The sequence below is a fragment of the Microbispora sp. CSR-4 genome, from assembly GCF_008033685.1.
Classification (GTDB): Bacteria; Actinomycetota; Actinomycetes; order Streptosporangiales; family Streptosporangiaceae; genus Microbispora.
In genome coordinates this window covers 1-55916 of record NZ_VJVX01000028.1, presented here as the reverse complement: position 1 = coordinate 55916, position 55916 = coordinate 1, and the positions used below count along the sequence as shown (strand labels likewise).

General features: G+C 71.3%; 56 protein-coding genes (1 of these 56 running past the window's edge). 30 read left to right on the top strand and 26 right to left on the bottom strand.

Annotated features, from left to right (window positions below; genetic code table 11):
• Positions 1-745 carry the 3' portion of a serine/threonine-protein kinase gene (locus FLV34_RS21180; protein WP_261985855.1) on the top strand. It extends 743 nt beyond the left edge of the window, so only the last 745 of its 1488 coding nucleotides appear in the window; the start codon falls outside the window, past its left edge; its stop codon occupies positions 743-745.
• 98 nt (positions 746-843) lie between these two features.
• Here the strand turns inward: FLV34_RS21180 and FLV34_RS21175 are convergent, their stop codons facing one another.
• The gene (locus FLV34_RS21175; protein WP_222709573.1) at positions 844-1479 is read right to left on the bottom strand and encodes a class I SAM-dependent methyltransferase; all 636 of its coding nucleotides are present in this window, start codon (positions 1477-1479) and stop codon (positions 844-846) included.
• Between the two features lie 158 nt (positions 1480-1637).
• On the opposite strand from FLV34_RS21175, the gene mscL reads away from it, so the two are divergent.
• A complete protein-coding gene (gene mscL / locus FLV34_RS21170) occupies positions 1638-2066 on the top strand; it encodes a large conductance mechanosensitive channel protein MscL (protein ID WP_142647211.1) in 429 nt (142 codons plus the stop codon).
• A gap of 25 nt (positions 2067-2091) precedes the next feature.
• Here mscL and FLV34_RS21165 read toward each other — a convergent pair whose 3' ends face one another.
• Both FLV34_RS21165 and FLV34_RS21160 read right to left on the bottom strand, forming a co-directional pair.
• Complete coding sequence (locus tag FLV34_RS21165; RefSeq protein ID WP_147943858.1) at positions 2092-2685, bottom strand: hypothetical protein; 594 nt, start codon at positions 2683-2685, stop codon at positions 2092-2094.
• A complete protein-coding gene (locus FLV34_RS21160) occupies positions 2682-2960 on the bottom strand; it encodes a hypothetical protein (RefSeq protein ID WP_142647213.1) in 279 nt (92 codons plus the stop codon). The genes FLV34_RS21165 and FLV34_RS21160 overlap by 4 nt, the downstream gene beginning before the upstream one ends.
• Positions 2961-3318: 358 nt before the next feature.
• Between FLV34_RS21160 and FLV34_RS21155 the strand changes: the two genes are divergently transcribed.
• The 3 genes from FLV34_RS21155 to FLV34_RS21145 all read left to right on the top strand — a co-directional run bounded on the left by FLV34_RS21155 (position 3319) and on the right by FLV34_RS21145 (position 4750).
• Complete coding sequence (locus tag FLV34_RS21155; RefSeq protein ID WP_142647214.1) at positions 3319-4182, top strand: helix-turn-helix transcriptional regulator; 864 nt, start codon at positions 3319-3321, stop codon at positions 4180-4182.
• A 61-nt stretch (positions 4183-4243) separates the two neighbouring features.
• A complete protein-coding gene (locus FLV34_RS21150) occupies positions 4244-4447 on the top strand; it encodes a DUF397 domain-containing protein (protein ID WP_142647215.1) in 204 nt (67 codons plus the stop codon).
• Positions 4448-4501: 54 nt separating this feature from the next.
• A complete protein-coding gene (locus FLV34_RS21145) occupies positions 4502-4750 on the top strand; it encodes a DUF397 domain-containing protein (RefSeq protein WP_312845732.1) in 249 nt (82 codons plus the stop codon).
• Positions 4751-4820: 70 nt separating this feature from the next.
• Here FLV34_RS21145 and FLV34_RS21140 read toward each other — a convergent pair whose 3' ends face one another.
• The 6 genes from FLV34_RS21140 to FLV34_RS21115 all read right to left on the bottom strand — a co-directional run bounded on the left by FLV34_RS21140 (position 4821) and on the right by FLV34_RS21115 (position 13879).
• The gene (locus FLV34_RS21140; protein ID WP_147943857.1) at positions 4821-6797 is read right to left on the bottom strand and encodes a glycosyl hydrolase family 28-related protein; all 1977 of its coding nucleotides are present in this window, start codon (positions 6795-6797) and stop codon (positions 4821-4823) included.
• Positions 6797-8362, bottom strand: a complete 1566-nt coding sequence (locus FLV34_RS21135; protein ID WP_147943856.1) for a glycoside hydrolase family 13 protein — start codon at positions 8360-8362, stop codon at positions 6797-6799. Before FLV34_RS21135 ends, FLV34_RS21140 begins: the two co-directional genes overlap by 1 nt.
• A gap of 42 nt (positions 8363-8404) precedes the next feature.
• Positions 8405-9382 (bottom strand): carbohydrate ABC transporter permease, encoded by a 978-nt coding sequence (locus FLV34_RS21130; protein ID WP_142647218.1) that lies wholly within the window; start codon positions 9380-9382, stop codon positions 8405-8407.
• A gap of 11 nt (positions 9383-9393) precedes the next feature.
• Positions 9394-10320 (bottom strand): carbohydrate ABC transporter permease, encoded by a 927-nt coding sequence (locus FLV34_RS21125; RefSeq protein ID WP_142647219.1) that lies wholly within the window; start codon positions 10318-10320, stop codon positions 9394-9396.
• A gap of 174 nt (positions 10321-10494) precedes the next feature.
• Complete coding sequence (locus FLV34_RS21120; RefSeq protein ID WP_147943855.1) at positions 10495-11874, bottom strand: extracellular solute-binding protein; 1380 nt, start codon at positions 11872-11874, stop codon at positions 10495-10497.
• Positions 11875-12868: 994 nt separating this feature from the next.
• Positions 12869-13879, bottom strand: coding sequence for a LacI family DNA-binding transcriptional regulator (locus FLV34_RS21115; RefSeq protein WP_142647221.1), 1011 nt, complete (start codon positions 13877-13879; stop codon positions 12869-12871).
• Positions 13880-14224: 345 nt separating this feature from the next.
• Here FLV34_RS21115 and FLV34_RS21110 point away from each other — a divergent pair, with 345 nt between their 5' ends.
• Positions 14225-17089, top strand: a complete 2865-nt coding sequence (locus FLV34_RS21110; RefSeq protein ID WP_147943854.1) for a discoidin domain-containing protein — start codon at positions 14225-14227, stop codon at positions 17087-17089.
• 81 nt (positions 17090-17170) lie between these two features.
• On the opposite strand, the gene FLV34_RS21105 is transcribed toward FLV34_RS21110, so the two are convergent.
• Complete coding sequence (locus tag FLV34_RS21105) at positions 17171-18163, bottom strand: LacI family DNA-binding transcriptional regulator (RefSeq protein WP_142647223.1); 993 nt, start codon at positions 18161-18163, stop codon at positions 17171-17173.
• Positions 18164-18293: 130 nt separating this feature from the next.
• Between FLV34_RS21105 and FLV34_RS21100 the strand changes: the two genes are divergently transcribed.
• Positions 18294-18665, top strand: coding sequence for a hypothetical protein (locus FLV34_RS21100; protein WP_142647224.1), 372 nt, complete (start codon positions 18294-18296; stop codon positions 18663-18665).
• Positions 18666-19073: 408 nt separating this feature from the next.
• Here FLV34_RS21100 and FLV34_RS21095 read toward each other — a convergent pair whose 3' ends face one another.
• The 5 genes from FLV34_RS21095 to FLV34_RS21080 form a co-directional block, all read right to left on the bottom strand.
• Positions 19074-19394, bottom strand: a complete 321-nt coding sequence (locus tag FLV34_RS21095; RefSeq protein ID WP_147943853.1) for a hypothetical protein — start codon at positions 19392-19394, stop codon at positions 19074-19076.
• Positions 19387-19614 carry a DUF6158 family protein gene (locus FLV34_RS21090; protein ID WP_142647226.1) on the bottom strand — a complete coding sequence of 76 codons (228 nt, stop codon included), beginning with the start codon at positions 19612-19614 and terminating at the stop codon, positions 19387-19389. Before FLV34_RS21090 ends, FLV34_RS21095 begins: the two co-directional genes overlap by 8 nt.
• Positions 19615-19626: 12 nt before the next feature.
• Positions 19627-19773, bottom strand: a complete 147-nt coding sequence (locus FLV34_RS40605) for a hypothetical protein (protein WP_168065849.1) — start codon at positions 19771-19773, stop codon at positions 19627-19629.
• A 122-nt stretch (positions 19774-19895) separates the two neighbouring features.
• The gene (locus FLV34_RS21085; RefSeq protein ID WP_030510575.1) at positions 19896-20117 is read right to left on the bottom strand and encodes a DUF397 domain-containing protein; all 222 of its coding nucleotides are present in this window, start codon (positions 20115-20117) and stop codon (positions 19896-19898) included.
• Entirely contained in the window at positions 20114-20965 is an 852-nt protein-coding gene (locus tag FLV34_RS21080) for a helix-turn-helix transcriptional regulator (protein WP_142647227.1), read from the bottom strand. Before FLV34_RS21080 ends, FLV34_RS21085 begins: the two co-directional genes overlap by 4 nt.
• A 151-nt stretch (positions 20966-21116) precedes the next feature.
• Here FLV34_RS21080 and FLV34_RS21075 point away from each other — a divergent pair, with 151 nt between their 5' ends.
• The 14 genes from FLV34_RS21075 (at position 21117) to FLV34_RS21015 (ending at position 35445) form a co-directional block, all read left to right on the top strand.
• Positions 21117-21560 (top strand): ATP-binding protein, encoded by a 444-nt coding sequence (locus FLV34_RS21075; RefSeq protein WP_142624765.1) that lies wholly within the window; start codon positions 21117-21119, stop codon positions 21558-21560.
• 61 nt (positions 21561-21621) lie between these two features.
• Complete coding sequence (locus FLV34_RS21070) at positions 21622-23061, top strand: MFS transporter (RefSeq protein ID WP_185948958.1); 1440 nt, start codon at positions 21622-21624, stop codon at positions 23059-23061.
• A 121-nt stretch (positions 23062-23182) separates the two neighbouring features.
• On the top strand, positions 23183-23314 hold the full coding sequence (locus tag FLV34_RS42575; RefSeq protein ID WP_261985854.1) for a hypothetical protein: 132 nt from the start codon (positions 23183-23185) through the stop codon (positions 23312-23314).
• A 216-nt stretch (positions 23315-23530) separates the two neighbouring features.
• Positions 23531-24370, top strand: a complete 840-nt coding sequence (locus tag FLV34_RS21065; RefSeq protein ID WP_260617212.1) for an LLM class flavin-dependent oxidoreductase — start codon at positions 23531-23533, stop codon at positions 24368-24370.
• A 125-nt stretch (positions 24371-24495) separates the two neighbouring features.
• Positions 24496-24963, top strand: a complete 468-nt coding sequence (locus FLV34_RS21060) for a PH domain-containing protein (RefSeq protein WP_260617213.1) — start codon at positions 24496-24498, stop codon at positions 24961-24963.
• Positions 24960-26537, top strand: coding sequence for a PH domain-containing protein (locus FLV34_RS21055; RefSeq protein WP_222709572.1), 1578 nt, complete (start codon positions 24960-24962; stop codon positions 26535-26537). The genes FLV34_RS21060 and FLV34_RS21055 overlap by 4 nt, the downstream gene beginning before the upstream one ends.
• 42 nt (positions 26538-26579) lie before the next feature.
• Positions 26580-27593 carry an agmatinase gene (gene speB / locus FLV34_RS21050; RefSeq protein ID WP_142647231.1) on the top strand — a complete coding sequence of 338 codons (1014 nt, stop codon included), beginning with the start codon at positions 26580-26582 and terminating at the stop codon, positions 27591-27593.
• A gap of 74 nt (positions 27594-27667) precedes the next feature.
• The gene (locus FLV34_RS21045; protein ID WP_205830116.1) at positions 27668-28711 is read left to right on the top strand and encodes a hypothetical protein; all 1044 of its coding nucleotides are present in this window, start codon (positions 27668-27670) and stop codon (positions 28709-28711) included.
• 97 nt (positions 28712-28808) lie between these two features.
• On the top strand, positions 28809-29843 hold the full coding sequence (locus tag FLV34_RS21040; protein WP_168065851.1) for a rod shape-determining protein: 1035 nt from the start codon (positions 28809-28811) through the stop codon (positions 29841-29843).
• A 35-nt stretch (positions 29844-29878) separates the two neighbouring features.
• Positions 29879-30652, top strand: a complete 774-nt coding sequence (mreC, locus tag FLV34_RS21035; RefSeq protein ID WP_142647232.1) for a rod shape-determining protein MreC — start codon at positions 29879-29881, stop codon at positions 30650-30652.
• The gene (mreD, locus tag FLV34_RS21030) at positions 30652-31182 is read left to right on the top strand and encodes a rod shape-determining protein MreD (protein WP_142647233.1); all 531 of its coding nucleotides are present in this window, start codon (positions 30652-30654) and stop codon (positions 31180-31182) included. The genes mreC and mreD overlap by 1 nt, the downstream gene beginning before the upstream one ends.
• Positions 31175-33223, top strand: coding sequence for a penicillin-binding protein 2 (gene mrdA / locus FLV34_RS21025; RefSeq protein ID WP_261985853.1), 2049 nt, complete (start codon positions 31175-31177; stop codon positions 33221-33223). Before mreD ends, mrdA begins: the two co-directional genes overlap by 8 nt.
• Positions 33220-34386 carry a rod shape-determining protein RodA gene (gene rodA / locus FLV34_RS21020; protein WP_147943852.1) on the top strand — a complete coding sequence of 389 codons (1167 nt, stop codon included), beginning with the start codon at positions 33220-33222 and terminating at the stop codon, positions 34384-34386. The genes mrdA and rodA overlap by 4 nt, the downstream gene beginning before the upstream one ends.
• A gap of 15 nt (positions 34387-34401) precedes the next feature.
• A complete protein-coding gene (locus tag FLV34_RS21015; protein WP_142647235.1) occupies positions 34402-35445 on the top strand; it encodes a DUF2293 domain-containing protein in 1044 nt (347 codons plus the stop codon).
• A 27-nt stretch (positions 35446-35472) separates the two neighbouring features.
• Here FLV34_RS21015 and FLV34_RS21010 read toward each other — a convergent pair whose 3' ends face one another.
• Positions 35473-36375 carry a serine/threonine-protein kinase gene (locus FLV34_RS21010; protein ID WP_147943851.1) on the bottom strand — a complete coding sequence of 301 codons (903 nt, stop codon included), beginning with the start codon at positions 36373-36375 and terminating at the stop codon, positions 35473-35475.
• Positions 36376-36485: 110 nt separating this feature from the next.
• Positions 36486-38612: an N-6 DNA methylase gene (locus FLV34_RS21005; RefSeq protein ID WP_142647237.1), complete on the bottom strand. Its 2127-nt coding sequence runs from the start codon at positions 38610-38612 to the stop codon at positions 36486-36488.
• A gap of 60 nt (positions 38613-38672) precedes the next feature.
• On the opposite strand from FLV34_RS21005, the gene FLV34_RS21000 reads away from it, so the two are divergent.
• Positions 38673-39407 (top strand): PP2C family serine/threonine-protein phosphatase, encoded by a 735-nt coding sequence (locus FLV34_RS21000; RefSeq protein ID WP_142647238.1) that lies wholly within the window; start codon positions 38673-38675, stop codon positions 39405-39407.
• A 150-nt stretch (positions 39408-39557) separates the two neighbouring features.
• Here FLV34_RS21000 and FLV34_RS41695 read toward each other — a convergent pair whose 3' ends face one another.
• From FLV34_RS41695 to FLV34_RS20985, 3 genes are all read right to left on the bottom strand, one after another.
• Positions 39558-40055, bottom strand: a complete 498-nt coding sequence (locus FLV34_RS41695; RefSeq protein WP_222709571.1) for an RloB family protein — start codon at positions 40053-40055, stop codon at positions 39558-39560.
• Between the two features lie 73 nt (positions 40056-40128).
• Positions 40129-40878 (bottom strand): SDR family NAD(P)-dependent oxidoreductase, encoded by a 750-nt coding sequence (locus FLV34_RS20990; protein ID WP_147943850.1) that lies wholly within the window; start codon positions 40876-40878, stop codon positions 40129-40131.
• 132 nt (positions 40879-41010) lie between these two features.
• Positions 41011-41553: a CGNR zinc finger domain-containing protein gene (locus FLV34_RS20985; protein ID WP_312845733.1), complete on the bottom strand. Its 543-nt coding sequence runs from the start codon at positions 41551-41553 to the stop codon at positions 41011-41013.
• A gap of 98 nt (positions 41554-41651) precedes the next feature.
• On the opposite strand from FLV34_RS20985, the gene FLV34_RS20980 reads away from it, so the two are divergent.
• The 3 genes from FLV34_RS20980 (at position 41652) to FLV34_RS20970 (ending at position 44405) form a co-directional block, all read left to right on the top strand.
• Positions 41652-42416 carry a trans-aconitate 2-methyltransferase gene (locus FLV34_RS20980; RefSeq protein WP_142647241.1) on the top strand — a complete coding sequence of 255 codons (765 nt, stop codon included), beginning with the start codon at positions 41652-41654 and terminating at the stop codon, positions 42414-42416.
• A 76-nt stretch (positions 42417-42492) separates the two neighbouring features.
• Positions 42493-43611 carry an acetate/propionate family kinase gene (locus FLV34_RS20975; RefSeq protein ID WP_142647242.1) on the top strand — a complete coding sequence of 373 codons (1119 nt, stop codon included), beginning with the start codon at positions 42493-42495 and terminating at the stop codon, positions 43609-43611.
• A gap of 11 nt (positions 43612-43622) precedes the next feature.
• Positions 43623-44405, top strand: a complete 783-nt coding sequence (locus FLV34_RS20970; protein ID WP_147943849.1) for a PhzF family phenazine biosynthesis protein — start codon at positions 43623-43625, stop codon at positions 44403-44405.
• Between the two features lie 158 nt (positions 44406-44563).
• Here the strand turns inward: FLV34_RS20970 and FLV34_RS20965 are convergent, their stop codons facing one another.
• Positions 44564-45571, bottom strand: coding sequence for a carboxymuconolactone decarboxylase family protein (locus FLV34_RS20965; protein ID WP_142647244.1), 1008 nt, complete (start codon positions 45569-45571; stop codon positions 44564-44566).
• Positions 45572-45768: 197 nt separating this feature from the next.
• On the opposite strand from FLV34_RS20965, the gene FLV34_RS20960 reads away from it, so the two are divergent.
• On the top strand, positions 45769-47205 hold the full coding sequence (locus FLV34_RS20960) for a sensor histidine kinase (RefSeq protein WP_261985852.1): 1437 nt from the start codon (positions 45769-45771) through the stop codon (positions 47203-47205).
• Entirely contained in the window at positions 47202-47876 is a 675-nt protein-coding gene (locus tag FLV34_RS20955; RefSeq protein WP_142647245.1) for a response regulator transcription factor, read from the top strand. The genes FLV34_RS20960 and FLV34_RS20955 overlap by 4 nt, the downstream gene beginning before the upstream one ends.
• A gap of 20 nt (positions 47877-47896) precedes the next feature.
• Here the strand turns inward: FLV34_RS20955 and metE are convergent, their stop codons facing one another.
• Positions 47897-50125, bottom strand: coding sequence for a 5-methyltetrahydropteroyltriglutamate--homocysteine S-methyltransferase (gene metE / locus FLV34_RS20950; protein WP_147943848.1), 2229 nt, complete (start codon positions 50123-50125; stop codon positions 47897-47899).
• 112 nt (positions 50126-50237) lie between these two features.
• Positions 50238-51095, bottom strand: a complete 858-nt coding sequence (locus FLV34_RS20945; RefSeq protein WP_142647247.1) for a helix-turn-helix transcriptional regulator — start codon at positions 51093-51095, stop codon at positions 50238-50240.
• 88 nt (positions 51096-51183) lie between these two features.
• Between FLV34_RS20945 and FLV34_RS20940 the strand changes: the two genes are divergently transcribed.
• Complete coding sequence (locus tag FLV34_RS20940; RefSeq protein WP_147943847.1) at positions 51184-51993, top strand: SDR family NAD(P)-dependent oxidoreductase; 810 nt, start codon at positions 51184-51186, stop codon at positions 51991-51993.
• 155 nt (positions 51994-52148) lie between these two features.
• Here the strand turns inward: FLV34_RS20940 and FLV34_RS20935 are convergent, their stop codons facing one another.
• The 3 genes from FLV34_RS20935 to FLV34_RS20930 form a co-directional block, all read right to left on the bottom strand.
• Entirely contained in the window at positions 52149-52502 is a 354-nt protein-coding gene (locus tag FLV34_RS20935; RefSeq protein ID WP_187280682.1) for an MmcQ/YjbR family DNA-binding protein, read from the bottom strand.
• Between the two features lie 171 nt (positions 52503-52673).
• Positions 52674-52826 carry a hypothetical protein gene (locus FLV34_RS40600; RefSeq protein WP_187280681.1) on the bottom strand — a complete coding sequence of 51 codons (153 nt, stop codon included), beginning with the start codon at positions 52824-52826 and terminating at the stop codon, positions 52674-52676.
• A 258-nt stretch (positions 52827-53084) separates the two neighbouring features.
• Positions 53085-53990: a MerR family transcriptional regulator gene (locus FLV34_RS20930; RefSeq protein WP_142647249.1), complete on the bottom strand. Its 906-nt coding sequence runs from the start codon at positions 53988-53990 to the stop codon at positions 53085-53087.
• A 115-nt stretch (positions 53991-54105) separates the two neighbouring features.
• On the opposite strand from FLV34_RS20930, the gene FLV34_RS20925 reads away from it, so the two are divergent.
• Positions 54106-54927, top strand: coding sequence for an SAM-dependent methyltransferase (locus FLV34_RS20925; protein WP_147943846.1), 822 nt, complete (start codon positions 54106-54108; stop codon positions 54925-54927).
• Positions 54928-55573: 646 nt separating this feature from the next.
• The coding region (locus FLV34_RS20920) for a hypothetical protein (RefSeq protein ID WP_222709570.1) at positions 55574-55916 on the top strand (343 nt) is incomplete at its 3' end.

Below are 55916 nucleotides of genomic sequence, written 5' to 3'. Positions count from 1 at the left end.
CGACCTGTGTCGGCGCTGCCTGTGCCCCGACCCGGTCGACCGGCCGACCGCGCGGGCCGTCGCCGCCGCGCTGACCTCGATGAAGAAGCCGCCCGGCCCACGCGGGGCCGGCTGGGGAGCCACCGCCGTCGGGGCAGCCGCCCTCGGCGGCATTCTGTGGTTCACCCAGGTGCAGGGCCCCGAGGTCGGAGCCGTCGCCGTCCCGCCCACCCCCTCGCCCGCGCAGTCGCAGGTCACCGCCTCGCAGGTCACCGCCTCGCCGGCGCCGCAGGCCGGAGCCGTCGCCGAACTCCGGCACACCGTCGCCCCCGTCGCCGCCCCCCTGCAGGAGGCCGGGCCGGGCAGGCACCGCCCCTCCCCCTCGGTCAAGGTGAGGGTCGTCAAGAAGGACCGCCACGCCGGCGACACGGTGCGGCAGCCGGAGACCTCGGCCACCCGCAAGGCCGACGTGGCGCCGCTGCCGCTGGCCACCACGGCCGCGCCGATGCGGGTCGACACCGCGGTCCGGCAGTTCAACCTGCTCGTGGACGGCGCGGAGGCCACCCACGACATCGACGACGACGTCGCGCTCGACCTCAAGCAGGTGCTGCGCAACGCCGTCGGCAACGGCGAGGGACTGGCCGTCATGCGCACCAAGGTCGAGGTCCGCTATCAGGAGGGACGCCTGCCGCTCACGCTGAAGGGGGAACTGCTGGCCGCGCTCGACCGGGTTGAAGCCGCTCTCAGCGAGGCCAGCGATACCTAAAGTGGGAGCGCTCCCAGAACAACCCTCTGTTGAGTTCCGTCAGGACCGAAAGTCCAGCCGTGTCCGTTAATCGGTCAAGCTGGGACCGAAATCATCTTCTACCGCCGTAGGGCCGGCCAACGAAGCCCAGCCCCCGGACGGTGTTCAGATCCGTTTGATCGTCGCGAGCCACGCCGGTGCGCCGTTGTCGTGACATCGCGTGTGAACCCGATCCGGTTCGACGGCCACGACATCCCATCCGCCGACCGCGGCGAACGCCCCCTCAGCTCTTCCTCACCGACCGGATGCGGGCCGGTGTCAGGACCCCTGTCGCTGAAGCACAGCACGAACACGATGCCGTCGCGCTCGGTCACCGCCGCCAGGCTCGCCACGTATCCGAGGCGCTCGTCGCCGTCGAAAGTATGGAACAGCCCGCAGTCGAGCACCGTCTCGAACCTGCGCCCCAGGCGTTCCAGGTGGAGGGCGTCGGCCACGGCGAACTCGGCCTCGATCCCCCGCTCGCCGGCCTTCGCCCGCGCTCTCGCCAGTGCCGTCTCGGCCACGTCGACGCCCAGAACCGGCAAGCCCAGCGCGGCGACGTGCAGGGCGTTCTCTCCGCTCCCGCAGCCCGCGTCGAGAACCGTTCCGGCGAACCGGCCCTCGGCCGCCAGACGTACGATCGCCGGCTGCGGACCCCCGATGTCCCATGGCGCGGGGCCGTCGTGATACGACGCGTCCCACGGCAGCCCCGTCATACGTTCATGACTGGTCGGAGGCCGTCCGCCGAACGAATCACCGGCGGGGTTTTCCGGTCGCTCGGACATCGTCGTCCCCTTCCCCGCATGGGTCTATTTCAGATCCCTACGGGCCACACCCTTGCATAGGGGAGGTAAAACAGATAGGCCGTTGCCTCATGAGCGGATTCAAGAAGTTCCTCATGCGGGGCAATCTGGTGGAGCTCGCCGTCGCCGTGGTCGTGGGCGCGACGTTCAGTGGACTCATTCAGGCCCTGGTAGAGGACCTGATCACCCCCCTGATCGCGGCCGTCACCGGCGGGAGGCAACCCGACTTCTCCGGCTTCACGTTCACCGTCAACGGCGCGGTGTTCAAGTATGGCGACTTCGTCAACCACCTGTTGACATTCCTGATCATCGCCGCCGTCATCTACTGGCTGGTCGTCCTGCCGATGACCCGTTTCCTGAGCCTTTTCGACACCAAGAAGGAGGCCACCGAGAAGAAGTGCCCCGAGTGCCTGTCCGACATCCCCGTCGGCGCCAGGCGCTGCGCCTTCTGCACAGCCGAACTGTCCATCGTCCCCGCCGCCGAGAAGCCCCCTGCCTGACCTCTCCGCGGGCCCGTCCTCGTCGTCAGGGGCGGAACCGGCTCAACGTCCGCTCTCCGGTTTCCGGCAGTTCCCCGGGAACGGGGCGGCCGGCGCGCCGCAGCACGTCCACGATGACGAGCGACGTCCGGTGCGGGTCCCTGGTGATCCGCACCCCGTGGGCCAGCCAGCACGCGGCGGCGATCATGTCCCGGGCCCGTTCGAGGTCGCCCGGGCTGGTCCCCGCCCTGCACCACACCCACAGGCGCTCGCCGAACGGCTCCGGCCTCGTACGGAGGATCATGGGCAGCTTGCCCCGCCGGTTGACGATCAACGCCTCGGCGCAGGCCTTCCGTACGCGGTGGGGGGTCACCACGCACCAGAAGCGGCCCGCCATCTCCCGGCGTGCCTGCGGCCACACCAGGATGAGCAGGCAGACCAGGGATCCGGCGACGATCGTCACGGCCGGGCCCGCCGCCCGGACGGCGACGGCCACGACCGCCGGTCCACCCGCCAGCAGCATCGCCTCGTAACGCCACCTCCACAGCACCAGCAGCGGTCCCGGCCGCGCGACGGGAGAGGTCTCCCGCTCGATGAACCGCAGGACCAGGTGCGGATTCCGCCTGACGAGGTGCCTCATGCCCGGCCGCCCGAGGGGCGCTCCGGCCTGCGGGAGGCCGGCGGTTCGAGCAGGTTGACCCGCCCGGTGCCCCGGCATCGGCGGCACGGCAGCCCCGTCGGGCATTGCCCTTGCGCCGAGCAGACCGTACAGGCGACCAGCGCGTCGAACCGGGTGTCGCGGTAGGTGTGCGTGTGCCAGGTGCGCCGGATCTCCCAGCGCTGCACCCAAGCGAACGCGTCGATCTCGGCGAACGCCTCCTCACCGACCCTCCACAGGAGGGCGATGATGCGCATCCGTAATCCAGTGGGGGAAGGAGCACGCATGTTCTTGCTGTTAAAGTGCACGGGATCATCCCTTTGCTGATCAGGCAGGTCGGATGGTCGTCTGCGCTGGGTCGATGTGCCACCATCGGCCCAGCAGCGCGTTTCCGGGGAAAAGAGGGCCAGAAGATGGGCCCCCGCCTCGCATCGCCTCCTTCCGGGAACCGGCTGGTCCAGCCGCCACGTTGAGGCTTATGTCTGGCTCATACCCGTCCTTTGCCTGCGGCAATCAGCTGTTGGCAATTGACAAACGACATTTTCCTGCGGCACCTGCCATCCGCGTGTTAACCTGCGACTCTTAGCGCTTCATGGGCTCAGAAGGTGACCGCTCATGGCCGGGACGAACGTGACCATCCGCCGGCGCCAGTTGGCGAACCGGCTCAGAGAGATGCGGACTTCCGCAGGGATGACGGCCGAGCAGGTCGCGGAGCAGCTGCTCTGCAGCGCAGCCAAGATAACGCGCATGGAAAAGGCGCAGCGTGGCATCAGCCAGCGCGACGTACGAGATCTGTGCCGCATCTACGGCGTGACGGACGAGGACCAGGTTCGCCAGCTAATGAACTGGGCCAGAGAGTCGCGCCTGCCGGGGCTCCGCCAAGAGTACGGCGACCTAGGCTACGACGCGATCTACACGTACATGGACCTCGAGGCGGCGGCGTCTTCGATCATCGAACTGCAGATCAGCTACCTTCCCGCACTGTTCCAGACAGAGGAGTACGCCCGGGCGCTGATCCGAGGGCTACTTCCGGGCATCAGGCAGGAGGTGCTGGACAGGCGCGTCGAGGCTCGCATAAAGCGCCAAGAGCTCCTGGCGAAGCACGAACCCCCTCGCTACTGGACCTTTGTCGACGAGGCGGCACTGCACCGAGTGACCGGCGACGCGGCGGTCATGGCCGCCCAGCTGGAGCATCTGCTCGCCGTGGGACAGGCTCCGCATGTGACGGTGCAGGTAATCCCCTTCACCGCGGGACCCTACATGTGTGCGGACGACCCCTTCGTGATGTTCCGCTTCCGCGACTCACATCTGTCGGATGTCGTCTATCACGAATCACTGGACCGAGTGGAGTATCTGGAGAAGCCCAACGAGTTAGAAGTTTACCGTGAGGCGGTCGACCGCCTACGCGCTATCGCGCTCTCTCCCAACGAGTCCCTCAAACGCATTGCCCGTGCTAAATCGGACTTCAGCCCCAGCTGACCACCCAGATCACAGAGGGAGCGACCGTCTCTCGGGACACTCTACTGAGGGACAGGAGCATATGAAACCGATTGAGAGAAACGTGGAATGGCGTGTCTCCTCGCGCTGCAGCGGTGGGAACTGCGTGCAGTTCGCGCAGGTGACGGAGGGAGTCGCCCTTCGGGACTCGAAAAATCCGGACGCCGGAGCGCTCTATTACTCACTCCAGGAATGGCACGCCTTCGTGGCGGCTGCGAAAGCGGGCGCCTACGACCTCACGAAGTGATCTGCCGCGCTCGCCACTATCCCGAAGAGGGCCTGCAAAGGTAAATTTATGGGAGTGGCGCTTTCGCCGTTGCTGCGCAACTCACGTTCGGGAGGGTGGATGGCAGGCCGACCTACGTTCAGCGATGCGACATGGCGGCGGGCCTGCGGCGGCGGTAACTGCGTCGAAGTGGCTTTTCAGGATGGGCGAGTCGGCGTTCGCGACGGGAAGCAGGGCGACGACAGTCCTGTGCTGGCCTTCACTGCCGAGGAATGGCGGGCATTCCTGCAGGAGGCCAAGACCGGGGCGTTCGACCCGTCCTGACATCGACGGGCACGCGTGAGGGCTTCCCCGGGCTGATGGCCGGGGAAGCCCTTTCAGTGGGTGAAGAGGTTCACCAGGGGGACGGGGCGGGTGGGGGGACGACCGGAGGGCGGTCGTCGCAGGTGATGGTGTTGGGCAGCATCCAGGGAGCGAGCCAGCCGCCGTCGTTGCCGCCGAGGTCGGTCAGGGAAAACTCCGACCCGGTGGGCGGGAAGTTGAACGACCCGCAGTTGTTGACACCCACCGCGCCGACGTTGCGGGCGTCCACGTTCTCGAAGGACGCCGAGCCCTTCACGCGGGCACTGAGCACGGAGGTGCCCGTGCCGTCGACCCGGATGTCCTTGAAGCGGACCTTGGGGATCGCGTACTGGTCCTTCACCGACCACTCGCTGACCAGCATGATCGCGTTGTACGTGCTGTCCAGGTAGTGGTCGCCGCTGACCTCGATGTCGGCGTCGATGTCCTTCTCCAGGGCGTAGAACCAGATGGCCCCCAGGCCGATGTTCCAGTTCAGCTCGTACGTGCCGGCTCGCACGGTCGTGTTGCCGTTGATGCGGAGCCTGCCGGTGAACGGCTCGGCGCCGAACCGGGAGCCGACCTGGATGGCGCTGCCCTCCCTGATCGGGTCGGCGATCAGGTTGTCGGAGACCGTGTTGTCTCTGCCGCCGTAGATCGCGATGCCGTTGGCCAGCACGGGCGTCTGGATCGTGTTGTGGTCGAACGTGTTGCCCGCGTCGGCGGTCTTCTCCGACCACATGGCGAGGGCGTCGTCACCGGTGTTGCGGAAGAAGTTGTTCGACACGACGGAGCCCGTCACGCCGGTGTGAAAGTTCAGCCCGTCCGCGATCTGGTCGACGATCACGTTGTTGGTGATCTTGATGTTGCGCATCGGGCCGTCGAACCACATGCCGACCTTGGTGTGGCGGATGTAGAGCCCGTCGATGGTCGAGTCGCTCATCGCGCCGCCGACGCCGTTGACCTGGTCGGTGTCGATGCGCTCCCGTACGTCGCCCTCGATGGCGAAGCCGGACAGGTGCACGTTGCGGCTGCCGCCGGCCGCGGCGTCCTTGCCATAGAAGCCGACACCGGTGTGCACCGAACCGTCCGGGGCCGGGGTGGCCAGGTCGACCTGACGTCCCTTGATGATCGTGTACCAGCTTCCGGCACCGGTGATCGTCACGTCGTCCACGACGATGTGACGGTTCACCTGGTAGGTGCCCGGCGGGATGTAGACCTTCAGGTGCGTACGCTTCGCGAACGCGATCGCCTTGTCGATCGCCCCGGCGGAGTCGCGCCTACCTGTGGGGTCGGCGCCGAAGAGCAGCACGTTCGCCGCGAGGACCTCGACGCGCGGCGGCCCGACGAGGTGCGAGTCGAGCAGGTCGACGACCGTCCAGGCCGCCTTGCTCCCGGCAGGCACCGTCAGCCGCACCGTGTCGCCCGCCCGGTACGTACGGTCGAGCAGGAGGCGCTGCTCGTCATAGAAGTGGTTCGGGCGGAACGGCTTGGTGATCTCCGGCGTCGGGGTGGTGGCATCCGGCACGCAGGAGCACTCGGTGATCCACCAGTCGGAGTGCAGCAGCCCGGCGTTCGGATCGTTGGAGAACGGATATTGGTTGTAGAGCCAGGCGTACTGCGACGTGAGGGTCATCGTGGCGCGCTTGTGGCCGTTCACCGCGACGTCGAGCGGCGCGGTGATGCCGCCGCCACCGGGCGCGTCCGGGATGCTGTAGCGCACGGTGATCGCGTTGGCCGCCTTGGGCAGCCGGAACTCGACGTACTGCCCGGGGGTCAGCTTGACGGCCTTGCGGCCGGACGCCTCCGCGGGCAGCGTGTAGGCGTCGCGGCCGGGGCCGATGACCGTGCCGTTCGTCGCCGCGTTCTCCGCCTCCTGTTCGGCGAAGTCGACGTCGGCTCCACGTCCGGCGACGAGCGCCGGGTCGAGAGCGGCCCGCGTCACGACCGTGGGCTTCACCGTGGCGGACGCGGGCGTGGATAAGACCACGAGCCCGGTGGCGGCCAGGGCCGCCGCCAGCAGGATTCTCATCAGGCCTCCATGATCCAGATGGCGGTGTCGGACGGCAGCAGGCCGCCGTCGAGGGGGCCACTGGCCAGCAGCACCGAGCCCGTCTCCGGGAGCGCGACCGGCTCGGCGCCGAGGTTGACCACGCACACCAGGCCGGAGTCGCGGCGGAACGCGATCACCTCGTCCCCGTACGGCAGCCAGGTCAGCGTGCCGTCGCCGAGCAGCTCGCGGCGCAGCCGCAGGGCCGAGCGATAAAGGGAGAGCATCGAGTCGGCGTCGGCCTCCTGGGCCTCCACGGTGAGGTCGCGCCACCCGGCCGGCTGAGGCAGCCAGGGCTCGCCGGTGCTGTAGCCGAAGGGCGGCTCGCTGCCCGACCACGGCAGCGGCACCCGGCAGCCGTCGCGGCCGCGGACCTTGCCGCCGGAACGCTCCCACATCGGGTCGTCGATGAGCTCCTCGGGGATGTCCTCGACCTCGTTGAGGCCGAGCTCCTCCCCCTGGTAGACGTAGACGCTCCCGGGCAGCGCCATCGCGAGCAGCGCCGCCGCCCGCGCCCGGCGGCGGCCGAGCTCAAGGTCGGACGGCATGCCGTCGCGGCGCTCCGCGTTGTCCCAGGACGTGACGGCCCGGCCATAGCGGGTGACCGGACGGGCGACGTCGTGGTTCGACAGCACCCACGTCGCCGGCGCGCCGATCGGCACGTGGGTGGCGAGGGTCAGGTCGATGCTGTCGCGCAGCGCGGCCGGCTCCCACGCGCTCGACAGGAAGTCGAAGTTGAACGCGGTGTGGAGCTCGTCGGGGCGCAGATACTTGGCGAACCGCTCCTGGTCGGGCAGCCACACCTCACCGATGAGGATCCGCGCGTCGTAGGAGTCGGCCACCCGCCGCCACTCGCGGTAGATCTCGTGGACCCCGTCGTGGTCGGTGTACGACTCCTCGACGCTGTCGAGGTCCTTGACGATGACGGCGGCCGAGTCGATGCGTACGCCGTCCACGCCCCGGTCGAACCAGAACCGCAGCACGTCGAGGAACTCCTCGCGTACCTCGGGGTTGTTCCAGTTGAAGTCGGGCTGCTCGGGGGCGAACAGGTGGAGGTACCACTCGCCGTCGGGCACCTGCGTCCACGCCGGGCCGCCGAAGATCGACTTCCAGCCGTTGGGCGGGCCGTCGCCGACGCCGGGGCGGAACCAGAACCGCTCCCGGGCCTCCGAACCGGGACCGGCCGCCAGCGCCTCCTGGAACCAGGCGTGCTGATCGGACGCGTGGTTGGGCACGACGTCGATGATCGTACGGATGCCCAGGCCATGGGCCTCCTCGATCAGCTTCTCCGCCTCCGCCAGGGTGCCGAAGACCGGCTCGATGCTGCGGTAGTCGGCGACGTCGTAGCCGCCGTCGGCCATCGGCGAGGGATACCACGGGTTGAGCCAGATGGCGTCGACGCCGAGACCCGCCAGGTAGGGCAGGCGTGACCGCAGCCCCGCCAGGTCACCCGTCCCGTCGCCGTTCCCGTCGGCGAAGCTGCGCAGGTAGACCTGGTAGATAGCGGCCCCGCGCCACCATTCGGGGGCCGAGGTGTTGCCGGGCATGCTGAATACAACTCCTTACGGGTGTTAGCGGCGGGGGGACGTTCAGCCCTTGAGGCTGCCGGCGGTGAGACCGGCCATGATGTGCCGCTGGAACAGGAAGAACACGACGATGGTCGGGATGCTCGCGATCACCAGGGAGGCGACCAGCACGTTCTGCGGCATCTGCGAGGAGAGCGAGGCGATGCCGATGCTCACCGACATCTTGTCGCTGTCCGGCAGGACCAGCAGGGGCCAGACGAAGTCACGCCAGACGTTGACGACGGTCAGGATCGAGACCACGCCGAGGATGGGCCGGGAGATCGGGATCACGATCGACCACAGGATGCGGCCAGGCGACGCGCCGTCGATCTCGGCGGCTTCGAGCAACTCCCTCGGGATCGAGTCGAAGAACCGTTTGAGCAGGAAGACGTTGAAGCCGTTGGCCGCCGCCGGCAGCCAGATCGCCCACGGCGTGTTGAGCAGGTTCCAGTGGAGGAACGGCACGTCCTTCACCGTCAGGTACGCCGGGAGCATGATGACCATGGGCGGGATCATCAGCGTCGACAGCATCAGAGCCAGCACGACCTTGCCGAGCGCCGGGCGGAGCTTCGACAGCGCGTAGGCCGCCGAGACGTCCACCGCGAGGGTCAGCAGCCAGGCACCGCCGGCGTACAGGGCGGTGTTGCCGAGCAGCCTGCCCAGGTCCAGCAGGTCCCACGCCTCCAGGTAGCCGTCCAGGGAGAAGTGCGACGGCAGGAACGTCGGCGGGATCGAGTTGAGTTCCTCGGTCGACTTCATCGCACCGGTGATCATCCAGTAGAGCGGGAAGACGAACGCGGCGGTGAAGCTCACCACCACGACCACCAGCACGATCCAGTAGATGATCCGGCCCCGCGTCGTGTTGAGCTGATGCGGCGACACGGCAGTGCGGAACTGCGTGTTCATCGGCTTGCGCGGCCGCCGCGGCCCGCGGCGCTCCTGCCGGGAGGAGATGGCCGGCGCCCCGGCCGAACGGTCGGGCATGACGGTGGTGTTCGACATGGTCGCTCCCCTCACACCGTGTTGTCGCGCGAGACGCGCAGGTAGATAGCGGAGAACACCATGAGCACGATCATGAGCATCAGGCCGAGCGCGTTGCCCGCGTTGAGATTGCCGAAGTTGAAGGCGTACTGGTACATGAGGTAGACGACGCTGACCGTGGCGTTCTCCGGGCCGCCGCCGGTGAGCAGGTAGGGCTCGATGAACACCTGCATGGTCGCCACGATCTGGAGCAGCAGCATCACTAACAAGATGAGCTTGGTCTGCGGGATCGTGACGTGCCAGATCCGCTTGAACAGGCCGGCGCCGTCGAGCTCGGCGGCCTCGTACAGCTCGCTCGGGATCGTCTGCAGGGCGGCGAGATAGATGAGCGTGCCGCTGCCCATGTTCATCCAGGTGGAGACGATGACCAGCGAGATCAGCGCGGTGCTGGTCGAGTTGAGCCACTGCAGGCCGGGCAGGTGCACCAGGCCCAGGACCTGGTTGAACAGCCCGTAGTCGGGGTTGTAGAACCACTGGAACAGCAGCACGCTCACCGCGGGCGGCAGCATGACCGGCAGGTAGACCACGAAGCGCAGGTAGGCGCGTGCGTGCCGCAGCTCGTTGAGGACGATCGCCGTGACGAAGGGGATCCCGTAGCCGCACAGCAGGGCGAGCACCGTGAACAGCGCGGTGTTGAGCCAGGCCGGCCCGAAGGCCGGGTCGCTGACGACGGTGCGGAAGTTCTCCAGCCCCACCCACTTGGGCGGGTCCACAAAGTTGGTCTTCTGGAAGCTGAGGATGACCTCCCGGATCATCGGATACCAGGAGAAGAACGCGAAACAGATCAGAGCGCCGCACAGGAAGCCGTAGGCGGTCACGTTGCGCCGCACGGCGCGCCGTAGTTTCGTCGGCTGCCGCTGCCGCCTGCCGCCCGCTGCCGGAATGCTCGCTGTGGTCATCGTTGTGAATCCGATCTCGACGTGATTGCCGGGGCGCCGGCCGCACACGTACGGCGGCGGGCGGCGCCCCGGGGTTTAGGTCGTGGCTGACAAATCATGGCCCTGCTGCGCGTGGCCCAGGCTCGCGACGGGCGGCATTTGTCAGCCACTCCCTAGGCCCGGATCATCAGGGCGTCAGCTCTTCGAGGCCAGCAGGGAGTTGACCTTCGACTCGGCATCGGACAGAAGCTGGTCGATGTTCGCGTCCTTGCGGGTCAGCACGGCCGACATCGGGGTGTCGAGGATCTTGTAGATCTCCTGCGCGTACGGCCCGGGCTCGGCCTTGGGCGGGATGCCCTTGGAGCCCTCAACCCAGCCGGCGAACTGGGAAGCGTCGATGTTCGCGTTCTGCTGGCGCAGGTCGTTCACGGCCTTGCCGGACTCGGTGTCCGGGCGGTACAGGTCCGGGTACGGCTGGCCGACGGTCAGGTTCGCGCCCTTGGCCCGCACGTAGTCGAACTGGCCCTTACCGGGGGTGAGGAACTTGTACTCGATCCACTTGAGGCCGGCCTTGATCTGCTCAGGGGTGGCCTTCGGGTTGATCATGTAGCCGGCGCCGCCGTTGAACAGCGCCTTCGCCTCCGGCTGCGCGGTGATGGCGTAGTTCTCGAACTTGCCGCCGAAGTCGTTGCGCAGCGAGATGAGCACGTCGGGCGCGCCCAGCATCATGCCCATCTTGCCGCCGGCCATGGCCTTCATCAGGGCCGGCCAGTCGATGTAGAGCTGGGAGCCCATGCTGTTGTCGACCCACCGCATCTGGTGGAGGTTCTCCAGCACGGCCTTGCCCTCGGGGGTGTTGAAGGCGGCCTTCTTGCCGTCGTCGGTGAGGACCGACCCGCCCCGGCCGTAGAGGGAGGCGGTGAAGTGCCAGCCGCCGACGTTGTTGCCGCTGTACTCGCCGTACCCGACGTAACCGGGACCGAGCCCGGCGATCTTCTTCGCGGCGGCCTGCACCTCGGCCCAGGTCTTGGGCGGGTTGTTCGGGTCGAGCCCGGCCTTGGTGAAGACCTCCTTGTTGTAGACGAGGCCCATGCCATAGCCGTCGGTCGGCAGGCCGTAGATCTTGCCGTCCTTCTTGAACAGGTCGATCGAGTTGTTGTAGTCCTGGAACGTCCTGATCTCGTTGACGTACGGCGTGATGTCGGCGGCCTGGCCGCTTTCGATCAGACGGGCCACGTTGGGGAAGTTGACGTAGAAGACCGTCTCCAGGTCACCGCTGGCCAGCTTGGGCTCGAACGTGCGCGGGTCGTAGCAGGGGAAGGCGTCGGTGACCTTCGAGATCTTGATGTTGGGGTTCTGCTGCTGGAAGGCCGCAAGGTCCTCCTCGAAGGTCGCCCGCTCCGCCTTGTTCGTCTTCGGCGGCTCGCAGTTGACGCTGATCGACACCGGCCCGGCGTTGCCCGGCGCCGCACTCGCCTTGTCGCCACCGCTACCGCTGTCGTCGGTGCCGCACGCCGCGGCCGCTGCAATGGCAAGTCCCGAGACCAGCAGTATCGAGAGCTTGTGGGATTTCATCCTCGTTCCCTTCTGGAACCGCGCACCACGACCCGTCGAAGCACACGGCTCGGGGCCGACTGGAGCGCCCCGATCCGCTCGGTTGCGAGAAACATACAGAGGCATGCAGGAGTGAGCAATAGTTCGTCATTAACTGTGCAAAAAAGTGACAGTGATCGCTCTGCAACCGGCAGGCCATGATCGGCAAGCCGGCACGACGGCCGCAAGCGCGTTCACGAGCATGCTCGTGAGGCTAGACCTGGCTTGTGCGGCTGGTCGTGCTCACGGCTTGTACGGCTGGTTGTGCTCGCGAGCCTGGTTGGTTCCTTGAGGCTCGTGGGCAGGCTTTGCTCTACCCGTCGCTCCACCACTCACGGGCGCACTCACGGGCGGGCTTCGCCCCACCCGTTGCTCCACCCATCCTTTGCCCAACCACATCGCTCCCACCGCTCATGGCCAGGCTTTGCTCTACCCGTTGCTCCACCCACCCTGTGCTCGACCACATCGCTCCACCGCCGCTCACGGGCGGGCGGGTGCTCCGGCCGGCCGTGATAGTTGCGGTCTGGTGAGCCTCGGGAGCGGCCATCGCGGGCGCGGTGGTACAGGGCACGGTCTTACGCCGGCCTCCGCACCCGCCCGCCCCCGCGCTCCGCGTCATCATCGATGTGCCGGGGAACCCCACCACGCTGCCAGAGCACCGGGGTGGAGGGAGCGGAGCGGAAGGGAGCGAGGACCGCAGCGAAGGCCCAGCGGAGCGGGTTTCGCGAGGACCGGAGGTTCCTTCCGGCGCAGTGACCGACTTGCCCAAGGTCCATGCGCTGGCCGGCACCGCCAACATCCAGCACGCTGAACAGCACCGCCAAGGTCCCCCATGCTGACCAGCACGCCCAGGCTCCATGCGATATCCGACCCCACCAAGGTTCATCGCCCTGACCAGCACGCCCAAGGTCCATGCGCTGAACGGCATGGCCAAGGTTCCCCACGCTGACCTGTGGCCAAGCCTGTGCGGCCGGGCTCAGGGGCGGGGGGCGGGGGCGGTGGAGGCGCGGACGACGAGTTCGGGCTCGAAGAGCAGCTCGTCGCCGGGCACCACGGCCGCGTCGATCTGGGCGACGAGCAGCTCGACGGCGGCCCGGCCCATGGCGTCGATGGGCTGGCGGACGGTGGTCAGGGGCGGGTCCACGCAGTTCATCAGCGCGGAGTCGTCGTAGCCGATGACGGAGACGTCTTCGGGCACCGACAGTCCCGCCCGGCGGGCCGCCCTGATGGCGCCGAGGGCGAGCACGTCGCTGGCGCAGATGATGCCGGTCACGCCCGCGGCGACCATGCGCGCGGCGGCGGCGTGGCCGCCTTCCAGCGAGAACATCGTGTGCTCGACGTGGTCGGGGCCGAGTTCCAGGCCGTTGGCGGAGGCGTACGCGCGGAACGCGGCGAGCTTGCGCTGGGACGGCACGTGGTCGGGCGGGCCGAGCAGCATCGCGACCTGGCGGTGCCCGAGCGCCATGAGGTGGGCGAGCGCGATCTCGGCGGCGGCGACGTCGTCGCACGAGACCTGCGGAAACCCGAGATGCTCGACCGCCGCGTTGACCAGCACGGTCGGCAGCTTGCGGTCGAGGACCCTGCGGTAGTGGCTGTGGGAGGCGTCCCCCTGGGCGTACAGGCCGCCGGCGAAGACCATGCCCGAGACGTGCTGCTGGAGGAGCAGGTCGACGTAGTCGGACTCGGAGACGCCGCCCACGGTCCGGGTGCACAGGACGGACGTGAACCCCTGCTGGGCCAGCGCGCCTCCGACGACCTCGGCGAACGCCGGGAAGATCGGGTTCTGCAGTTCCGGGAGGACCAGGCCGACGAGCCGGCCTCGGTCGCCGCGCAGCTGGGTGGGGCGTTCGTATCCCAGCACGTCGAGCGCGGTGAGCACGGCCTCTCTGGTGGCGTCGGAGACTCCCGGCTTGCCGTTGAGGACGCGACTCACCGTCGCCTCGCTCACGCCCACCTTCTTGGCCACTTCCGCAAGCCGTCGTGTCATGGACGCAACTATACGACAGCGCGCGCAAACATTTTCATCCACTTGCGCATGCGCGGAGGATCAGCAGGTCAGGCCACCGTCTTGCGACCGCGGGGCTCCCGCCGCTGACGTGATCGGCACGGGACGAGTCCGGCGATCCTCGGGGTGATATGGGGAGCGTTCCAGGGGCCCGAGTGCTGGGGAGATGTGATGACGTAACGCGCATGTCATCTTGCGAATTCTCGTCGCAATATTGCAGTTGGATGTTCGTCAACTTATCGTGTGGGCCACTCACCTTCTTCGGAGGTGTGGCGGTCCAGCGTCCACGCCGCATCTCCCGGGTCTCGCATGCGGGAAAGGAAGCTCATGAGAAGATCCGGAGCCGCCGTCGCGGTGGCGGGGGCGCTGATCGCCGTGGGGACCGTGGTGGCGTTCCCCGGCACCTCGTCGGCCGCGACCTCGCCGTCGCCCTTCTCCATCCCGGGAAGAGGCGCGACCGTGCCGTTCACGGAGATCGAGGCCGAGGCCGCCGCGACCAACGGCGAGCAGATCGGCCCGGACCGCGTCTACACCCACCTGCCGTCCGAGGCGTCGGGCCGCCGGGCCGTACGGCTCGACGCGCCGGGAGAGTACGTCGAGTTCACCCTGCCCAAGCCCGCCAACGCGATGACGGTGCGCTACAGCGTGCCGGACAACGCGGCCGGAACGGGCATCACGGCGCCGGTCGATCTGCGGATCAACGGGACGAAGCTCAAGGACCTGCAGTTCACCTCCCGGTATGGCTGGTTCTACGGCGGCTATCCGTTCGGCAACTCGCCCGGCGACAAGCCGCACCACTTCTACGACGAGACGCGGACGATGTTCGGGTCCACCTTGGCGGCGGGGACCAAGGTCAGGATTCAGGTGGCCTCCACCTCGACAGCGCCGTGGTTCGTCGTGGACGTCGCCGACTTCGAGCTCGTGCCGGACGCGATCCCCCGGCCCGCCGGGTCGCTGTCGGTCGACGACTTCGGCGCCGATCGCAACGGCACGAGCGACTCGACCGCCGCCTTCCAGGCCGCCGTCGACGCCGGGAAGGCCCAGGGCAAGGAGGTCTACATCCCGGAGGGGACGTACACCCTGTGGGATCACGTGGTCGTGGACGGGGTCACGCTGCGCGGCGCCGGGCCCTGGTACAGCGTGCTCACCGGCCGCCACCCCACCCAGCGCAACCGCGCCGTCGGCATCTACGGCAAGTACGTGAGCGGCGGCGGCTACACCGGCCCGATCCGGCCGCACGAGGCGGGCGGGCCGAGCCGCAACGTCACCCTGCGGGACTTCGCGATCATCGGTGACATCACCGAGCGGGTGGACGATGACCAGGTCAACGCCCTCGGGGGCGCGATGACCGACTCGGTCGTCGACAACCTGTGGATCCAGCACACCAAGGTCGGGGCCTGGATGGACGGCCCGATGGACAACTTCACGCTGAAGAACAGCCGCATCCTCGACCAGACGGCCGACGGCGTGAACTTCCACACGGGAGTCACCAACTCGACGGTGACCAACACCTTCGTGCGCAACAGCGGCGACGACGGCCTGGCGATGTGGCCCGACCGGATCGCCAACGTGAACAACGCGTTCACCCACAACACCGTGGTCGCGCCGGTGCTGGCCAACAACATCGTCACGTACGGCGGCCGGGACATAAAGATCACCGACAACGTGGTGAGCGACACCGTCACCAACGGCGGCGGCATCCACGTCGCCAACCGCTATCCCGGGGTGAACTCCGGTCAGGGCACGGCCGTCGCCGGCACGATCAGCGTCGCCCGCAACACCCTGATCCGGGCCGGCAACAGCGACTACAACTGGAACTTCGGCGTCGGCGCGATCTGGTTCGACGCGCTCAACGAGCCGGTCAACGCCACGATCAACGTGACCGACACCGACGTCATCTACAGCTCCTACGAGGCCATCCAGTTCATCGAGGGCAGCACCCAGACCGTCAACTTCTCGAACGTGAACGTGGACGGCACCGGGACGTACCTGATCCAGGCGCAGGCGGCGGCGAAGGCGACCTTCACCAACGTGAGCGCGGCCCACATCGGCGCGGGCGTGGCCATCCACAACTGCGTCGGCACCGGGTTCGCCCCCACGTACGGCACGGGCAACTCCGGCTGGAGCCTGAGCTCCACCGTCTGCACCGGCCAGTGGCCCGCGCCCAACTACATCTACGACGGCAGCGGCCCCGGCCCGAGCCCCTCGCCGTCCGCCTCTCCCACCCCCAGTCCCTCTCCCTCGCCCACCCCGACGACGTGCGCTCCCGGCAGCGGCGACCTCGCCCGGGGCAAAGCGGTCACGGCGACCAGCAGCACCCAGACGTACGCCCCGGCCAACGCCACCGACGGAGACACCTCGACCTACTGGGAGTCGGCCAACAACGCCTTCCCCCAGTCGATCACCGTCGATCTGTGCGCGGTGACCCCGATCCAGCGGGTAGTGCTCAAACTGCCGCCGAGCTCCGCCTGGGCCACCCGCACCCAAACCCTGTCCATCCTCGGCAGCACCGACGGCTCCAACTACACCACCTTGTCCCCCTCGGCAGGCCGCACGTTCGACCCCGCCTCGGGCAACACAGTGAGCATCCCGTTCTCCACCGCCAACGTCCGGTATGTCCGGGTGACGGTCACCGGGAACACCGGCTGGCCGGCCGGGCAGCTGTCGGCCTTCGAGGTGTACGGCACCGGCGCCACCCCCAGCCCGAGCCCCTCGCCGTCCGCCTCCCCCAGTCCTTCTCCCTCGCCCACCCCGACGACGTGCGCTCCCGGCAGCGGCGACCTCGCCCGGGGCAAGGCGGTCACGGCGACCAGCAGCACCCAGACGTACGCCCCGGCCAACGCCACCGACGGAGACACCTCGACCTACTGGGAGTCGGCCAACAACGCCTTCCCCCAGTCGATCACCGTCGATCTGTGCGCGGTGACCCCGATCCAGCGGGTAGTGCTCAAACTGCCGCCGAGCTCCGCCTGGGCCACCCGCACCCAAACCCTGTCCATCCTCGGCAGCACCGACGGCACGACCTACACGACGATCGCAGGACCGGCGGGCTACACCTTCAACCCGGCGACCGGCAACACGGTGACCATCCCGTTGTCCACCGCCGCCCAGCGTTACCTGCGGCTGAACGTCACCGGCAACACCGGCTGGCCGGCCGCCCAGATCTCCGAGTTCGAGGCGTACGCCTCGTAACCCGGAACGGGACGCCCGGAGGAGGAGTGGACGCCTCCTCCTCCGGGCTCCCCCACACAGCATGACCCCCTCGGTGGGCCGTCAGGAGACGGGGACGCCGACGCGGCCGGTGGAGGAGCGGACGACAAGCTCCGGCTCGAACAACAGCTCGCCGGTGGCGACGGCGGCGCCCTCGATCTGGCTGACCAGCAGCTCCACCGCGGCCCGGCCCATCGCCTCGATCGGCTGACGTACGGTAGTCAGCGGCGGGTCCACGCACGTCATGAGCGCGGAGTCGTCATATCCCACGACAGAGATGTCCTGGGGCACGCGCCGGCCGGCCCGCCGCGCCGCGCGGATCGCCCCGAGGGCCAGCGGGTCGCTGCCGCAGATGATCCCGGTGACGTCCTGCCGCACGAGCTTCAGCGCCGCCGCGTGGCCGCCCTCCAGCGAGTGCATCGTGTGCTCGACCAGCTCGCCGCCCGCGGCCCGGAACGCCTCCAGCTTGCGGATGGACGGCATGTGGTCGGCGGGGCCGACGACGAGGCCGATCCGCTGGTGGCCGAGCGCGCGCAGATGACCGAGCGCCTGCTCCACCGCGATCGTGTCGTCGCAGGAGACCCGGGGGAAGTCCCAGTGATCGGCGGCCGCGTTGACCAGCACGGTGGGCAGCCGCCGTTCGACCAGCCGCAGGTAGTGCTCGTGGACGACGCCGGTCTGGGTGTAGAGCCCCCCGGCGAAGACCACGCCGGACACCTGCTGCTGCAGCAGAAGATCGACGTAGTCGGCCTCGGAGATCCCACCGACCGTACGGGTGCACAGCACGGGGGTGAACCCCTGCTGGGCCAGCGCCCCGCCGACGACCTCGGCGAACGCCGGGAAGATGGGGTTCTGCAGCTCGGGCAGGACGAGCCCGACAAGGCGGGCACGCTCGCCGCGCAACTGCGTGGGCCGCTCATACCCGAGCACGTCGAGGGCCGTCAGCACGGCCTCTCGGGTGGCCTCGGATACCCCGGCCTTGCCGTTGAGGACGCGACTCACCGTGGCCTCGCTGACCCCGACCTTCTTCGCAACCTCCGCAAGCCGTCGCGTCATGGCGGCAAGCATACGACGCGGAACGGCCGTGCCAAGGATCTTCGATGACACGGTTGCAAGCGGGCTGAAAGCACTGTGAAAGAGGTGATTCCTAGCGTCTGCCGTGTTGCAGATCTCCCAGGAAGGCACCATGAACATCCTCAGGAACAGCCTCGCCGTCGTCGCGGCGTCCGCCCTTCTCGGTCTGACCGCCGCCTGCAGCGGGGGCCAGACGGCCGTCTGCGAGGAGGCGACCAAGGCGTTCACCGACTACAGCTCCAAGGCGGCCGGCGCGGCCGGCGACATCAAGGGCCTCAACGCCGCGACCAGTGATCTGGCCGCGCAGCTCAAGGAGCTGTCGGGCAAGGCCGACGGCGACCTGAAGGTGACGCTCACCGGTCTGGCCGACTCGTGGGGGTCCTTCAAGATCGACCTTTCGGACCCGGCCGCCGCGACCAAGCTCGCGGAGTCGGGCCAGAAGGCCATCCAGGCGACCCAGCAGCTCGCCTCCGCCTGCTCATGATCTTTACGGCCCCGCCCCGCCACGCCGCCGGCGCCTGCGCCGGGGGCGGGCGGGTGCGGAGGCCGGCGTAAGACCGTGCCCTGTACCACCGCGCCCGCGATGGCCGCTCCCGAGGCTCACCAGACCGCAACTATCACGGCCGGCCGGAGCACCCGCCCGCCCGTGAGCGGCGCGGTCGGGCAATGTGGTCGGGCAAAGGATGGGTGGAGCAACGGGTAGAGCAAAGCCCGCCTGTGAACACGAAGCGGAGTGCGGCTACGAATCAAAAGGGCTCTTGAGCACACCCACCTTTGCCGGCCGCGAGCACAACCAGCCTCGGTGTAGCCCTCCGCTTCACGACAGCCTCACGAAGCCCAGCACGCGGCACCCGCCCCGTCCCGCAGCACCACTTCGACGCCGTCCCTGCGCTCAGTATTCGAGCCCCCAGTCGTGGGTGCCGAGGGTGTAGGCGTCCCCTTCGGGCACCAGCCTGCCGCCGTCGGTCAGCGTGCCGAGGCATCGCCGTACGGAGTCTTCGGGAAACCCGGTCATCGCGGCGACGGCGGCGACGGTCGCGGGCCGGTTTTCCATGTTCAGAGCGGCGACGGCCTCGTAGACCGTCATGTCCGCCGTCGTCATCTCCTGGACGTCCTCCAGGCTGTCCTCATCAGGCGTCCCGCTCTCCCCGCCAGGCGCCCCGCTCTCCCCACCAGGCACCGCGTCAGGCGCCGCGCTCTCCTTGTCAGGCACTGCGCTGCCTCGCCCCCTCGCGGAGTCGCTCCGGATCGACCTGCCGGTCCGGGTAGCGTTCGAGGTATTCGCGTTCCAGCTCCTGCATACGCGAGGTGTGGTGCTCCAGCGCGTCGTCCGATCCGTGGAAGAGCGTGTCAGACCGGGTCTCGTGCAGGTGGCGCAGCTCGCGGATCAGGTCCTCGTCGCTCAGGTCCCGCGGGTCGACTCCCATGGTCATGGCGGTCCTCCTTCACACCTCTGTCGGCTTGTCCCAGCGCTCGTCGGGGTTCTTGTCGTCCGGCTCAGCGTTCGGCGGGTCGGTGGCGGACGGAGTCCACTCCTCGGCGAAGTCCGGCTCGCCCTCGGTATCGATGTATCGGTCGTCTTCTCGTCGCATGCCAGGTCTCCTGCCCGGCGAAGCGCCACCCATTCCCACCCGAGCCCCACCGCATCCCCCCAGCAAGCCGTACGGCCCGCTCCATCGAGCGACGGAGACGGGCCCTACGGGGACGGGAGTGCTCAGGACAGGTCGAACTCCCCGCCCTTCACCCCTTCGATGAACGCCTCCCACTCCCCGGGGGTGAACATCAGCCGGGGTCCCTGGGGATCCTTCGAGTCGCGCACGGCGACGCCGTCGCGCAGGCGCGCGACCTCCACGCACTGGTTGCCGACGGTGTTCGAGCGCGCCGCCTTGCGCCAGACCGCGCAGGCCAGGTCGTCCGCCGGTACGAGTCCCCTCATCGTCCTGCCATCTCCTTCTCGACCGAGTTGATCATTTCCATGGACTTCTCCGGGCCGAGCGCGGCGGCACGAAGATGATCGAAGACCTGGACGTATCCGCGGATCTCGGCGGGGTCCTCCAGGTAGAGCTCGCCGCTCATGTTCTCCAGGAGCACGACGGCGGCGTCGCCGGGATCGGGGAAGGCCAGGATCGCCGTGGGGTTGCCCATGCCGAGGTAGGCGCCCGCGTCGAACGGCAGCACCTGCACGGTGACGTTCGGCTGGACGGCCATCTCCTGCAGCCTGCGCAGCTGCTCGGCCATCACCGCCGGCCCGCCGACGGGGCGGCGCAGCGCGGCCTCGTCGATGACGGCCCACAGCTCCAGCGGGGTCGGCCCGGTCAGGCGGCGCTGGCGCTCCATCCGGGCCGCCGCCCGGCGCTCGATCTCCGCCGGGTCCTTGACGAGGGCTGCGCCGATGACCGCGCGGGCGTAGTCCTCCGTCTGGAGCAGCCCGGGAACCAGCAGCGGCTCGTAGTTGCGCACCGACGACGCCTCGGACTCCAGCCCGACGTACGGCCCGGGCAGGACGTCGTCGTAGGCGCGCCACCATCCCCGCCGGGCGGCGTCCCTGGCCAGCGCGATCAGCGCGTCGCGTTCGGAGCCTTCGACGGCGTAGAGGTCGAGCAGGTCGCGGATGGTCCGGGCATGCGGGCGGGTGTGGCCGGTCTCGATCCGATAGACGGTGGAGGCCGCCATGCCGAGCCGTCGCGCGACCTCCTCGCGGGCGAACCCCGCTTCGCGCCGCAGCCGCGTCAGCTCGCCGGAAAGCCGACGGAGCCGGACAGTAGGGCCGCCAACTCCCCTCATGGACCGAACTCTCCCTTTCGCCGCAAAAGGAAACTATGCAATCGTGCATTCGCCATATTGCGTAGCCGTTTTGCAAAGTGCAGGATGAACGAAGTCTTGCACGGACCTCGAATCGCCATCCGCAGGCGGGGGCACAGGGAGTTATCACGGGATGACAATTCTCAACCTCACGGGGAGAATCGCGATCTCACACCCCTTCTCGGGAGACCCCTCCCGGGTGCGGGCCGCCCGGCGGTTCGTGGCGAACCGTCTCGGTGACGGCCACCCCTGCCGCGACGACGCCGTGCAACTGATCGGCGAGCTGGTCGCCGAGTCGCTGCGGCACGCCGCCTCGTGCGGGCGCCCGCCGGGGTACGGCGTGTCGGTCCTGGCCACGCCCGCCGCGGCCCGCGTCACGTTGTCGACCCAGGGCTGCGGGTGCTGGACGTCTCCCGAACTCACGCCGGGCCGCGGCGTCCACCTCGTGGACCTGTTCACCCGCCGGTGGGGCGTGTCGGCCAGCCGCACCGGGGTCTCCGTGTGGTTCGAGGTCGGGCACGACGCCGCCGTACCGCCGCCCAGAGGCGTGGAGAGCGAGAGCACGACGACGGCCTGACACGAATTTCTGGCCGGATCCGGGGTAGACGGGCGCCATATCTTCCGGAGAAGGGGACGATATGGCGCAAATAAGCACCGACATTCCCGCGCGGCTGGATCGGCTCCCCTGGGCCCGCTGGCACTGGCTCGTGCTCATCGGACTCGGCACCGTCTGGATCCTCGACGGGCTCGAAGTGACCATCGTCGGGGTCATCGGCCCCCGGATCACGAACCCGGACAGCGGGCTGGGGCTCACCGAGAGCGAGGTCGGGATCGCCGCCGGCGTGTACGTCGCGGGAGCGTGTCTCGGCGCTCTCTTCTTCGGTCACCTGACGGACCGGTTCGGGCGCAAGAAGCTCTTCCTGGTGACGCTCGCCGTCTATCTCGCCGCCACCGTGGCCACGGCGTTCTCGCACGACGCCTGGTACTTCTACCTGTGCCGGTTCTTCACCGGCGCCGGCATCGGGGGCGAGTACGCCGCGATCAACTCGGCGATCGACGAGCTCATCCCGGCCCGCGTGCGCGGCACGGTCGACCTGGTGGTGAACGGCTCCTTCTGGCTCGGCACCGCGCTCGGCGCGCTCATCGCGATCCCGGCGCTCGACACGAGCCTGCTGCCGGCCGGTCTCGGCTGGCGCCTGCTGTTCGGCCTGGGCGCCGTGCTCGGCGTGGCGATCCTGCTGGTACGCAGAACCGTGCCGGAGAGCCCGCGCTGGCTGTTCATCCACGGCCGCGGCGAAGAGGCCGAACAGATCGTGGGGGGCATCGAGAGGAAGGTCCGCGAGGAGAGCGGCAGGGCGCTCGAAGCGGCGCACGGGGAGATCAGGATCAACCAGCGGACCCACACCCCGCTGGCGGAGGTGGCGGCCACGCTGCTGCGCCGCTATCCCAAGCGCACGACCGTCGGTCTGTCGTTGTTCGTCGGCCAGGCGTTCCTCTACAACTCGATCTTCTTCACGTACGCGCTGGTGCTGTCGACGTTCTTCAAGGTGCCGGACGGCAGCACGCCCTGGTATCTCGTCCCGATCGCGATCGGGAACTTCCTCGGCCCGGTCCTGCTCGGCCGGTTCTTCGACACGGTCGGCCGCCGCACGATGATCTCGGGCACCTACGTGCTGTCGGGCCTGCTCCTGCTGGGCACCGCCGCGCTGTTCGACGCGCGCGTGCTGACCCCGATGACCCTCACGGCCTGCTGGATGGTGGTGTTCTTCTTCGCCTCTGCCGGGGCGAGCAGCGCCTACCTGACGGTCTCGGAGATCTTCCCGATGGAGACCAGGGCACTGGCGATCGCGCTGTTCTACGCCGTGGGCACCGGGCTCGGCGGCATCATCGGGCCCGTGCTGTTCGGCCGCCTGGTGGAGAGCGGGGTCGTCGGCAACGTCGTGGTCGGTTATGTCATCGGCGCCGGCCTGATGATGGCGGCCGGGCTGGTGCAGTGGTTCATGGGTGTGGAGGCCGCCCGGCGCTCGCTGGAGGACATCGCCGCGCCGCTCAGCGCCGAGCAGCGCCAGATGGTCTGACCTGGCCCATCGGTACGGCTCGCGTCTTCGAGGCGCGAGCCGCCGGGTGTCTTACTGCCCACTTGGGTATCAACCCCCTCAGATGCGCACATAAGGCGCATCATCGACATTCGGGGGAATCATGGCTGACGACGCTCAGAAGAAGAAGCCCGCGAAGTCCACCGGCAAGGCGAAGAGGATGGCCATCAAGGAAGCCCGCTCGGCGAAGCAGGCGAAGAAGGCCACCCGCCCCGCCGAGGGCGCGGGCGAGTGACGGCCGTACGGCCGGTGCCACCATGACCCGGGCCGGGCCCACCGCGGCCCGGCCCTCCTCTGTTCCCCCTGTGGGACGGGCGAACCACCCGCTCCAGGGCGCTGCCCAGCCGCTCGGCAGCCCGGCCGATTTATGCGGAGCATCCTGGTATGCACTGGTTCCCTCCGTCCTGGATACTCGAAGCCCCTAGAGTCGATCTCTCCTGGAGGGCCGCCCGTGAGGCTTGGAGTCGTCTTCGACCGCGATCTCCCGCCGGAGTCGCTCCCGTCGTTCGCCGCGGAGCTGGACGGCACGACGGTCTCCGACCTGTGGGTGGTGGAGGACCTCGGCTGGACGGGCGCGATCTCCTCGGCCGCCACGGCGCTGGCCGCGACCTCGCGGCTGCGCGTGGGCATCGGCATCACCCCGGCGCCCCTGCGCAATCCGATGCTGCTGGCGATGGAGCTGGCCAACCTGGCCCGCCTCCACCCCGGGCGGCTGGCCGCCGGGATCGGGCACGGCGTGCAGGCGTGGATGCGCCAGGTGGGCGCCGCAGCCGCGTCGCCGCTGTCGCTGCTGGAGGAGACGATCACGTCCGTACGAGCGCTGCTGCGCGGTGAGACCGTCACCCTGCACGGACGCGAGGTCGGCCTGGACGGCGTCCGCCTCGTCCATCCGCCGGCCGAGCCGCCGCCCGTGCTCGCCGGAGTGGTGAACCCGCGCTCGCTGGCCCTGTCGGGACGGGTCGCCCAGGGCACCATCCTCCCCGAGGGTTTCACCCCGGAACGGCTGCGGTCGATGATCGAGGGGATCGGCGCGACCGGAGATCATGAAGTGGTGGCGTTCGTCCATCTCTACGTCGGCGACGACGCACGCGCGGCCCTGCGGAAGGCGGCCGAGGAGCAGGCCGGGTTCCTCCAGGTCGCCCCGGAGGAGGTCGTCATGGCGGCCGGTTCGCCGGAGGAGGCGGCCACCCTGGTCAGGGCGATGTGGGAGGCGGGCGTGTCCACGGTCGCCGTCCGCCCGGTCGGCGCCGACCCGCTCTCGCACGTCCACAAGCTGCTGTCCGCCCTCTGACCCCGCCACGGGGGACATGACATTTGTCCTGGGAAAACCGGGATCGGCCTGACTACGCCATAGCGCGCGCGATCAGGCAGAGTTGAGGCGTGGACACGCCGACCCTCCGATCTCCTCAGCACCGCGTGAGCCGTACCGCCGTCTGGTATTGGGCCGCACGGGCCGCCATCGGCTGGCTGGTCATCCTGGCGGCCCAGGTCGTCTGGCTCGTGACCGACAGCGACGGGACCGGTCTGTCGGTCGCCGGCCATGTGACCGTTCTCGTGCTCACCGCCGTCGTCGCGGTGGCGCACGTCACGATCATGCCGCAATGGCGCTATCGGGTGCACCGCTGGGAGGCCACCTCCGCGGCCGTGTTCACCCAGTCGGGCTGGTTCAAGCAGGAGTGGCGCATCGCCCCGGTCTCCCGCATCCAGACGGTGGACAGCGAGCGCGGCCCGCTGGAGCAGCTCTTCCGCCTGGCCAACGTCACCGTCACCACCGCCTCCGCGGCCGGCCCGATCAAGATCGGCGGCCTCGACCGGGACACGGCCCAGCGCCTGGTCGCCGAGCTCACCGCCACCGCGCAGGCGACGGCGGGTGACGCCACGTGATCGACGTCGCCGATGCGACCCTGGCCTGGCGGCGGCTGAGCCCGCGCATGCTGGTGATCCATCCGGTCCAGGAGGTCGTGCGGGCCGCCCCGGCGCTGCTCGGCCTGCTGATCGCGGGGACGAGCAGCGGCGGGCAGGGCCACTGGTGGAGCCTCGCGGGCGTCGGCCTCATGGTCGTGCTCGGCATGCTCCGCTGGTTCACCACGACCTACCGCATCACCCCTGAGCACGTGCAGGTCCGCCGCGGCCTGGTGACCCGCAAGGTCGTGACCGTGCCCCGCGACCGGGTCCGCACGGTCGACGTCACCTCCCACGTGCTGCACCGGGTGCTCGGCCTGGCCCGGGTCGAGGTGGGAACGGGCACGTCGGAGCGCAGGCACGAGGGCCGGCTCAGGCTCGACGCGCTGAGCGCCGCCGAGGCCGCCCGCCTGCGCGTGGAGCTGCTGCACCGCGCTCCCGCCGCGGCCCCCGCCGCCTCCGCCGCGCCTGCCGTCCCCTCCGGCATGCCGGTCGTGGAGGCCGAACTCGCGCGGATGCGTCCCGAGTGGGTGAGGTTCGGGCCGTTCACGATGTCCGGGCTCGTCACCGTGGGCGTCGTCGCCGGGTTCGTGTCCCGCCTGGTCTCGGAGGGCAACGTCGATCTCGGCAAGGTCGGGCCCGTCCAGGAGACCTGGCGGTGGTTCCGGGAGATGTCGCTCCCGCTGGAGATCGCGACGGTGGTGCTCGTGCTGGTGGTGTTCGTCAGCGTCGCCTCCACGCTCGGCTACGTCCTGGCCTTCGGCCATTTCCGGCTGACCCGGCACCCCGAGGGCACCCTCCACGTGACCCGCGGGCTGCTGACCAGGAGGGCCACCACCATCGAGGAACGGCGGCTGCGCGGGGTCGAGGTCACCGAGCCACTGCTGCTGCGTGCCGTACGCGGGGCCCGCCTGTCCGCGGTGACGACCGGCCTGCGGGCGGCGCAGGGCGCCCAGCGCGGCGGATCGTTGCTGCTGCCGCCCGCGCCACGCGCGGAGGCCGTGTCGGTGGCCCGGCTCGTGCTCCCCCGTGTCTCCGGAGCCGCCTCCGCAGGCTCCGATGCCTCGCCGGTCACCACGCCCCTGATCCCCCACGGCCCAGCCGCGCTGCGCCGCAGGTTCACCCGCGCGTACGGCGTGCACGCGCTGGTGCTGGCCGTGCTGCTCGCGCTGTGGTGGTGGGCCGGGCTGCCCTCGTGGACGTGGCTCACGGCCGCCGCGCTGCTGCCGCTGACCGCCCTGCTCGCCGCCGACCGCTACCACTCGCTCGGCCACGCTCTGACGTCCGGATATCTGGTCACCCGCTGGGGCTCGTTCTCCCGTCGCCGGGTGGCGCTGGAGTGCGACGGCGTCATCGGCTGGAACATCGAGCGGTCGTTCTTCCAGCGCAGGGCCGGCCTGGCGACGCTGACGGCGACCACGGCGGCGGGCAGGCAGGGCTACCACGTGCTCGACGTGGAGCTCGCCGAGGCGCTGCGCCTGGCCGCCGCGGCCACCCCGGGCCTGCTCGATCCGTTCCTCACCGAGACGCGGCCCGTCAGCTCTGTCGGCCAATAGCATGTGGTGTCCGATAAGGCCGGTTTGATCCCAGGAGTCAGCGTGTCCCGCTACGGCCAGATGTTCGGCCCCGACATCACGTTCCTCGGCGTCGAGCGGTGCGACCTCGACGATCCGGCCGGCTACGCGGACGCCGACGTCGTCATCCTGGGCGCGCCGTTCGACGGCGGCACCTCCCACCGGCCGGGCGCACGCTTCGGCCCGAACGCCATCCGGCAGACCTGCTATCTCCCCCACGACGGCTCCCGCCCGAGCCTGGCGCTGCGGGTGGACGCCCTCAAGGACCTGCGGGTGCTGGACGCAGGAGACGTGGAGACCTACGCCGGGGACATCGAGGGCAGCCTGCGCGCGATCGAGGACGCGGTCGCCAGGATCGCGGCCTCCGGGGCGATCCCCGTCGTCCTCGGCGGCGACCACACGATCGCCCTGCCCGACGCGACCGGCGTCGCCCGCCACCACGGCTTCGGCCGGATCTCCATGCTCCACTTCGACGCCCACGCCGACACCGGCGACATCGAGTTCGGCCACCTGCACGGCCACGGGCAGCCGATGCGGCGGCTCATCGAGTCGGGGGCCATCCGGGGCGACCGCTTCCTGCAGATCGGCCTGCGCGGCTACTGGCCGGGGCCGGAGATCCTCGACTGGATGGCCGGGCAGCGCATGCGGTCGTACGAGATGACCGAGATCGTCGCCAGGGGCCTCGACGAGTGCCTCACCGAGGCGTACGCGATCGCGCTCGACGACTGCGACGGGGTCTACCTGTCGGTCGACGTGGACGTCTGCGACCCCGGCCACGCGCCGGGCACCGGCACGCCCGAGCCGGGCGGCCTGTCGGCCCGCCAGCTCCTCGACGCCGTACGCCGGACCTGTTATGAGCTGCCCGTCGTCGGCCTGGAGATCGTCGAGGTGGCCCCGCCGTACGACCACGCGGACATCACGGCCTACCTGGGCAACCGGGTCGTGCTTGAAGCGCTGTCGGCGATCGCCCGGCGGCGCAGGGACGCCGCCGACGGCACCCGCTGGGATCCGAAGCAGCCCCTCCTCGACGGCCGCTGACCCCGCTCCGGACAACCGGCGCTTGCCGCATATTTCCCCCCGCGGCCGGGAGCCGATCTGGTAGGCATGGCCGGATGAAGCGATCGAGAACCGCCGCCGTCCTGGCCGTCGCCGCCGTGCTCCCGGCGTTCCTGACCGGCTGCGCGGCGGAGGGCAACGCCACGCGCTCGGCGCGCGCGGCGGCCACGCGATCCTCGGACGGCGCCGCGACGGCGGCCGGAACGACGATCCCGGCCGTGCAGGGCGCGCGGTCCCCGGCCACCTCGCCGGATCCGGCCGGTTCCGCCGGGCGCGGCGCTGGAGCGACCAGGGACGCGTCGGCGGGCCGTCCGGTGCGGTCGCCGGTGAAGCCCGTACAGGTGCCGGCCGGGGTGACGGCGGGATACGCCGTGGTCGACGTGACCACGGGCAAGACGGTCGCCCAGAAGCAGGCGCACCACCGGTTCCGGTCGGCGTCGGTGGTGAAGATCCTCATCGCCACCGACTATCTGGAACGGCACAAGGGGAAGATCCCGGCCCGGGACATGGCGCTGCTGACGCCCATGCTCCGCGGCAGCGACGACGATGCGGCGACCGCCCTGTGGCGGCGCGGCGGCCAGGGCGAGATCGTACGGCGGATGGCGCGCAGGATCGGCCTGACCGAAACCGCCCCGCCGCCCGCCGCGAAACCCGGCTTCTGGGGCTACACGGCCATCAGCGCGGCCGACATCGCGCTCGTCTACCGGTATCTGCTGCGGCGGGCCGAGCCCCGCGTCCGCGACTTCGTCCTCGGCAACCTGCGCAAGGCGTCGCAGTGCGCCCGCGACGGCTTCGACCAGTTCTTCGGCATCCCCCGCGCCGTCCCCCGGCCCTGGGCGATCAAGCAGGGCTGGTCCGGATTCGGCGCGGTTCCTCCCGTCAAGTGCACCCGCGCGAAGGCGACGTCGTACCGTATCGGGGCGATCACAATAAGCGGCAACCCGGTTGATTTCGGCCGTCCGGTGCTCCACACTACTGGCGTGATCGGCGACCGGCTGATCATGGTGGTGCTCACCCTGCAGCCCTCGGGGGCGTCCTTCACGCAGTCGGCCCAGCGGGTGACGAAGCTGGCGAGAGACCTCTATCTCAGCGTCGCCTAGCCGTCCGGTTCGTACGGGAGGGACCGTTCTGTTTAGAGGCAGGGCCGCCGGGCAGCGATCACGCGTGCTCTCCCTCCTTTCTGAAAGCTGGTCGGCGATGGGTTTCCCGTGGGGATTGCTCGGCCGGGACATGGCGGTCGATCTCGGCACGGCCAACACGCTCGTGTACGTACGCAAGAAGGGCGTGGTCCTCGACGAGCCGTCGGTGGTGGCGGTCAACCTGCACACGGACAGGATCGTGGCGGTCGGGACGGCGGCGAAGGAGATGATCGGGCGGACCCCGCCCCACATCGCCACGCTGCGCCCGCTCAAGGACGGCGTGATCGCCGACCTCGACGCGGCCGAGCGCATGCTGCGGCACTTCATCCAGGTGGCGCACAAGAACCGCTACCTGGCCAAGCCCCGGGTCGTCGTGGCCGTGCCGAGCGGCACCACGAGCGTCGAGCAGCGGGCGGTCAGGGAGGCGGCGTACGAGGCGGGCGCCCGCCGCGTCCACATCATCGAGGAGCCGATGGCCGCGGCGATCGGCGCGGGGCTCAACGTGGGCGACACGACCGGCAACATGGTCGTGGACATCGGCGGCGGCACGACGGAGGTCGCGATCGTCTCGCTCGGCGGGGTGGTCGTGTCGAAGTCCGTGCGGGTCGGCGGCGACGAGCTCGACGAGGCGATCGTCAACTACGTCAAGAAGGAACACTCCCTGATGCTCGGCGAGCGTACGGCCGAGCACGTCAAGATCAAACTGGGCAGCGCGCGGCCGGGCGGCGACGAGACCACACCGATGCCGATCCGGGGCCGCGACCTGGTGACCGGCCTGCCGAAGACCGCGACGATCAACCGCGCGCAGGTCAGGGAGGCGATCGAGGACCAGGTGCAGACGATCATCGACGCCGTGCAGAGCACGCTCGACCAGTGCCCGGCCGAGCTGGCGGGCGACCTCATCGACAACGGCATCGTGCTGACCGGCGGCGGCGCGCTGCTCGACGGGCTGGACGAGCGGCTCGAAAAGGCCATCGGCATGCCGATCAACCTCGTCGACCAGCCGCTCCAGTCGGTGGTGCTGGGCGCGGGCCGGTGCGTCGAGCGTTTCGACGAGATGCAGGACGTGTTCCTCCCCGAAACGCGTCGATGAGATCCTCCGGTCGCTCCTCCGGTCGCCGGGCGCCCGTGTTGCTCGCGCTCGTCTCCGCCGCCCTGATCGCCGCCGACACCGTCACCCCGCTCGAACCGCTGCGGGCGTTCGGGTCGGCCGTGTTCGGCGGGCTGGAGGACGCGGCGTCCGCGGGCGTCCGCTGGGCGTCGGGCGAGCACCGCCTGGCGGAGCTCGAACGCGAGAACGCCCGGCTGCGCGCCGACCTGCTCGCCGCCCGGCGCACGACCCCGTCCCCCGCCCAGGCGGACGGCTACCAGGTCGTGCCGGCCCACGTCATCGGCTTCGGCCGGGACGGCACGGTCACCGTCGACACCGGCTCGGAGGCCGGCGTGACCCGCGACATGACCGTGTTCGACGGCGACGGGCTGGTCGGCCGGATCCTGCGCTCCGGCCCCGGCACGGCGACGGTGCAGCTCGCCACGGCCTCGGGCGCCTCGATCGGGGCCCGATTGGAGGGCTCGCGTGAGGTGGGCCTGGTGACCGGCGTCCCCGAGCACGGGCTGCTGCGGCTGAGCCTGCTCAACGCCTCCGCCGAGGTGAAGCCCGGCGACCGGGTGGTGACGCTGGGCTCGCGCGACATGCGGCCGTACGTGCCGGACGTGCCGATCGGCACGGTGGTCACGGTCGAGCCCGCGCCGGACGCGCTGACCAGGACGGCGCTCGTGCGGCCCTTCGTCCGCTTCACCGCGCTCGACCTCGTCACCGTGGTGCTGGGGCCGCTGCCGGACGCCGCGGCCGTGGACGCGCCGGTCGGCCGGGGCGCAGACGCCGCGAAGAAGGGGGCGTGATGAAGGCGGTCGTCGCGTGCGTGCTCGTCGTCCTCGTCGCGCCGGTGCTCCAGGTCGCCGTGGTCAACGGTCTGTCACTGCCCGGCGGCGGGCCCGACGTCGTGCTGGTCGCCGTCGTCGCGCTCGCGCCGCTGCTGCGCCCGGGAGCGGGAGCGTTCCTGGGGTTCGCCGCGGGCCTGGCCGCCGACGTCGCGCCGCCCGCCGACCACACCATCGGACGGCTCGCCCTGGTCATGTGCCTGGCCGGGTGGGTGTGCGCGCGGATCACCGCGGACGGCTCGGCCGGGCGGCGCGCCGCCGTCGCCGCCGCCGTGGCCCTGGGCACGACGCTCGCCGGTGGCGTGCTCGCGGCCCTGCTCGACGGCACGCCGTGGGGCACGGCCCTCGCGCCCGGCGCCGTCGCCTGGACCGCCGGACTGGCCGCGTTCGTGGCGGCGGCCCTCGCCCTGCTGCCCCGTCGCCGGTCGTTCGGGCGGGTGCCCAGAGACTCCTCACGCGATCGGTACGGCCGGGGGAGGCGGCTTGCGTAGGACCGTCCACCGGGGCCGCCTCACGCTCGTGTTCGTCGTGGTGACCGCGCTCATGCTGACCCTGCTCGGCCGCCTGTGGTATCTGCAGATCGTCACCGGCCCGTCGTACGCCAGAGCGGCCACGGAGACGCGGGTCCGCTCGGTCGTCCTGCCGCCGGTGCGGGGGCGGATCCTCGACGTACGCGGCCGGCCGCTGGTGGCCAACGAGACCAAACCTCAGGTGTCGGTGGACTACATGGCCCTCATCCACCAGCCCGACGGCGGGAAGGACGTGCTGACCCGGCTCGCCCGGGCCCTGGGCCGCCCCTACCAGGAGATCGCCGACCGTGCCCGGCTGTGCGCCGCGGACGTGCCCCGGCCGTGCTGGCCCGGCTCGCCGTACCAGCCGATCGTGGTCGCGGACGACGTGAGCGTGCGCACGGCGCTGTGGATCGCGGAGCGGCAGGACGAGTTCCCCGGCGTCAGCACGGCGTTGCGGCCGGTCAGGACCTATCCCCTCGGCTCGGCCGCGGCGCACGTGCTCGGCTATCTGCAGCCGCCCTCCCCCGACGACCCCGAGGGAGGCCCGGAGCTGATCGGCCGCGACGGCCTCGAAGCGCAGTATGACCGCGAGCTGGCCGGGCGCACCGGGATCAGGCAGGTGGCGGTGGACAGCACGGGCACGGTCACCGGCCTGATCCGCGAGGAGGCCGCCGTCGCCGGAGACACGCTGGTGACCAGCATCGACGCGCGCATCCAGGAGGTGGCCGAGCGGGCGCTGACCCGGGCGGTGACCGCCGCGCGCAAGCGGGGCGAGCCCGCCGACAGCGGCGCGGCGGTGGTGCTGGAGGCGAAGACCGGGCGGGTGACGGCGATCGCCGACTATCCCACCTACGACCCGAGCGTGTGGACCGGTGGCATCTCGCAGCGCGACTACGAGGGCCTGCCACTGGTCAGCGCGGCCGTGCAGGGGCAGTGGCCGCCGGGCTCCACCTGGAAGGTGACCTCGACGGCCGCGGCGGCGAAGGCGGGCTACCCGCTGCGAGGCTCCTACGACTGCCCGGGCGGCTACACGATCGGCGGCCGGGTGTTCCACAACTTCGAAAGCGCCGCACTCGGCCGGATGGACATGCACCGGGCGCTGGTGGTGTCATGCGACACGATCTTCTACCGGTTCGCCGACCGGATGTGGCGGCGCGACGGCGGCCTCAAGCCGGTCGAACACCCCAAGGACCCGATGCAGAAGATGGCGAGGGAGTTCGGGTTCGGCACGCCCACCGGCATCGATCTGCCGCACGAGGCGTCGGGACGGGTGCCCGACCGCGCCTGGAAGAAGGCCAACTGGGAGCGGACCAAGGCGGACTCCTGCCGCCGCGCCAAGACCGGCTATCCGGAGATGTCCGACCGCAAGCGGGCGGCCTACCTCAAGGCGCTCGCCACGGACAACTGCCGCTCCGGCTGGGTGTGGTGGGCGGGCGACGCCGCCAACTTCTCGATCGGCCAGGGCGACGTGCTGGTGACGCCGCTCCAGCTCGCCCGGGGATACGCCGCGCTCGCCAACGGCGGCACGGTCTTCAGCCCCAGGATCGGCAAGCAGCTCGTGGGCCCCGACGGCACCGTGGTCCGCACGATCACCCCGCCCGTCGTGGGAAAGATCGACGCCTCGCGCAAAACGCTGCGGTTCATCCGCGACGCGCTCGCCGAGGTGCCGCGCACCGGTACGGCCGCGGGCGCCTTCAAGGGCTACTCCTTCAAGCGGCTGCCCGTGGCTGGGAAGACCGGCACCGCCGAGGCGTACGGCAGGCAGGACACCTCGTGGTTCGCCTCCTTCGGCCCGGTGAAGAAGCCCAAATATGTGGTCGTGGTCGTCGTCTCGCAGGGCGGCACGGGCGGGACCACCGCGGCCCCCGCCGCCAGGGAGATCTGGGAGGGCATCGCCGCCCTCACCCACGACGGCGAGAAGAAGCACGACACGAAGAAGCACACCAAGGAAAGCGGCAAGGGGACGCGGGCCGCCTCCCTGTCGCCGGTCGCGTTCTCCAAGGCGGGTGGCGCGCGGTGACGACACTCGGTCCCTTGTCCGTACGGCTGCCGTCGCGCCGGGCGACCAGGCGCAGGTCGTGGGCGCGACTCGCGGTCTTCCCCGCCTGGGGCCTGGTGCTGCCCGCGGCCGCGTTGTCGGCGATCGGGCTGCTGCTCGTGTGGTCGGCCACCCGCAACGACCCCGGCTCGACGCTCCTGCAGCGGCAGGCGCTCAGCGTGGGCATCGGATTCGCGCTCCTGTGGGCCGTCTCGCGGATCGACCTGCGGATGCTGCGGGCCTACGTCCCGGTGCTGTACCTGCTCGGGCTGGCCGGGCTGATCGCCGTGCTGACCCCACTGGGCCGTACGGTCAACGGCTCGCACGCCTGGATCGTGCTCGGCGACGGGCTGCAGTTCCAGCCGTCCGAGTTCGCCAAGGCGGCCACGGTGCTGGCTCTGGCGACGGCGCTGGGCGAGCCGCGCGACGGCGAGCGCAGGCCGGGCGCCGGGGCCGTGCTGCTCGCCCTCGGCCTGGCCGCGCTGCCGGTCGGGCTGATCGCGCTGCAGCCCGACTATGGCACCGCGCTCGTCTTCCTCGTGCTGACCACCGGGACGATCGTGGTGTCCGGCGCGCCCAAGAGGTGGTTCGCGGCGTTCGCCGCCGCCGGGGCCGCCGGTGTTCTCCTGGTGTGGCGACTCGACCTGATCCGGCCCTACCAGCTCCAGCGCCTGATGGTGCTGGCCGACCCGGACGCCGACCCGATGGGCATGGGCTACAACGCCACCCAGGCCAGGATCGCGATCGGTTCGGGGGGCCTGCTCGGCAAGGGCCTGTTCCACGGCGAGCAGACGGCGGGCCACTTCGTGCCCGAGCAGCACACCGACTTCATCTTCACGGTCGCGGGCGAGGAGCTCGGCTTCGTCGGCGCGGCCTGCGTGATCCTGCTGATGCTCGCCCTGCTGTGGCGCGGCCTGTGGATCGCGGCCAAGAGCCCCACGCCGTTCGGGACGGCGGTGGCCGGCGGTGTGGTGTGCTGGCTGGCGTTCCAGACGTTCGTGAACATCGGGATGACCATGGGCCTGCTGCCGGTCGCGGGGCTGCCCCTGCCGTTCGTGTCGTACGGCGGGTCGGCCACCATCTCCAGCCTGGCGGCCGTGGGGCTGCTGGCCGCCGTGAACCGGCGTACGCGCACCCCGGCATAGGGCAGTCTTGGAGGAATGCGCAGCAAGCTCGGCGGACGGGTCGCCCAGGCGGCGGAGATCGCCCTGGCCACCCGCAAGTACGTGACCCCGATCGACGTGCTCACCGGCCTGCGGTGGCTGCACGACCGCCACGTGGAGACCTGGCGGCAGGGCCGCACCGGCAACCTGGAAGAGCTGGCCGCCGTGGACGCCGGCCGGATGGCGGAGGCGCTGTCGCATCTGCGCGCGTGGGCCCTGTCGAGGAACCTGCTGGAGAGCGAGGCGACATACACGGCGGGCACCCGCGACCGGCGGCCGCTGCGCTTCACGGCGGCGGGCGACGACGACCTGGAGCGCGCCTTCCGCGTCCACTGGCTGTCTCCGGAGCTGAGCGAGGCACGGCGGCGGCAGATCACCGACCGGCAGAGCAAGGCCCCCGACCTCGTGGCCGTGGCGCCGCTGGACGCGTGGACGTGCGCCGGGTGCGGGGACACCGGGCCTTACCTGATCATGGAGGATGATCAGCCGCACTGCCTGACCTGCGCCGACATGGACCACTTGTGCTTCCTCCCGGCGGGGAACGCGGCGCTGAGCCGCCGCGCCAAGAAGGAGAGCGGGTTGTCGGCGGTGGTGGTCCGCTTCAACCGGCGGCGCAAGCGATACGAACGGCTCGGCGTGCTGGTCGAGGAGGACGCGCTGACGCGGGCCGAGGAGCAGTGCCTTGCCGACGAGGAGGCGCGGCTGCGCCGCCGCGAGCGCGACCGTGAGCGCCGGGCCGATGAGGACGCCGAGTTCCAGACCCGGATGGCGGAGCGGATCCGCCGCCTGTTCCCCCGCTGCCCGGCCGAACGGGCCGAGGCCATCGCCGCGCACGCCGCCGTACGCGGGAGCGGGCGGGTGGGCCGCACCGCCGCCGCCCGGGCGCTGGACGAGAACGCCATCACGCTCGCCGTGATCGCGAGCGTGCGCCACCTGGACACCGACTACGACGAGCTGCTGATGGCCGGAGTGCCGAGGATGACGGCCCGCGAGCGGATCCGCCCCCGGGTCGAGGAGGTCCTCGCCGCCTGGCGCGGCTGAGCGCTCCCGGCCGACCTTGAACGGACCTCAGCGGACGCGGCCGACCATCTGGGCGTACATGCGCCCGGGGCTGGGGACCGACGACGGGTTGAGGAAGCCGGGCAGCGGGGGCAGGTCGACCGCGAACGGCTGCAGCCGCTCGAACAGCGTGTGCGCGTCGGGCGGCCGTTTGTCCGGGTCCTTCTCCAGCAGCTCGGCGATGAGACCGTCGAGCTCGGCGGGGACCCCCGGCACCCGGGGCGGCTGCTCCTTCACCTGCTTGTCGAACACGGCATATTCCGTGGGCCCGGTGAACAACTGGTCGCCGGTCAGCATCTCGTGCAGCACGCACCCGAGGGAGTACAGGTCGCTCTTCGGCCCGGCGACGCCCCGCTGGATCTGCTCGGGCGACATGTACGCCGGGGTACCGAGGATCTGCCCGATCCGGGTGAACTGCGCCGTCCGCCCCGCGACGTCCGTCTCACGCAACATGGCGAGCCCGAAGTCGAGCAGCTTCACGCTGCCGTCCGGGCAGAGCATGAGATTGGTCGGCTTGAGGTCCCGGTGGCAAATCGACAGCTCGTGCGCGGCGGTCAGCACGGCGCACGCCTGCGCGGCGATGGCCGCGGCCCACGGCACCGGCAGCGGGCCGTGCTCGCTCAGCAGGTCGGCGACCGTCACACCCTCGATGAACTGCATGACCTGGAAGAGCCGCTGCTCGTAGGTGCCGAAGTCGTAGAGCACGGGCGCGCCCGGGTGATCGAGCTTCGCGAGGATCCGCGCCTCGCGGAGGAACCGGCGCTGCAACTCCTCGTCGGGGCCGTCGGGCAGCCGCAGGAACTTCACCGCCCCCTTGCGGTCGAGCCGCCGGTCATGCCCGCCGTATACGGCGCCCATGCCGCCCTGCCCCAGAGGGAGGTCGTCCAGCTCATACCGGTCGCCGATGACCATGCGCCCCTCCCGTCGGCCTTTCGGGGAAAAAGCTACCGGATCCGTCCGTGATGCTCGGGCTCGGTGACGGGGTGAACAGGACTCTCTCCCCGGGGGAGCCGGCCGCCGCGTCACCCACGGGGACGGAGGCGTCCGTCGATCAGGCCCTCGACGCCGAGCCGCGTGAACGCCTCGCCCGCCGCGGCCACCTCGCGCAGCCCGTCCTCCAGCGCGAGCAGCCGCCGGAAGGCCGTGCCGTACGTCCGCTGGACGGCCAGGGGAAGCTGGGGCACGCGGGCCCGGCGGGCCTCCACCCGGCTGCTGCCGAGGTGGGGCCGGCCGCCGCCCGCGGCGTAGCGCAGGAACCCTGCGAGGAACTCGGGATCCACCTTGCCGGGATCGACGCGGAAAAGGCTGAGATGGGGGCCGAGGACCGCCCCCTCCCCCACGACCACCCGGGCGGTGACGGCCGACGCGACGACGTCGCCCTGCCGTACGGCGAGCAGGCCGGAAGCGCGCGGAATCCGCCGCGACGGCGCCGTCCCTGCCGCGATGTCGTCGGCCGTCAGCACCGGCACTCCGCCCTCGGGTGCTCCCTCCTCGGCCGCCCCGCGACCGGGAACATCGGGAACGTCGGCGGGCAGCGCCCGCATCGTCGAGTGCCTGATGGTGACCAGCCCGGATCTGGCCATCTCGGCCACCGTCGCCCACGACGCGTCCCAGCCCGCGGCGCCGCCGGTGAGCACCTCCAGGTCGGGCATGTCGTCGGCCAGCGCCGCGACCGCCTCCCGGAAGCGCGCGCCGGCCGCGGGAAAGCCCCGTGTGTCGACCCGGGGCGACAGGTGCCGCGCGGGGCTCACGTCCACCTCGTCGTCGAGGATGTCGATGATCCTGACCGTGCGGCAGCCGGGCGGCAGCTCGGTCTGCGCGAGGTGGGCCCGCCAGGCCGCTTCGACGGACGCCGGGTCGTCTCCCGCGTCGGCCACGAGGATCGCGCCGGGCTGGCGTTCCCCGGGCTCGGGGCGGCGCAGCAGCCACAGGTCGGGGCCGCCGGGCATCAGTGTGAGGACCGCGCGCAGCGCGCCCGTCCGCAGCAGGTTCGCCCGGATGCGGCGTCCCGGGCGGCGGCTCGCCGCGGCGCCCGGCATCAGGATGGCCACCAGCCCGCCGGGCCGCACGTGGGCGAGGCAGTGCTGCACCCAGGCCAGCTCAGACTCGCCGCGCGGGGGCATGCCGTACTGCCAGCGCGGATCGCCGACGAGGTCTTCGTGGCCCCACGCCCGCTCGTTGAACGGGGGGTCGCACACGACCGCGTCCGCGAGCACGTCCTGCGGCGGGTCGGGCGGGAACGCGTCGTGCCGCAGCGCGTCTCCCGGGACGACCCGGGCGTCCCGCCCGCGCAGCAGCAGCCGCAGTGCCGCGAGCAGCGCGACCGTCTCGTTGGCGTCCTGGCCGAGCAGCCGCACGTCGCCCTGCGCCGCCGTGGCCCCGGCTGCCCCGGCTGCCCCGATGGCCCCGGCGGTCTCGTTGGCTCCGTTGGCTCCGGCCGCCAGCAGGAGCGTGCCCATGCCGCACGCGGGGTCGAGCACCGTGCGCGCCCCAGGGCAGGCCAGCCGGGTCATCAGTGCGGCCACGTCGGGACGGGTCAGCGCCAGCCTGCGGCTGTGCGCCTCGGCGTACCGCTCGCAGAGGAACTCGAACGCGCCGGCCGCACCGCTCCGCTCGGCCATCCCGGCGACGAGCCGGAGCAGGCCGGGCTCGACCTGCGACACGTCCCCGGGTCGCGGGGGCAGGTCGGCGGTCGCCTCCGCCACCGCACGCGGGAGCCGTACGGCGAGGTCGGGGGCGGCGGACAGCAGCTTCCAGCCGTCGGGGTCGCGGAGCGTGTAGAGCAGGAACGCCCCGACCTCCCCCAGCACCTCGCCCAGGCGCAGGTCGTCGGCCGACGCGCGCAGCCGCTGCCAGACACGGTCGCCCTGCGACACCTCGAACGACTTGCCGTTCCTGCGCAGCCACGCCTCCACCTCGGGAAGCGAGAAAAGCGGGCTGGAGGCGGTACCTCCGACCGGCTGGGGGAAGTCCTCGTAGCGGCGGCGCCAGTTGCTGACCGCGGCCCTGCCGACGTCGGCGAGCCGGGCGATGTCGCCCGCGTTCACGGTCGCTTCGACCGCCGCCTCGACGGCGGCCTCGAGCGGGCTCGCGGCGGCCGGGCGCGCGGTCGTGTCCGCCGTGGTGTCCGCCTGGGCGTCGTGGCTCATGAACAGGAGCCTAGCACTGTGTGCTTGTGAAGTGACTCAACCAATGGTTTACTCAAAACCATGACGCACAACCGTATTCGGTACGCCGCGGGGTCGGACGTCGGGCGCTCGCGTGCCAACAACGAAGATTCGGTGCACGCCGGCGAGCGCCTGCTCGCCATCGCCGACGGGATGGGCGGACACGGACACGGCGAGGTCGCCAGCGCGGCCGTCATCTCCACACTGGCCAAGCTGGAGGACGGTCCGGCTCCCGCCGACGTCGCCGCCGCCCTCGCGGACGCCGTACGGGAGGCGGGGCAGCACCTGGGCGACCTCGCCGCGCAGGACCCGGCGCTTGAGCGGATGGGCACCACGATCACCGCGATGCTGTGGGACGGCCACGGGAAGTTCGCCCTGGCCCACGTGGGCGACTCACGGGCGTACATGCTGCGCGACGGCGCGCTCTACCAGATCACGCGCGACCACACGCTGGTGCAGTCGCTGGTGGACGACGGGCGCATGAGCCCCGACCAGGCCGCCCGCCATCCGCGCCGCTCCCTGCTGCTGCGGGCGCTGGAGACCAGCGGCCTGGCCGAGCCCGACCTGTCGCTGCGCGAGGCCTACCCGGGCGACCGCTACCTGCTGTGCTCCGACGGGCTCACCTCCGTGCTCGAACCCGAGGCGCTGCACCACGTGCTCACCACCGTGGCCGATCCGCAGGAGACGGTCACCCGGCTCATCGAGCTGGCCAACGAGGGCGGCGGCCCCGACAACATCTCCTGCGTCGTCGCCGACGTCGAAGCCCCCGACGCCTGAAATCTCATCCGCCCGCACCGCGAGAGCGCACCTGTTCGCCTTCGAGATTCCGCAGAAACTTGTACATGCCCGACGATGGGTTGTCATGCGGAAAGACCGTGCCATTTTCGGCGTGACACGCGTCAAGGCGCTCCGCGTAGCGGGCGGCATTCATCCGCAGCGGCACTCATCGATCTCCGGATCGCTCGCGCATTCCACGGCCTTCCTGACCAGCGTGACCGGCACGCCTTGTCCGGGATGAATCTGTATGTTCAGCGCGGTGTTGCCTGCTATGTGCGGCAGTCGCTTCAGGCCGTTGATGTAGTCGGGTTCCGAGCTCCGGCCCTCACAGAAGACCATGATCGTGCGAAGCTCGGGGCGATTCCCGGCGGTCCTCTTCAGCGGCCTTCCGCCTCTTCGTCGTCCGTTGGGAGCCATCAGCCGATCAACCCGAGCGCACGCAGGAGGGGGGGTCTGATCCACGTGCGGGAGAGCACCGAACCTGCCGTGGAGGTAGGCGTTCTCCAGGTTCTGCGACTTGCGCACGCGCTCTCCGGCGAAGTCGGCAAGCGCGCCGAGGCGGGCCGAGCCGTCGGCGCGTTTTTCGGTCAGCCAGACCTCATCGAGATCGGGGGTGTACGTGCAGGCATGCCGCGCGCAGACCTTCACACGTGAGGACCATCATGCGAGTCGCGGCCCGCGGCCCGATCACGTGGCCGGGCCGCTAGGGCCCGGACTGGGGTCAGACGGCCCAGCCGCCGTCCACGTTGATCGTCGCTCCGGTGATGTGGCGCCCGCCGTCGCCCGCCAAATGGGCCACGGTCTCGGCGATGTCGCCCGGCTCCGCGTAGCGGCCGAGGACCGTCAGGCCCCGGATCGTGTCCGCCATGGGGCTGTCCGCCGGGTTCGAGGCGGTGTCGGTCGGGCCGGGGTTGACGAGGTTGACCGTGATGCCGCGCGGCCCGAGGTCGCGGGCGAGCCCCTTGGTCATTCCGGTCATGGCCGTCTTGCTCATCGCGTAGAGGGCGAAGCCCGGGAAGACGGCCCGCTCGACCACGTTGCTGCCGATGGTGATGATCCGGCCGCCCTCGGACATGTGCCCCGCCGCCGCCCGCGCGGCCAGGAACGGCCCGCGCACGTTGGCCGCGAGCGTACGGTCGACCTCCTCCGGTCCGAGGTCCTCGATGGGCGCGACGTGGAAGACCGCCGCGTTGTTCACGAGGACGTCGAGCCGGCCGAACTCCGCGGCGGCCTCGTCCACGGCCGCGGTGACCGCCGCCGCGTCGCCGTTGTCGGCGCGGATGACCAGTGTCCGCCTGCCCATCCCCTTCACCTTCTCGGCCACGGCGGCAGCGCTGTCCTCGTCTCGCTCGTAGGTCAGCGCCACGTCCGCGCCGCGCTCGGCCAGCCTGAGTGCGACCGCCGCGCCGATCCCCCTGCCACCCCCGGTGACCAGGGCCGCCTTGCCGTTCATGTCGTTCATCTCGTTCATGGGATCGAGCATGGCGGTGGCGCCGCCGGGAGGTCCGGCGGCGATCGGACCTCGCGTTCCGCCCGCTCCAGCCCGGCGTACAGCGCGGCGGACAGCGCGGCGGACAGCGCGATGGAAAGGGCGGCGGAGCGGTCAGGCGCCGCGCGCCCGGAAGGCGGCCGTCTTGACCCGGTTCTGGCAGGCCGTGGAGCAGAAGCGGCGGGTGCCGTTGCGGGAGGTGTCCACATACACGCGGTCGCAGTGCGGTGCGGTGCACACGCCGAGCCGGTCGTGCAGCTCGCTGCCGAGCACCACGGCCAGGCCGGTCGCGCAACCGGCCGCGTAGTTGCCGGCCAGGGTGCCGCCCGCGCCGTGGAAGTGCAGGTGCCAGGGCTCCCCGTCGTGCCGGTCGAGGTGCGGGCGGGCGTCCGTCTCGGCCAGCAGTCCGTTCACGGCGAGCGCCGCCGCGTCCACGTCGCCACGCGTCACGGCCTCGAACACACCACGCAGCCGCCCCGCGATCTCCGTGAGCGCGTCCGCCTCCGCCTCGGAGACCTCGGGCGCCCGCCTGTCGCCGGTCGCGAGCACGTCGCCGACCGCGGCGGCCCGCGCCTCACCCGTCGGAAGCGCGTACGGCCGGCCCCGCGCCTCCCCCTCGGTCAGCGCGTTGACGAGGCCGACCGCGATGCCCACCACGGCATCAGTGTGACTGTTGAAGTTCACTTGACCAGTTACGCCCTTGCCTTCTACGTTGTAACTGCCGAAATGATACACGCCAGTTACAAGGAGACGGCATGATCACAACCGACGTGGCCACCCGGTGGATCGACCGTTGGGACCGCCAGCAGGAGGGCTACCTTCCCGACCGGGAGGAGCGCTTCACCGCGCTGATCGACGCCGTCGAGGCGGGCGCCGGCCGTCCGGACCCCCTGGTGATCGACCTCGGCTGCGGCCCCGGCTCGCTCTCGGCCCGCCTGCTCGACCGTCTTCCCCGCGCCACGGTCGTCGCGGTCGACGCCGATCCTCTCCTGCTGTCGCTCGCCCGGGCGGCGTACGGCGACCGTGACGGCCTGCGCCTCGCCGACCTGGACCTGCGCGAGCCGGGATGGGGTGAGGCGCTCGGCCTCGACCGCCCGGCGGACGCGGCGGTGAGCACGACCGCGTTGCACTGGCTGGCCGAGCCCCATCTGCGAGCCGTGTACGCCGAGCTCGCGACCGTGCTGCGGCCGGGCGGGCTGTTCCTCAACGGCGACCACTTCAGCTCCGAGGACACCTCGCCGACGCTGGCGCGGCTGGAGCGGGCCGTGCACGAGAGCGAGGAGCGGCGGCGCTTCACCGACGGCCGTCCTGAGGACTGGCGTCAGTGGTGGGACGCGATCGCCGCCGACCCCGAGCTCGCCGGTGTCGCGGCGCCCCGGCCGGCCACCGCGGCACACCACGGCTCGGAGTCGCTCCATCTGTCCACCCATGTCGAGGCCCTGCGGGCGGCGGGCTTCGCCGAGATCGGGACGCTGTGGCAGCGCGGCGACAACCGCCTGCTCTGCGCCGTGCGTCCGTAATCCTCCCGGCCCGCGCCATCCTCTCCGTCGGCCCGCCGGGGGGTTTGCCCGCCGGGCCGCCGGAAAGACGGAGGCCATGACACCGACCGTGCTCACCGTGAACGCGGGCTCCAGCAGCCTGCAACTGCATCTGGTGCGGGACGGCCGCGTGCTGCGCACCGAGCACAGCGAGCACGGCCCGGACCCCGCCACGGCGGAGCGTACGCTGTCGGACTTCCTGTCCGGGGCGGGCACCGAGGTGACCGCCGTCGGCCACCGGATCGTCCACGGCGGCGAGGCCGTACGCGCTCCGATGGTCGCCGACGACGACCTGGTAGAGGCCGCACGCGGTTACGCCGACCTCGCGCCGCTGCACGTGCCGCCCGCGCTCGCGCTGGTCGAGGCGGCCCGGCGGGTGCTGCCGTCCGTGCCACACGTGCTGTGCCCCGACACCGCCTTCCACGCGGGGCTTCCGGCCGTCGCCGCGACCTACGCCCTGCCCGCCGGGTGGCGGCGGCGCTGGGGCCTGCGCCGCTACGGCTTCCATGGGCTGTCGTACGCGTGGGCGGCCCGGCGGGCGGCCGAGCTGCTCGGACGCCCGGCCGGGAAGGTCAGCCTGGTCCTCACGCATCTCGGCGGCGGATGCTCGGTCTGCGCCGTGCGCGGCGGCCGGAGCGTGGACACCTCGATGGGGTTCACTCCGTTGGAGGGCGTGCCCATGAGCACGCGTTCCGGCAGCGTCGATCCCGGCATGCTCCTGTGGCTGCTGTCCGGCGCACGCCTCACGCTGGACGAGCTGCGCGACGGGCTGGAGCACGGCTCCGGGCTGCTCGGGCTCTCCGGGGGCCTGTCCGGCGACACCCGCGACCTGGTCGCCTCGCCGGAGGCGGCCGCCGCCCTGGCGCTCGACGTGTTCGCCTACCGGGTGAGCCGGGAGATCGCCGCCGCCACCGCCGCCCTCGACCGGCTCGACGCGCTCGTGTTCACCGGCGAGATCGGCTGGGACCAGCCGGAGGTGCGCGAAGCGGTGTGCGCCAGGCTGTCGCTGCTCGGCGTGGAGCCGCCCGCCGTGACCGACGCCGACCGCGATCTTGTCGTCAGTCCGCCGGGCGCCCGCGTGCCGGTCCTCGTCGTACGGCCCCGCGAGGAGCTCCAGATCGCCCGGGAGACCCTGGCCGCGCTCGGCCGTCCCGGTGGCCGAGACGGGCGGCCGTAGAATCCGCAGACATGCGCATCTTCACCGTGGACTCCTTCACCGAGCGGCCGTTCCGGGGCAATCCCGCCGCGGTCTGCCTCCTCGACGAGACCGTGCCGGACGAGTGGATGCAGGCGGTGGCCGCCGAGATGCGCCATTCGGAGACGGCCTTCGTGCTCGGGCGGGGTGAGGGGCCGTGCTCGCTGCGCTGGTTCACCCCCGCGGTCGAGGTCGCGCTGTGCGGGCACGCCACCCTGGCCACCGCGCACGTCCTCTACTCCCTCGGGGAGTCCGGACGGCTGGAGTTCGAGACGAAGAGCGGCATTCTCGCGACCGAGCAGGCGGACGGCGGGCTGATCGCGATGGACTTCCCGGCGAAGCGGGCCGCGCAGTGCCCGCCGCCGGACGGCCTCGTCGAGGCCCTCGGCGTCACGCCGGTGTGGACCGGCCGCAGCGAGTTCGACCTGCTGGTCGAGGTCGGCTCGGCCGATGAGGTCCGGGCCGCCGAGCCCGACATGGCGCGGCTGGCCGAGGTCGAGGCCCGTGGCGTCATCGTGACGGCGTCCGGCGAGGGCACCTCCGCCGACTACGTCTCCCGGTTCTTCGGCCCCCGGGTGGGCGTGCCCGAGGACCCGGTCACCGGGTCGGCCCACTGCGTGCTCGCGCCGCACTGGTCGGCCAGGCTCGGCCGGGACGCGCTCGTCGGCGAGCAGGTGTCGCGGCGCGGCGGAACCGTGCGCACGACCCTGCGCGGCGACCGCGTCGAGCTCGCCGGCCACGCCGTGACCATCTGGTCCGGCGAGCTGGAGGTCTGACCTCCGACGACCGCGCCCCGGACACGGAGGGCCGCGCGGAATCCTCGTGGGCGGCCGGCGTGCGATGTCGGCGGGCGGGCGCGCGCCGTCAGGACGCTCGCGGCCTCAGGAGGCGGGAACGGCGGTCGGAGGCGGGCACGGCGGTCGGAGGCGCTGTGTCAGGAGGCGGGGACCGCGAGAGCGGCCTCGATCCGGCGGACGGCGGTGATCGCCCCGAACGCCAGCAGCCGCACGAGGTCGGCGTCGGACCGTCCTCCCCCGGCCTCCCGCCAGGCGGCCACGTCCGCGTCGGCCACCCGATAAGGCGCGAGGGCCGCCAGCAGGGCGAGCTTGGCCGCCGGGCGCTGTGCGGGCGCGACGTCCTCCAGCGGGCCGGACGGCCAGCCGGTCAGCGGCGGGTGCCCGCCGTCCCAGACCGCGACGGCCTCCACGACCGCCTCCCTGGCCGAGTCGCCCAGCAGGTGGCCGCCCTCCCCAGCCGCCGCCCGCAGCGCGGCGAACGCCACCCCGGCCGGGGCACCCGCCGCCCAGGCCGGGGCCGGGCCCGAGGGCAGCCCGTGCAGCAGGGGCAGCGCCTCACCCTGTGGCCGCCTGCGGCGCACCGTCTTTGCGAGGGCCCTGCCGCCCAGGCCGCGTACGAGCCGGGAGCGTTGCAGGCCGGCCGGCAGAAGGTCGTCGGTAAGCAACGACGACACCATCCGGTTGATGAAATGGAAGGCGAGGGCCGTGCCGATGTGCTCGGCCGCGTGATCCTCCGGACACGGCGGCGCCTTCCCGGACGTGGCCGTGCCGAACGCCCAGGCGAACAGCCGGGCGTGTTCGGGATCGGACGGCCTCTCCCCACGCGCGACGGTCTCGGCCAGCTCGTGCTCACCGGTCGCGTGCAGGAGCACGGTGTGCGCGTCCACGCAGAACGGGCACTTGTTGGCGAGAGAGACCCCGGTTGCGACGACCTCCTTGGCCGCCCTCGGGGCCTGCCCGGCGACCAGCGACTCACGCAGCATCGCCCACGTGGCGGCGAGCACCTCGGGGGCCGGGGACAACGTCAGGAACAGCGGCATGCGGGCCAGGCCGAAATCACGGGTGATCTGCGCGTAGACCTGGGCGATCAGCCCGGCCGCCGCCTCCGTGGGCACCGGGGTCACATATCGGTAGCGCGTCGGCATCGCGGCCTCCTCATCGGTGGTGCTGTCATGCGAGCCGATCCTGCCGAGCGCGGTCGCCCACGTCGTCGTACGGCGGAATGCGTTTCCGGCCGCTCCCCGCGCGGCTGCGGGGCGGCGGCCGTACTCCGGGGGGAGTAGTGCGGGATCGGTCCGCCGGGAGGAGGCGGGCCGAATCGTCCTCGGTCTACTCTGCTGACATGGACGGCGATCGCGGACGGCAGGCCTCCTCCAGCCCACGGAAGTCTCAGTCACCGGTGATCGTGGACATGCCCGCGCCGCCCGAGCCGCGGGCACTCGCGGAGCCTGCTCTCCCGAAGGACCCTGCTCTCCCGAAGAACCCGGGCCGCGCAGATGAACCGGCGGCCTCGAAGGGATCGGTCCTGTCGGACGGACCGGCCCTCCCGGAGGAACCGGAGGGATCGGATGAACCGGCCGTCTCGAACGACGGGGCGGAGGCCGGGCGACGCCCCCTCCCCCGGTTCCACCTGTCGGACGCCGTGCTCGGGGTGGTCGTAGCGGTGGCGCTCGCGGGCGGCACCCTGCTTCCCGGCTCGCCGAACGGGCCCGCGCAACTGGGGGTGGTGGGCTACCTGCTCCTGGTGGCCGGGTCCGCCGCCCTGGCCGTGCGGCGGGCGATGCCGGTGACGGCGCTCGTCGTCTCCGCGGCCTGCATGCTGGTCTACGCCCTGCGGGTGCAGCCCGAGACGGCGACCGCGTTCCCCCTCCTGATCACGGTGTTCTCGGCGGCCGCCGCGGGCCGTCGCGTGTGGGCGGTCGCGGGCAGCGCCGTCTATCTCACCGGTGTCCTGCTGGTGCAGCTGTCGGACCTCGGCGGCGGGACCCCGCGCGAGGTGGTCGACCGGGTGGGCCTGCTCGTCGGCTGGTTCGTCGCCGCCAACGTGGCGGGGGTCGTCTCCCGGCAGCGGCAGGCGTACCTGCGCCAGGCCGAGCAGCGGGCCGTCGAGGCGGAGCGCACCCGCGAGGAGGTCGCGCTGCGCCGGGCCGGCGAGGAGCGGCTGCGCATCGCCAGGGAACTGCACGACTCCCTCACCCACAGCATCTCGATCATCAAGGTGCAGGCCGGGGTGGCCGTCCATCTGGCGCGCAAGCGGGGCGACGAGGTGCCGCCCGCGCTGCTGGCGATCCAGGACGCGAGCGCGGACGCCATGCGCGAGCTGCGCGCGACGCTTGAGGTGCTGCGCGAACCCGGCCCCGACGACGCGCCCGGCGCGGCCCGGGCCGACAGGATCGGCGAACTGGTCGAGCGGGCCCGGTCGGCGGGCGTGCCGGCCACACTGTCGATCAGCGGCACGCCCCGCGCCCTGCCGCCCGAGGTCGACCTGACCGCCTACCGCATCGTGCAGGAGGCGCTCACCAACGTGGCGCGGCACGCGGGCCCCGCCTCGGCGTCCGTGCAGGTCCGCTATCTGCCCGGCGCCCTCGTCGTACGCGTCGAGGACGACGGCAGAGGAACCGCGACACCGAACGAGTCCTCTCATGTGGGCGTCGGGCTCACCGGCATGCGCGAGCGGGTGTCCGCGCTCGGCGGGCGGCTCCACACCGGTCCGGGCGCGGACGGCGGCTTCACCGTGCACGCCGAGCTGCCCCTCCCGGTGCGGGAGGGAGCGGCGTGATCAGGGTGCTGCTGGTGGACGACCAGGCGCTGATCCGGGCCGGATTCAAGGCGCTGCTCGACGCCGAGGACGACGTGGAGGTGGTCGGCGAGGCGGGCGACGGCAGCCAGGGCCTGGCACTGGCCGAACGGCACGTGCCCGACGTCGCGCTCGTGGACATCCAGATGCCGGTGATGGACGGCATCGAGACCACCCGCCGCATCGCCGACGATCCCCGCCTGGCCGCCACCCGGGTGGTGATCCTGACCAACTACGGGCTCGACCGCTACGTGTTCGACGCGCTGCGGGCGGGCGCGAGCGGCTTCCTGCTCAAGGACACCGATCCGGCGGAGCTCGTCCAGGCGATCAGGGTCGCGGCGCGCGGCGACGCCCTGCTGTCGCCCGCGGTCACCCGGACGCTCATCAGCGAGTACGTCTCCCGCCCGCCGGACGCCGTGCCGACTGCCGCCCTGGAGCAGCTCACCAACCGCGAACGGGAGGTCGTCGCCCTGGTCGCGCGCGGCCTCACCAACGAGGAGATCGCCGCTCACATGGTGATCAGCCCGTTCACCGCCAAGACCCACGTGAGCAGGGCGATGACCAAGCTCGGCGCGCGCGACCGGGCCCAGCTCGTCGTCTTCGCCTACGAGTCCGGCCTGGTGATCCCCCGGGGTGCCGCCAGGCCCCGCTGAACCGTTCCCCAGGAAAGCGGTCAGAAGAGGCGCTCGCGCAGGCGGGCCGCCGCCTCGACCACATTGGCGAGCGCCGCCTCGACCTGCTCGTACGTGCGGGTCTTCAGCCCGCAGTCGGGGTTGACCCACAACCGCTCGGCGGGCACGCTCCGCAGCGCCTCCGCGAGCAGGTGCTCCACCTCGTCGGCGTCCGGTACGCGCGGCGAGTGGATGTCGTACACGCCCGGCCCCAATCCCCGGGGGAAGGCGCCGACCGCGCCGAGCACCCGTCCCCGCGAGCGCGCCGACTCGATGCTCGTGACGTCCGCGTCAAGGGCGTCGATCGCGGCGAGGATCTCATCGGCGTCCGAATAGCACAGATGCGTGTGGATCTGCGTGTGCTCGCTCGCTCCCGAGGTGGCCCATCGGTAGGCCGCGACCGCCCACTCCAGGTAGGCGGCCTGCTCGGCGCGCCGCAGCGGCACCAGCTCGCGCAGCGCGGGCTCGTCGACCTGGATGACACGGATGCCCGCCTCCTCCAGGTCGCCCACCTCCTCACGCACGGCGTCGGCGACCTGGAACACGACCTCGCGCAGCGGCAGGTCGTCGCGGACGAACGACCAGGCCACGATCGTCACCGGGCCGGTGAGCATGCCCTTGACCGGCTTGCTCGTCAGCGACTGGGCATACCGCGCCCACCGCACAGTGATCGGCTCCGGCCGCCGCACGTCGCCGTACAGGATGGGCGGGCGGGTGCAGCGCGAGCCGTACGACTGGACCCAGCCGTGCCGGGTGACGGCGAAGCCGTCGAGGTGCTCGGCGAAATACTGCACCATGTCGTTGCGCTCGGGCTCGCCGTGCACGAGGACGTCCAGCCCCAGCCGCTCCTGCAGCGCGATGACCTGCTCGATCTCCGCGCGGACCATGCTCTCGTAGGCCGCCTCGCCGATCTGCCCGGCCGCCAGGGCCGCCCGGGCGCGGCGCAGCTCACCCGTCTGGGGGAAGGAGCCGATCGTGGTGACCGGCAGGAGCGGCAGCTTCAGGTGCTCGGCCTGCACCGCCGCCCGTATGGGGTAGGGGGCGCGGCCCTGCTCCGTACGGGCCGGGAACGCGTGTGGGCGCTCCGGTGCGGCGGGCTGTCCGGGCAGGTCACGCGCGGGTGTGGCCGCGAGCCGGGCCGCCAGGTCGACCACCTCGGCGACCTTCTGCTCCGCGAACGCCAGCCGCTCCCGCAGCGCGAGGTCGAGGCCGGTCTCGCGCTCCACGTCGTAGGGCACGTGGAGGAGCGAGCACGACGTGCTCACCGCGACCCGCCCGGCACGCTCCCGTACGGCGAGCAGCGTGGCCAGCGCGCGGTCCCGGTCGGTGCGCCACACGTCGCGTCCCGAGACCACGCCGACGACGACCGTCTTGCCGCGCAGCGCCTCCACATCCAGCGTCTCCACGCCCTGGGCCGCGCCCCGGACGAGGTCGAGGGCGACGGCCTCGACCGGCGCTCCGGCCAGCACGGGCAGCGCGTCGCCGAGATCCCCGAAATAGGAGGCGACCAGCAGCGCGGGCCGGTGCTCCAGCCGTCCCAGCCGGTCGTACGCCGCCTCGACCGCGGCCAGCTCGGCGGTGGTGCGGTCGGCGACCAGGGCGGGCTCGTCCAGTTGCACCCAGCCGACGCCCTCGGCGGCCAGCTCGGCCAGCAGACGCGCGTACACCTCGACCACGTCGTCCAGCCGGTCGAGCGGGGCGAAGCCGTCCGGGCTGTCCGGGGCGGCCTGCGACAGCAGCAGGAACGTCACCGGCCCGACCAGCACGGGCCGGGTCTCCAGCCCCAGCGCGCGGGCCTCGCGCACCTCGCCCAGCGGCTTGGCGGCGTCGAGCGAGAAGACCGTGTCCGGGCCGATCTCGGGAACGATGTAGTGATAGTTGGTGTCGAACCACTTGGTCATGCGCAGCGGGGCGATCCCCTCGGCGCCCCGGGCCATCGCGAAGTAGGTCGCCAGGTCGTCGTCGTGCCGGTAACGCCCCGGCACCGCGCCCAGCAGCACCGCCGTGTCGAGCACCTGGTCGTAGTAGGAGAACGTGTTCGACGGCAGGCCCTCCAGCCCGAGCGCGGCGAGCCGCCGCCAGGTGTCCTCCCGCACCCGCCGCGCGGTCTCCTCCAGGTCCGTACGGCTGGAACGCCCCTCCCAGTAGGACTCCAGCGCCCGCTTCAACTCGCGATCCGGCCCGATCCGCGGATAGCCCAGCACGGTCGATGCGGGAAAGGACGACGTCATCACCACTCCTCAGATGTCGAACGGGACGCCCCGCATCCTCCCCTCGTCCCGTCCTGGTGTGGCGGATCTATTGACCCCGCTTATGGATCAGTTCGGCGGGTCACTCCGCCGGTCACCGGGGGGCGTCCATGCGCTGCGTGCCGATGACCGACAGCAGCCGCAGCGCCTGATCGGACGGTGAACCGGGGACGGCGGTGTAGATCACCATCTGCTGATCGCGGTCGGCGATGTCGAGGACGTCGCAGTTGACGGTGATCGGGCCGACCATCGCGTGGTGGAAGGTCTTGGACAGTGTGGGCCGGTCCGTGACGTCGTGGGAAGCCCACAGCCGGGCGAACTCCGGGCTCTTCGCGAGGAGCTCGTCCACCAGCCCGGTCACCTCGGGCGCGTCGGGATAGCGGGCGGCGGCGGCGCGCAGCCGCCGGGCCGCGTGCCGGGCGAAGTCGTCGGCGTCGGCCATGTTGATTCCGTACAACGGCCGTCTCTCGGGGTGGGGGGCGAGGAACACGCGGCGCACCAGGTTGCGGTCACGCGGCGACAGGGCCGAGAAGTCCTCCATGAGTGCCGCCGCCAGCTCGTTCCAGGCGAGCACCTCGAACGTGGCGGACGTCACGAACGCCGCGGCCTGCGGCAACCTCGCCAGCAGGTCCAGGATGCTCTGCCGGACCTCCCGCGAGGGCCCCGGCGGCGGGGCGGGCGAGGCGCCGGCGAGGTAGTGGAGGTGGGCGCGCTCGGCGTCCGACAGGCGCAGGGCCCGGGCCAGCCCGGCCAGCACCTCACGCGACGGGCGCGGACCGCGGGCCTGCTCCAGCCGCGTGTAGTACTCCGTCGAAATGAAGGCGAGCTGCGCCGCCTCCTCACGCCGCAACCCCGGCGTACGACGCCTGGGCCCGGCGGGCAGCCCCACGTCCGCAGGGCTGATCCGCTCGCGCCTGCTGCGCAGGAAGTCGGCCAGTTCTCGTCGGTCCACGCCTCCAGTGTGCACGCGACGCCGCAGGCCGAGCCAGGTACCGCCGATGCCTGGATAGGCCCGCGCCCACCGGCGCAGGCTCACTGCCATGGACAACACACCGAACATCGACACGACCACCCCCACCACACCCGGCGCTTCCGGCCTGCTCGACGGCAAGGTCGCCTTCGTCAGCGGCGCCGGACGCGGCATCGGAGCCGCGGCGGCGCGGCTGTTCGCCCGGGAGGGCGCACGCGTGCTCCTCGCGGCCCGGACGGAGGTGCAGCTCAAGGCGGTGACCGAGGAGATCCGCGCGGCGGGCGGCACCGCCGACTACGTGGTGTGCGACCTGGCCCACGCGGCGAGCGTGCGCGCCGCCGTGAACCGCGCCGCGGACCTGTACGGCCGGCTCGACGTCGCCTTCAACAACGGGGCGATCGGCCAGCAGCCCGGCCCGTTGGACCGGATGCCCGAGGCCGAATTCGACAGCGTCTACGCCGTGAACCTCAAGGGCGTCTGGCTGGCCATGGTCGCCGAGGTGGAGGTGATCCGGGGCACCGCGGGCACGGGCGCCATCGTCAACAACTCGTCCGTCGGCAGTTGGGGAGGCAACCCGGAGCTGCCGGCCTACGGTGCGATGAAACGGGCGGTCAACAGCCTCACCGAGTCGGCCGCCGTCACCTACGGCCCCGAAGGCATCCGCGTCAACGCCATCGCTCCCGGCAACACGCTGACCGAGATGATCCTCGCCTGGGAGGCGCAGTCCCCGGGTCTCCAGGAGCGACTCACGGCCGTGACACCGCTGCGCCGCGGGGCCGACCCTGCCGAGATCGCCGAGGCGGCCGCCTGGCTGCTGAGCGACCGCGCATCCTTCGTGACCGGAGCCGTCCTGCGCGTCGACGGCGGCGCCCGGGTCTGACCCCTGGGCAGCGCTCCCCCGCCCCGAGGGCCCGGGCCGCCGGCCCGGATTCATCGACCACGCTTATAAATCAGGCTCCGGCCGTGCCGCCTGCCGACGCCTTGCACCGCCACTCGGCGGGCCGGGCCGGGCCGGTGGCGGGGTCAGGTGGCGGGTCAGGTGGCGTCGTAGGCGGCGTCGTAGGCGGCGGCGACGCGTTTGGGCACGACCATGCGCCAGGCGTCGACGACGAGCTCCCGCATCTCGGCCTCGTCGATGGCCGCCATCCTGACCCGGACCCAGTTGTAGCGCTCGTCCGAGGGAACGGGCATGAGGAACTTCTCCGGCTCGGAGGCCACGAGCGCCGCCCGCTCCTCCTTGGGGAACCCGAAGCCCATCAGGGTCTCGTCCGGGGAGATCGAGGCGTACACGATGCCCCTGACCCGGAACTTCACGTAGTCGCGCACCAGTGCTTCCTCGGTGCGGGGCAGTGTCAGCGCGACCCGCCGCACGTCGTCGGCCGTGACCATCAGACGCCGTCCTCGGCGCGGACGGCCCCCGCCGCTCTCGGCGATGAAAGATCGAACATCGTCACGGACGCACCATAGCCCCGGCCACCGACATTCCGGCCGGTCCCGCCGCACGGGTTCCGGGCGGGTGCCGCCCGGAACCCCGGCGGGGACGAGCATTCACGGGCCTGCTCATGGGCGCCGCGCAGCGGCCAGGAACATGGGCACAGCGAGGAACAGCCGGCCCCGCCGCGCCCGGCCGGTCTGCTCGGCGATCCAGTCGTCGGCCTGCCGCCGGGTGACCGCCCCCGCCGCGTACGCGCCCTCGGCCACGCCGGTGACCATCGGCAGGAGCGAACCGTCCGTGAAGACACCCGTACGGACCTCGACGGCGACGTCCTCGAAGCCCGCGTCGAGCAGGGCGGCGCATCGAACAGGCCCGGGCGGCCCTGGAGGTGGTCGAGTGCGCGCTGGGCTGCGACCACGACGACATCACCGGCTGCGCGCACTTCCAGCAGGCCGTGCTCGACCGGATCGGCCCTCCCGCATCGCTCGCCGACGCCCGATGACCGATGGCCGGTGACTGATGACTGATGACCGGCGCTACGGGTGAGCGCGCAGGGCGGCGAGGAGCCAGGCGAAGTCGTCTGCGTGGGACGGCTTGGGCTCCCGGCCGTTGATCACGGCCATGAGGTGCCGGTAGCGGTCGGCCTCGGCGAACAGGCCGGCCTCAAGACGCTGCGCGACGGCCGCCCGGGCGTCGGCGTCCATGTCGCCGAGCAGGCGGTCGACGACCTCGACGGCCTCGGGTGATTCGGGGCTCACCCCGTTCTGCCGCGCCTCGCCCACCTGCCAGGCGACCTTCTTCGCGAACCACATGAAGGCCCCGGGCTCCTGCCCGGCGCGGTTGCGCGTGTTGTGCTCCACCATGTCGCGCATGCGCTGCCGGAAGCCCGGGTCCCGCACGAGCTCGGCGAGCTCCACCCAGGCGTCCACCTGCTCCGGCGTGGGGTCGTCGGGCAGGGCGATCTCGGTGTGCCCCAGCCGGTTCCTGAGCTCCGGATCGGCGTCCTGCCCGCCGAAGACCTCGTCCACGAAGTTCTCGATGATGCGCCGCCGCTCCTCGGCGGACAGCCGTGCCAGCTCGTTCAACAGTTTCGTCTCCTCTGTTCCGGCCCGTCGCTTCGCGACGGTGCTGAGCACCGCGCGCCGGAGCCGCAGGGTGCGGATCTGCGCGTCGAGTGCGTTCACATGGACGGCGGCGACGTCGGCCAGGGTGACCTTCCGCTCCAGCACCCGCCGTACGTCGTCCAGGCCGAGCCCGAGATCCCGCAGGGTCCTGATGAGTTCGAGCCGGGCCACGGCGCCGGCGTCGTAGAGCCGGTAGCCTCCCTCGCTCCGCTCCACAGGCGGCAGTGCGCCGACGTCCGACCAGTATCGGATCGTGCGCACCGGCATCCCGGTGCGGCGGGAGAGCCATCCGATGGTGAACAGCTCGTCGTCGTCCATGACGCCGAGTCTGGTCTCTCCACCGGCTGGAGACTCAAGGGGCGTTTCGCACCGCTATGCCAGGGGCCGGGAAATCTCTAAGGTTGAGCGTGATCAGTGACGGCGGGAGGACCGGATGAGCGAAGGCTCGGCGGACGGCTCCGGCGAGGAGCACCGTCCCAAGCTCGACACCAGCGTGCCGCACTCGGCGCGCATCTGGAACTACTTCCTGGGCGGCAAGGACCACTTCACCGTCGACCGTGAGCTCGGCGAGCAGATCCGGCAGGCGTACCCCGGCATCGTCGACATCGCCCGCCAGTCGCGGGGCTTCCTCGGCCGGGCCGTACGGCACCTGGCCGGAGATGTGGGCATCCGGCAGTTCCTCGACATCGGCACCGGCCTGCCGACCGCCGACAACACCCACCAGGTGGCGCAGCGGGTGGCCCCGGAGTGCCGCGTCGTGTACGTGGACAACGACCCGCTCGTGCTGGTGCACGCGAACGCCCTGCTGATCAGCAGCCCGCCCGGCGCGACCGACTACATCGAGGCCGACGTACGCCGGCCGGACGAGATCCTGAGCGCCGCGTCGAAGACGCTCGATTTCGGCGAGCCGGTGGCCCTCATGTTGCTGGGGATCATGGGCCAGGTGCTCGACGACGAGGAGGCGTACGGGATCGTGCGCCGGCTCATGGACGCCCTGCCGTCCGGCAGCCACCTGGTGTTCGAGGACGGCACGAAGATCGTCCTGCCCGAGGCGGCCGACGAGGCGGAGCGCATCCGCGCCGAGGGCGGCGACCCCTACCGGCTGCGTACGCCCGAGCAGTTCGCGCGCTTCTTCGACGGCCTGACCCTGCTGGAGCCGGGGGTGGTGTCGGTGTCGCGGTGGCGACCAGACCGCAGCCAGTTCGGGGAGGCGCCCGAGGTCGACGCACTCTGCGGGGTGGCCCGCAAGGACTGACCCGCCGAGGCGCCACCGTCACCGCCCAGCACCCGCCACGGGCTGCGCCTCCCCCGGCGAACGTGCCGCCGTCCACTGCGCCGCCGTCCACTGCGTCTCCGTCCACTGCGTCTCCGTCCACTGCGCGCGCCCTCTCGCGCTGGTACCTCACCAGCATCGACAGGGTTCGCACCGGTGCCCCATACCGGACGTGATCGCCGACCGCGCCGTTCAACTCGACCGCGCCCTGCGCGCGGTCGAACACGCCGTCGCCGCCTTCTGAGCAGCCCTGTCACCGTTTTCTGGGCCTTCGCCGTTCTGGGCCTTCGCCGTTCTGGGTCTTCGGCGCTTTCCGAGCAGCGCCGAACCACTTCCTGGCAGCGCCGTCCCCACTCTGTGAGCGGCGGCGTTCCACTTTCTGGTAGCGCCATCGCAGGTTTCCGGGCTTTCGATGCTTGCTGGGTAGTGCCTTCGACGCTTGGCGGTAGTGCTTTCCGCGTTCTCTGAGCGGCTCCTTGGCTTCCTTTCTGGGCCGCCCCTTCGGTGGCCGGCACGCCCTGTTTTCGGGTTGACCTGCGGCTCCAACCCTTCGCTTCGGACGGTTGCTGTTCATTCACGGAGTGTGAGAGAATCCATACATCAGTTCGAATCAAGTGAGGAAGGCGCGATGGATATGTTCGACATCGATCCTGAGCGCCTTCGCCGTTCGAACGATGATGACGGCGAGTGGTGGGACCGTCTGATCGCCAATTCGCCGCTGTGGTCGTCCGACGGCTCGTCCGCCCGTGAGCCCTTCCCGATCATCAACTTTGGGCCCCGGCAGCCCGCCGACACGCTCGGCACCCAGACCACGGACGCCCCAGGGACGGACGTCCCAGGCACCGACACCGACAGCGCAGACAGCGACGACGCGAACGCCGTGCGTGGGGCTGCCATCGGTGCGAACGCCGCTGGCACGGACGGCGCTCGCGCGGACGCCGCCCGTGGGACTGCCGATGGTGGGGCTGCCG

Coding starts and splice junctions, on each gene's coding strand:
- FLV34_RS21175 (WP_222709573.1), bottom strand. CDS start 1,479: ATGACGGGGCTGCCGTGGGACGCGTCGTATCACGACGGCCCCGCGCCA.
- mscL (WP_142647211.1), top strand. CDS start 1,638: ATGAGCGGATTCAAGAAGTTCCTCATGCGGGGCAATCTGGTGGAGCTC.
- FLV34_RS21165 (WP_147943858.1), bottom strand. CDS start 2,685: ATGAGGCACCTCGTCAGGCGGAATCCGCACCTGGTCCTGCGGTTCATC.
- FLV34_RS21160 (WP_142647213.1), bottom strand. CDS start 2,960: ATGCGCATCATCGCCCTCCTGTGGAGGGTCGGTGAGGAGGCGTTCGCC.
- FLV34_RS21155 (WP_142647214.1), top strand. CDS start 3,319: ATGGCCGGGACGAACGTGACCATCCGCCGGCGCCAGTTGGCGAACCGG.
- FLV34_RS21150 (WP_142647215.1), top strand. CDS start 4,244: ATGAAACCGATTGAGAGAAACGTGGAATGGCGTGTCTCCTCGCGCTGC.
- FLV34_RS21140 (WP_147943857.1), bottom strand. CDS start 6,797: ATGAGAATCCTGCTGGCGGCGGCCCTGGCCGCCACCGGGCTCGTGGTC.
- FLV34_RS21135 (WP_147943856.1), bottom strand. CDS start 8,362: ATGCCCGGCAACACCTCGGCCCCCGAATGGTGGCGCGGGGCCGCTATC.
- FLV34_RS21130 (WP_142647218.1), bottom strand. CDS start 9,382: ATGTCGAACACCACCGTCATGCCCGACCGTTCGGCCGGGGCGCCGGCC.
- FLV34_RS21125 (WP_142647219.1), bottom strand. CDS start 10,320: ATGACCACAGCGAGCATTCCGGCAGCGGGCGGCAGGCGGCAGCGGCAG.
- FLV34_RS21120 (WP_147943855.1), bottom strand. CDS start 11,874: ATGAAATCCCACAAGCTCTCGATACTGCTGGTCTCGGGACTTGCCATT.
- FLV34_RS21115 (WP_142647221.1), bottom strand. CDS start 13,879: ATGACACGACGGCTTGCGGAAGTGGCCAAGAAGGTGGGCGTGAGCGAG.
- FLV34_RS21110 (WP_147943854.1), top strand. CDS start 14,225: ATGAGAAGATCCGGAGCCGCCGTCGCGGTGGCGGGGGCGCTGATCGCC.
- FLV34_RS21105 (WP_142647223.1), bottom strand. CDS start 18,163: ATGACGCGACGGCTTGCGGAGGTTGCGAAGAAGGTCGGGGTCAGCGAG.
- FLV34_RS21100 (WP_142647224.1), top strand. CDS start 18,294: ATGAACATCCTCAGGAACAGCCTCGCCGTCGTCGCGGCGTCCGCCCTT.
- FLV34_RS21090 (WP_142647226.1), bottom strand. CDS start 19,614: ATGACCATGGGAGTCGACCCGCGGGACCTGAGCGACGAGGACCTGATC.
- FLV34_RS40605 (WP_168065849.1), bottom strand. CDS start 19,773: ATGCGACGAGAAGACGACCGATACATCGATACCGAGGGCGAGCCGGAC.
- FLV34_RS21085 (WP_030510575.1), bottom strand. CDS start 20,117: ATGAGGGGACTCGTACCGGCGGACGACCTGGCCTGCGCGGTCTGGCGC.
- FLV34_RS21080 (WP_142647227.1), bottom strand. CDS start 20,965: ATGAGGGGAGTTGGCGGCCCTACTGTCCGGCTCCGTCGGCTTTCCGGC.
- FLV34_RS21075 (WP_142624765.1), top strand. CDS start 21,117: ATGACAATTCTCAACCTCACGGGGAGAATCGCGATCTCACACCCCTTC.
- FLV34_RS21070 (WP_185948958.1), top strand. CDS start 21,622: ATGGCGCAAATAAGCACCGACATTCCCGCGCGGCTGGATCGGCTCCCC.
- FLV34_RS42575 (WP_261985854.1), top strand. CDS start 23,183: ATGGCTGACGACGCTCAGAAGAAGAAGCCCGCGAAGTCCACCGGCAAG.
- FLV34_RS21045 (WP_205830116.1), top strand. CDS start 27,668: ATGAAGCGATCGAGAACCGCCGCCGTCCTGGCCGTCGCCGCCGTGCTC.
- FLV34_RS21040 (WP_168065851.1), top strand. CDS start 28,809: ATGGGTTTCCCGTGGGGATTGCTCGGCCGGGACATGGCGGTCGATCTC.
- mreD (WP_142647233.1), top strand. CDS start 30,652: ATGAAGGCGGTCGTCGCGTGCGTGCTCGTCGTCCTCGTCGCGCCGGTG.
- FLV34_RS21015 (WP_142647235.1), top strand. CDS start 34,402: ATGCGCAGCAAGCTCGGCGGACGGGTCGCCCAGGCGGCGGAGATCGCC.
- FLV34_RS21010 (WP_147943851.1), bottom strand. CDS start 36,375: ATGGTCATCGGCGACCGGTATGAGCTGGACGACCTCCCTCTGGGGCAG.
- FLV34_RS21005 (WP_142647237.1), bottom strand. CDS start 38,612: ATGAGCCACGACGCCCAGGCGGACACCACGGCGGACACGACCGCGCGC.
- FLV34_RS21000 (WP_142647238.1), top strand. CDS start 38,673: ATGACGCACAACCGTATTCGGTACGCCGCGGGGTCGGACGTCGGGCGC.
- FLV34_RS20990 (WP_147943850.1), bottom strand. CDS start 40,878: ATGAACGAGATGAACGACATGAACGGCAAGGCGGCCCTGGTCACCGGG.
- FLV34_RS20980 (WP_142647241.1), top strand. CDS start 41,652: ATGATCACAACCGACGTGGCCACCCGGTGGATCGACCGTTGGGACCGC.
- FLV34_RS20975 (WP_142647242.1), top strand. CDS start 42,493: ATGACACCGACCGTGCTCACCGTGAACGCGGGCTCCAGCAGCCTGCAA.
- FLV34_RS20970 (WP_147943849.1), top strand. CDS start 43,623: ATGCGCATCTTCACCGTGGACTCCTTCACCGAGCGGCCGTTCCGGGGC.
- FLV34_RS20965 (WP_142647244.1), bottom strand. CDS start 45,571: ATGCCGACGCGCTACCGATATGTGACCCCGGTGCCCACGGAGGCGGCG.
- FLV34_RS20960 (WP_261985852.1), top strand. CDS start 45,769: ATGGACGGCGATCGCGGACGGCAGGCCTCCTCCAGCCCACGGAAGTCT.
- metE (WP_147943848.1), bottom strand. CDS start 50,125: ATGACGTCGTCCTTTCCCGCATCGACCGTGCTGGGCTATCCGCGGATC.
- FLV34_RS20940 (WP_147943847.1), top strand. CDS start 51,184: ATGGACAACACACCGAACATCGACACGACCACCCCCACCACACCCGGC.
- FLV34_RS20935 (WP_187280682.1), bottom strand. CDS start 52,502: ATGGTCACGGCCGACGACGTGCGGCGGGTCGCGCTGACACTGCCCCGC.
- FLV34_RS40600 (WP_187280681.1), bottom strand. CDS start 52,826: ATGGTCACCGGCGTGGCCGAGGGCGCGTACGCGGCGGGGGCGGTCACC.
- FLV34_RS20930 (WP_142647249.1), bottom strand. CDS start 53,990: ATGGACGACGACGAGCTGTTCACCATCGGATGGCTCTCCCGCCGCACC.
- FLV34_RS20925 (WP_147943846.1), top strand. CDS start 54,106: ATGAGCGAAGGCTCGGCGGACGGCTCCGGCGAGGAGCACCGTCCCAAG.